Raw genomic sequence first — 53,712 nt, 5'->3', positions numbered from 1 at the left:
TCCCGTGCCCATAGTTCGTCTCCTTTGCTGCACATTATGCTATCAAAGGAGCGGCACCAAACCGCGACAGGTCCAACTTCCAGCTCCGTCAGCAGTGGATCTTGCGGTTGTCCCCCGTAATCTCCAGCGTCCCGCTCGATCGTGCGCTCCAAGGCTTCGATCTCTGCGCGCATCAGCGCAAACCCAAGATCAATCCATTGAGTTGAACCCGGCCCGCCCAAAAGCTTCTGGGCAGACGTGAGGCGTCGCAGGTCTGATTCAACCAGTTTGGTATCTCGGGCTACGAGGCCAGAACGAAGGGCATCAAGCCTGCGTTTGCGCAAGCGAGCATCGTGATCTCGCGCACCACGCATCAGCTCAAGATCTGTCATGGCGTTGATCATCGGAGCGAAGCCATTCGAGATGCTGATTTCGCCCTTGTCGATCCTTTCGTAAATCCTCTGCTCCTCGGCAGCGATCACATCGGGGGTTGGCATTGCAGACCGCTTCTGAGAGTCGACTGACAGTTTGCTTTGATAGTGGGCTTTTGCCAGCGAAGAGAGATGTGGGGCAGGAGCATCTCCGCGCGTCGCAAGCTGCTCCTGTGCCTCTTCGATACGTGCGTAGAATCCATTTATGATACCGACAGCCAAGCGTTCTCTCTGTCTGGTGTCGTTCGGCAAGCCGCGCTCCACGAGTTCTCGAACGCCGATGATGTCCCGCAATTCTTCCGGAACCGTAACACGGACCACCCATATACCACGCACCTTCTGGACGTGCTTCATACCTACCTCTAGGGGCTGATTTGTAGCTGAATTTGTAGCAGATTTTGTAGCATGCGCCCTTGGAAACTTGGGGTTTTGTGCATTTTCAAGGCGCTAAGGGGGTGTAAGGTGAGAGGCTGGACAACGACCCAAGCGTGGCTCGTTACGGCTGCTTCCTTCCGGACCTGACCGGGTTGGCGAGGTGCTCGCCCGCGCCAACCTCTCACCGCCCAGATAGGCGAGGCTGCGCAGGATTGCAAGTCGCTGTCGTAGTAAATGCCGCTGTGCGCATTGTTCTTTTCGCGTTGGCGTGGCAATCGCGGGCACAGGCAAGAGGGCGGTGAATAAAATGCGCAATGCAGAGCAGGTGACATTTGGCGGGTCCGGGTTGGACCGCGCAGCCGAAATCAGGGGCAATGTCCCTGAAGTTGCAGCGCTTTTGCAGCATGCGGAGTCTCGGACCATTCTTCTTTGGCGGGGCAAGCCCTTGCTGACAGGCGCGCCGGATGCGCGGGTGCTCGTGCGGTTGCCGCTGGACCATCCGATCCTGAAAGAGGCGCGTAGCGCACCGATTCTGCTTGGCCGGGAAGACGGTGCGGCACGGTTTGCGCATGATATCTCGGGTTGGACGCCCACCGCGGATGTCAGTGATGTGGGCGCGTTCATCGACCAAAGCGAACAGCGGCACCCGACCTTGCCGCAAGATCACGGCTTTGCCGAATTGCGCGCCGTGATGACCGTGCTGTCGCCGCGCGACGCGGAACTGGCGGCCACCGCCAAAGCAATCATCGGCTGGCATGACACGCACGGGTTTTGCGCGCGCTGCGGTGTGGCAAGCGATGTGACGCAAGCCGGGTGGCAACGGGTGTGTCCCGCCTGCGGCGCAGGACATTTCCCGCGCACGGACCCGGTCGTGATCATGCTGATCACGCGGGGCAACAAAGTGCTGTTGGGGCGGTCACCGGGCTGGCCCGAAGGCATGTATTCCTGCCTTGCCGGGTTCGTTGAGCCGGGCGAGACCATCGAAGCCGCCGTGCGCCGCGAGGTCTGGGAAGAAGCAGGCGTGCGTGTGGGCAATGTACGCTATCTATCGAGCCAGCCCTGGCCTTTTCCCGCGTCCCTGATGTTCGGCTGTCATGGCGATGCGCTGAGCGACGAGATTACCATTGATCCGCATGAGATTGAGGATGCGCTTTGGGTCAGCCGGGAAGAGGTGATGGACGCGCTTGCAGGGCTGCGTCCGGGGCTGCTGCCTGCACGAAAAGGGGCCATCGCGCATTTTTTATTGCGCAATTGGCTTGCCGATACGGTCGAATGACGCAACTCTAGCACAATCGATTGTGACAAGGGCGAGCCGATGCAAGTGACCGCGACAGAAGATGTTGCCGCACCGATAGACCATGTGTTTGCTGAGCTGACGGCGTTTGACGCGATTGAACGTCAGGCGTTGCGGCGCGGGATAGATGTGCGGCGCAAGTTTCGCACGCCGATGCCCAAACCGGGGGAAGGCTGGGAAGCGCAATTTCGCTTTCGAGGTAAGGAACGCACCGCAACGGTTGAGCTTTTGCAGTTTGATGCGCCGCAGCATTTGCAATTTGCCGGCGCGTCCGGTGGGCTTGAGACAACGACCCAGATCGACCTTGTGCCTTTGTCGCCCAACCGCACACGGGTGACTGTGGCGTTCAAGATGTCGCCCAAAACTCTGTCCGCGCGTCTTTTGGTGCAGTCTTTCAAGCTCGCCCGGTCACGTATCAACACACGCTTTCGGGACCGCATGGCGCAATATGCCCGCGAGATCGAAGCCAAGTTGGTGAAATCCGCATGACCCTGCGGGCCGCACTTGTCTTGACGTTTGCGGCGGGGCTCTCTTTGCCGGTTGCCGCGCATGAGTTCTGGATCGACCCCGAGGTATATCAGGTGCCATCGGAGGGGACGATTACTGCGCGGCTGCGGGTTGGTGAAGCGTTTGCCGGGGCAGAGCAAAGCTACTTGGAGCGCAATTTCGACCGTTTTGATCTGGCCTGTTCTGGTGCACTGTCTTCGGTCGAAGGACGCGCCGGGGATCGGCCTGCGCTGACGGTTGAGGCCCCAAGGGATGGTCTGTGTGTGGTGATCCACCAGACGCGGGATCACACGTTGACTTACCGTGACTGGCAGAAGTTCGTGAATTTCGTCGAGCATAAGGATTTTGCCGGCGTTCTTACAGAGCATGCCGCGCGGGGCTTGCCCGAAACGAATTTTGTTGAGCTTTACAGCCGCTACGCCAAAAGCCTGATCGCTGTTGGGTCCGGTGCCGGTGCAGATGCAGACATGGGGCTTGAGACCGAGATCGTGGCCGAGGCGAACCCTTATCAGGACGACATGACCGACGGGTTACCGATCCGGGTGTTGTATCAGGGGGAACCGCGCGCCGATGTGCAAGTCGAGCTGTTCGCAAAGCCGCCGTCTGGTGCCGTGGTGGTTACGTTGCACCGCACTGATGCCGATGGCCGCGTGACCCTGCCTGTTGAGGCGGGACACGCATATCTGGCCGATGCCGTGGTGCTGCGGGCGTTGACGCCAACAAATGACGGCGATCCCGTGTGGGAAAGCCTATGGGCGTCGCTGACCTTTGCCGTTCCGGAGTGACCGGCACAGCGTTTAGTGCGCGTGCCAGTCGAAAAAGCCGGGACCGGCGCGATCCAGCAAAGTGCGCGCAAGCGCTTGGCCCATCGCGGCACCGTCCGAGATCGGGCCGCTGATTTCATCGGCATGCGCGCTTGATCCGTCCGGGCGGAGCACTTCGCCACGCAGGTGCAGCGTGTCGCCGTTCAGTTCCGCCAGACCCGCGATGGGCGTTTCGCAAGACCCGTCAAGCGCGGCAAGAAATGCGCGTTCGGCGGCAAGGCGTTGCCCGGTTTTGGTGTCATGGATTGCGGCCAGCATCTCGGTGGCGCGGCTGTCGTCGGCGCGGCGTTCGATGCCGATGGCGCCTTGAGCGACGGCAGGAAGCATATCCGTGGTGTCGATCGCGGTTTTGGGCACATGGTCCATGCGCAGGCGGTTCAGACCGGCCATTGCAAGGAAAGTGCAGGACGCCACGCCGTCATCGAGCTTTTGCAGGCGGGTTTGCATGTTGCCCCGGAATTCCACGACATTCAGGTCGGGCCGCCGGTTCAGCAATTGCGCACGGCGGCGCAACGATGACGTGCCGACAATCGCCGCTTCGGGCAATTGGGCAATCCCGGTGAATTCGGGCGAGATGAACGCGTCGCGCACGTCTTCGCGGGGCAGGTAGGTGTCGAGCAACAAACCTTCGGGTTGCAGCACCGGCATGTCTTTCATCGAGTGGACGGCAATGTCGATCTTGCCCGACAGCATGTCCTCTTCGATTTCGCGTGTGAACAGACCTTTGCCGCCGATCTCTTTCAGCGGGCGGTCAATGATCTTGTCGCCCGTGGTCTTGATGACAACGATGGTAAAGGCCTCAAAAGGCAGATCAAACGCCTTGGCCAGCCGTTCGCGGGTTTCGTGTGCCTGAGCCAACGCCAGCGGGGAACCGCGCGTGCCGATGTTCAGGGGTTGGGCGGGTGTGGGCAGATCTCTCGTCATGAATCGATCTTTAGGCGTGTAAACTTGTCCTGACAACCATGCTTGTCTTGACATATGGGTTTCTACGGTTGATCCGAAGGCATTACAGAAGGAAAGACCTGATGAGCCAGACAAAAACCATCCTGCGCGCCCTTGCTGGCGAGACCCTGCCGACCCCCCCAATCTGGATGATGCGTCAGGCCGGTCGTTACCTTCCCGAGTACCGCGCGACGCGCGCGCAGGCCGGTGACTTTCTGTCGCTGTGCTATAACTCGGAACTGGCTGCCGAGGTCACGTTGCAGCCGATCCGCCGCTACGGCTTTGATGCGGCGATCCTGTTTGCCGACATCCTTTTGTTGCCACAGGCGCTGGGCGCGGACCTGTGGTTCGTCACTGGCGAGGGGCCGCGTTTGTCGACGATCACCACGCAGGCCGAGTTCGACAAGCTCGGCCGTGGCGAGATGATCCATGACACGCTCAACCCGGTCTATGAGACAGTGCGCATCCTGCGCCGTGAATTGCCGGAAGAAACCACGCTGATCGGTTTTGCCGGTGCACCCTGGACTGTGGCGACTTATATGATCGCGGGTCGCGGCACGCCGGATCAGGGGCCTGCCCATGCGCTCAAGGACGAAAACCGCGCTTTGTTCGAGGCAATTCTCGAACGCCTGACCGAAAGCACGATTGATTATCTGTCCGCCCAGATCGATGCCGGGGCCGAAGTGGTCAAGATTTTCGACAGCTGGGCGGGATCGCTCAAGGGTGAGGATTTCCAGCGCTATGCCTTGCAGCCTGCGAAAATCATCACCGAAGAAATCAAGCGCCGCCATCCGGGCATTCCGGTGATTGCGTTCCCGCGTCAGGCCGGTGACAGCTATATCGGCTTCCATGCCGCGACTGGTGCCGATTGTGTTGCCGTGGATGACAGCGTGACACCCGAATGGGTGGCCGAGCATGTGCAACCCGGCGGCTGTGTTCAGGGCAACCTTGCATCGCGCCACATGGTGACCGGCGGACAAGAGCTTGTTGATGAGACTCGCAAGGTTGTGGAGGCTCTCAAGAACGGGCCGCATATCTTCAACCTTGGTCACGGCATCACGCCGGATGCGGACCCGGAAAACGTCAAGCTGATGATCGACACGGTGCGCGGGCTTTAAGCCACGAAAACGCGGTGCCGCGTTTTGGCACCTCCGGGATCGGAGGTGTCAGCGCGCTTGGCCGCTGGGCGGTTTTGTGATGTGTCGCTTGCCCTTTTGACGTTCGCGCAGGAACACGAACAGGCCAGCCCCCAGGATCATCGCACAGCCCGCCCAGATTGCCGGGGTGGGCCATTCGGCAAAGAACAACCAGCCCCAGAAAATTGCGAGCGGCAGGCCGATATATTCGAACGGGGCGATGCTGGCGGCCGGGGCCATTCGGTAGGCGGCGGTGATGCAATAGGCGACGATGCCGTTGCAGATGCCGATAACCAAGAACAGTGGCCAGTCCTCGGCGCTGGGCCATGTCCATGCGCGCAACAAGAAATGCAAGCTGGGGGAATCTGGGCCGGGGTCGGCCTGTCCTTGCCCGACAAGCAGGTAGAACAGGCTCGACACCAAGAGAAACATCGCTTGGTTGTAGATGGTGAGTGCCGAGGCCCTGCTTTTGACTCCAAGTGCGCGGGTCATCACCGCCATGGCTGCATAAAGCGCTGCCGCGATCACCGGCAGGGCAAAAAGCCAAGGCGGCCCATATTCTGACCCGCTTTGCCACGGCTCCTGCATGACGATCACCCCCAGAAAGCCAAAGACAATCGCGCCAAGCCTTAGTGGGCCTACCTGTTCGCGCAGGAACAGAAAGCCGAACAACGTTATGAACAACGGGCTTACAAAGAAAAGTGCCGTGGTCAGGCCCAGTGGCAAGACGGCCAAGGAAGCAAAGAACGTCATGTTCGCGGCAACCAGCGTCAACCCGCGCAGGATATGCAGCCCCGGTTGCGAGGTGCGCAGCAGCGATAGGCCGCCCTCAAGATGCAGCATGACAAAGGACAACAGGATGCCGATGGCCGTGCGGGTGAACACGATCTGATGGAGCGGATAGCCGCCTGACAACGCTTTGATCACCAGATCGTTGATCGAAATGGCAAAGACGCCAAGGCAGATCAACGCGATGCCACGGGCAATGCTGCTGTCGGAAAGAGATGTCATGACCTGTGCATAATCTGGACGACGACTAAGGTCAGGTCCAAAAGCGACGCGCACATTGGGTGCGTATGGGTGCACGGCTTTAAGGATTGCGTCTGCGTGCCCGCGCGATAGGTAACGGGTCTGTCGCAGACAAAAGGACGCCCCAATGCAACCGATGGTTCAGATCAGCAATGTCCGCAAAGCCTATGCAAACGGGTTTGAGGCGCTCAAGACCGTGTCTTTGGATATTCACGAAGGTGAAATCCTTGCGCTTTTGGGGCCGAACGGCGCTGGCAAGACGACGCTGATTTCCACGATTTGCGGCATCACGCAAGCGACCTCTGGGACGATCACGGTGGGCGGGCATGATGTTGTCACCGACTACCGCGGCGCGCGGGCGCTTGTCGGGTTGGTGCCGCAAGAGATCAATCTGGAGCCGTTTGAGCGGGTGATGAACACGGTGCGGTTTTCGCGCGGGCTTTTTGGCAAACCCAAGGATGATGCCCTGCTGGAACGCATCCTGCGGCAATTGTCTTTGTGGGACAAACGCGACAATCGGACTATGGAGCTTTCTGGCGGGATGAAGCGTCGGGTGCTGATTGCCAAAGCCTTGTCACATGAGCCGCGCGTTCTGTTCCTGGATGAGCCGACCGCGGGTGTCGATGTCGAGCTGCGCCGGGATATGTGGGACATTGTGGCGGGGCTGAAAGAGGCGGGCGTGACGATTATTCTGACCACGCATTACATCGAAGAGGCCGAAGCAATTGCCGACCGCGTTGGCGTGATCAACAAGGGCGAAATCCTGTTGGTCGAGGAAAAGACCGCGCTGATGACGCGTCTGGGGCAAAAGGAATTGCGCATTGAATTGCACGATCCGGTGACCGAATTGCCTGCGTCGCTGTCAGATCGTGGGCTGCGCATTGATGAGGGCGGTCAGGTGTTGATCTACAGCTATGACACCAACCAAGACCGCACTGGGATTGCCACGCTGATCCGGGACATCAGCGATGCGGGGCTTGTGCTGCGCGACTTGCAGACGCGGCAAAACACGCTTGAGGATATTTTTGTCGGACTGGTCACAAATCAGGAGGACGCGGCATGAACTGGCAAGCGATCCGCGCAATATATGTATTTGAGATGGCAAGATTTTTTCGCACCTTGCTGCAAAGCTTCGTGTCCCCGGTGATCTCGACCTCGCTGTATTTCGTGGTTTTTGGTGCGGCCATCGGCAGCCGGATCGACGAGGTCGAGGGCGTGTCCTATGGCGCGTTCATCGTGCCCGGTCTGATCATGTTGTCAGTGATGACGCAGGCGATTTCGAACGCAAGCTTTGGCATCTATTTTCCGAAGTTCATCGGCACGATCTATGAGCTTTTGTCCGCGCCCATTAACTTTCTTGAAATTGTTCTGGGTTACGTCGGTGCGGCAGCGACAAAAGCGCTGTTTATCGGGGTTGTGATCCTTGCGACTTCCGCGCTGTTTGTGGATCTGTCGATCCAGCATCCGTTTGCGATGCTGGCGTTTATGGTACTCACCTGTTTGAGCTTTGCGTTGTTCGGGTTCATTATCGGCATCTGGGCCGGGAATTTCGAACAGCTCCAGCTGATCCCACTGCTCATTGTGACACCTTTGGTGTTTCTGGGTGGGTCGTTCTATTCGATCTCGATGTTGCCGCCGGTGTGGCAGACGATTTCGTTCTTCAACCCGGTGGTCTATCTTGTGTCCGGCTTCCGGTGGTCGTTCTTTGGCATCGCGGATGTGCCCATCGGGTTAAGTCTGCTTGCGATTGGCGGGTTTACCATGCTGTGCCTCGGGATCATCTGGTGGATCTTCAAGACGGGCTGGCGCATCCGGTCATGATTGGCGCAGTCTGCGTGCCTGTCAGACCGCCGCAGGCTGCCCACGCCCGCCCATGACCAGATCCATGCTCATGCCGCCGATCCACATACAGAACAGGGCGAGCCACGCAGTCCCCGCAAAGATTGACCCTCCGGTGACTCCGGCGCCGATGGCGCATCCGCCCGCCAACATCCCGCCAAACCCCATCAGTGCGGCGCCGATCATGGCGTTTCGCATCGGTGTGGAGCCTTCAAAGCCTTGGAATTTCAGCTCCCCTGTCACGAATGCGGCGAGGAAAGACCCAATGACAACGCCGGGAACCAAACCGATGTCGAATTCGAGGATCGATGACCGATCCAGAAAGAACATCAACGTGTTGGCAGAAGGGCCCGTAAAGGTCGCGCTTTCGATTTGAACGGGGTCAAAGGCCACAAGGCTGAGCGCGTAGGTAAAGGCCCAACCCATGGCGACGGCAAATCCCACGCCTGACGCAAAAACAAGCCGTTGCCAGCCGATCTGGTTGCGGCGCGACAGTTCCAGCGCGAGCAGCGCTGTGGCCAGTCCAAAGACCAGACCGGACCCCTCGGGCAAGTGCAGCGTGGTTAACAAATCCATATTGCGGCCACCCCTGGTGATCCACATGCCCGCGATTTGATCACGGATGGGTGCGAGCCAGCCCGTGATGCTCATTTGCGCGACTACGGCAAAGATCAGGCCAGACACGACGGACCGCAGGTTCCCAGTCGCGGCCAGCACAAGCAACCGGCCCGAACAGCCGCGTGCAAGAACCATGCCCGCGCCGAACATCAACCCGCCGATGATTGCCCCAGACCAGCTTCCGGGGACGGCCATCATGCGGGCCTCGGTGGTGTCGATCAGGCCAAACAATTGGGCGGCCTGCACCCAGACGACGGCTGTTGAGAAGGTCAGCAACCAAACCGCAACCTTGTCCTGCATCATGCCACGGGCAAATTCGACTGTCGCCGCGCGCAAACAAAAGCGCGAGCGCTGGGCGGCCACGCCAAAGACGATCCCGGTGATCAGCCCGAACAACGCGGCTGTTGGTGCTTCGCCGATCCGGTCAACAAGCGCCACAAGATCCATGACATTTCTCCGCGTTAGGTGCGTTTCGTTTGTGCATGTATGCGCTGGTGCGAATGTGTTTGCCTTGATTTGGATCAGATTGGTGGCGCTTAAGGGATTGTCAGGGATTTGCCGACAGAGTGGAGTTCAGGCGTCGATCTGCGGGAACATGAAGAAAGGGAAAGCCATGAACTGAGTGTATGAAAGGTTGCGGAGTGCCTTCGCTTGGTACTCGCCAAAAGGGCACAGTGGGCGTAAGGGACTGCTATGAAGCGGATTGTCCCCCTTGCCGAAGCGCGCCATTTGCCGATCCACAAACGGCCCGTGACGTTGTTGTTCTTGATGGCGATTGCCATGCCGTTGTCCTTTGCGACATGGTCAGCGTTGCTGAACAACTTCGTTATCGAAGTGGCACAGTTTGACGGCGCTGATATTGGCTGGCTTCATACTGTGCGTGAAATCCCGGGGTTTCTGGCTGTTGGTGTGATCGCTGTTATTCTGTTTATCAGAGAACAGACGCTTGCGATGATCTCGCTTGCGATGCTGGGCGTCGCCACGGCGTTGACGGCGTATTTTCCCTCTATGGGTGGGTTGCTGTTCATCACGCTGATAAGCTCGATCGGGTTTCATTATTACGAGACGGTGAACCAGTCGCTACAGTTGCAATGGTTGCCCAAAGACCGCGCGCCTCAGATGCTTGGCTTGCTTGTGTCGGCGGCATCAGCGGCGACGTTGGTGGCGTATGGCGTTTTGGTTGTCACATGGCGGGTCTATGACCTGAGCTATAACTTCGTGTACATGGTGTCAGGGGCGCTGACGCTGATCATCGTGGCTTATTGCACCCTGATGATCCCGCATTTCGAGGCGCCCAATCCGCAGCTTAAGAAGTTCGTGCTGCGCAAACGGTACTGGCTCTATTACGCCCTTCAGTTCATGTCGGGCGCGCGGCGTCAGATCTTTGTTGTGTTCGCGGCCTTCATGATGGTCGAAAGGTTTGGCCTTGGCGTGGATCAGGTCACCAAGCTTATGCTGATCACCTTGGTGGCCAACATGGTGCTTGCACCGTTTATCGGACAGGTGGTTCACCGGTTCGGCGAACGCAATGCGATGGTCTTTGAATATATCGGTCTGGTCATCGTGTTTGTCGCCTATGGCGGGATTTACTGGTTTGGGTGGGGCGTGATGTTGGCCACGGGGCTTTATATTGCCAACAACATCTTCTTTGCCCTGGCATTGGCGCTAAAGACCTATTTCCAGAAAATCGCTGATCCGGGTGATATTGCACCCACGGCGGCGGTGGCGTTTACCATCAACCACATCGCAGCGGTCTTTTTGCCGGCGGGTTTGGGCTATATCTGGCTGATCTCACCGGGGTCAGTCTTTGCACTCGCGGCGGGCATGGCGTTGGTGTCGCTGCTTTTGGCCCTGATGATCCCGCGTCATCCCGAGCCGGGCAATGAAACGGTGTTTTCCGCGTACATCACCGCCCCGGCGGAGTGAGCTTGCGGCAGGACAGGCTTCGTGGCACAGGGACGGCATTGCCTCTCACTCAGAAAGTTTCGCCGCATGACCACCTTCACCGCGTTTACCACATTGTCGGAAAAGCCCATGGCCGAGGCACTGGGCGAGGCGCTCGAAGATTTGCACCCTGAACCCTATGGCGTGGGGGTGTTTGAGATCGAAGACGGCAGCGGCTTGTGGGAAGTGGGGGGCTATTTCATGGACGCGCCTGATGATGTGGCGCTGGCGTTGTTGGCCGCGGCCCATCAGGCAAAGCCTTTTGTTGTCTCCGAACTTCCGGAAACCGATTGGGTGTCGAAGGTGCGCCGCGAGCTGGTGCCAGTGCATGCCGGTCGGTTCTTTGTTTATGGCAGTCATAACGCCGACCAAGTTCCAGCCGATGTAGAGCCACTTTTGATCGAGGCGGCGATGGCCTTTGGTACGGGGCACCACGGGACGACCCAAGGCTGCTTGCGCGCTCTGGACCGGTTGCTGACCTCAGATGTGGTCTGTCACAACGTGGCTGATATCGGCTGCGGTACGGCGGTTCTGGCGATGGCGGCGGCGCGGGTCTGGCCGGAAACAGTGCTGGCCAGCGATATGGATGAGGTCGCTGTCGATGTCGCGCAGGCCAATGCTGCTGCCAATGGGTTGGACGGTCGGGTCATCTGCCTTGAGGCAATGGGGTTCGACCATCCGCAATTGCAAAAGGCAGCCCCGTTCGATCTGGTGTTCGCAAATATCCTCAAACAGCCGTTGATTGACCTTGCCCCGGACATGGCTGCCTGTCTTGCGCCAGGTGGGTTCGCCATCCTTTCGGGGCTTTTGAACGATCAAGGCGATGAGGTGGCATCGGTTTATGCACAAAACGGCATCAATACATGGCACCGCGAAGAGATTGGTGATTGGACGACCCTAACGCTGCAAAAATCACTTTCCTGAAGTCGCCACAATTCCGATTTATTTCGAATTCCTGCCGTAATTGATGAAAATCGGAAGGTTTTGCCCAATTCCTGCCATATTTCGCCCCTATCCCTGACACATCCGGTGGGGGCCGGAATAAAGGCTGCTTTACATGACCAAGCAACAGGACATGTTCGACGAAAGGTACCGCAAGGTCCTTAAGCGCCATCGGCAGTTGTCGCGTGGCTATGTCACAAAACTTGAAAAAAATGGTGTTATCACGCACCGCCCCAATCGTCAGATCAGGGACGCGTTTTCGTTTTCCATGATTTTTCTGCCGATCGGCGTCTTGTTCTTTCTCAAGGCGTGCATCGTCACGCTGTTGGGCGAAGAAGGCTACGTTCAGCAAGTTGAGGTTTTGCGCAATGGCGGGTTTGTGGAGCAGATGGGCGCATTGATCATGCAGATTGACCCCATCACGGCACCGCTGGCCCGATTGCTGGGAAACGTTATCGGCTGATCCATCGTCTTATGTTTTGCTCAAAAGAAAAAAGCCGTGTCAGGGTCGCTGACACGGCTTTTTGACTGAAAGACGGATCGTCTTAGAGCGAATTGATGTCGCCGCGTGTCAGACCGATGTCTTCAAGTTCGTGATCGCTCAGCGCGCTGAGAGCATTGCGGGTCTGACGGGTGTCATTCCATGCAGTGAAGGCAGCGATCAGGGATGTTGCGATTGCGCCAAAGCCGGAGCGGCCTGCGGCGTAGGTGGGGCGGGATGTGTCAAAAGCGGCCATTGCCATGTTCCTTGAGAAAAAGGGGAGAGGTATTCGTCTGCCGCGCATCTAGTTGCGGAAAATGCCATCCACAATTGCCCTTTTCGCATAGTTTTTATGCGTTTTGTGCATGGCTTCGAATTGTGGCGAAACGGCCTTATTTCATAGGGAGAACACGACGTTTTTGACGTCGTTTTCCGCGCTCAGAGCACAAAGGCGACGATATCCAAGACGATTTCGACATTTCGCTGAATGCGGCGCATTTGTTTTGAATGCTTGGCGTTTGTTCGCGTTTCGTGCTAGCCGTGATGCAAAAGCAACATAGGCGCGAGCAGCATGCGTGTTTTGGGGATTGATCCGGGTCTACGCTTCCTTGGTTGGGGCGTGATCGAGGTAGACGGGAGTCGCTTGCGCCATGTCGGCAATGGCGTGTGCCTGTCGGGCACCGGCGAATTGGCGACGCGCCTTTTGGCACTTCATATTGCTTTAACCGAGGTGTTCGAGCGGTTTCAGCCTGAAACGGTGGCCATTGAGAAGACATTCGTGAACAAGGATGCGGTTGGGACGCTCAAGCTGGGCCAAGCGCGTGGCGTGGCTTTGCTTGTTCCGGCGCAGTTCGGGCTTGAGATCGGAGAATATTCGCCGAATTCGGTCAAAAAGACAGTTGTCGGTGTCGGCCATGCAGACAAGAAACAAGTCGAACACATGGTCAAGATGCAACTGCCCGGTGCGCAGATCAACGGGTCTGATGCGGCGGATGCCTTGGCGATAGCCATCTGCCATGCGCATCACATGACGGGACCGGGAATGAGGATGCGGGCATGATCGGGCGGATTGCGGGACGGATTGAATACAAGGGCGACGATCACGTTCTGATCGACGTGCGCGGCGTGGGTTATGTGGTCTATTGTTCGGATCGCGTGCTGGCAGGTTTGCCGGCCTCTGGAGAGGCGACGGCGCTTTATACCGACCTTTTGGTGCGGGAAGACATTCTGCAATTGTTCGGCTTTCCCACGATGGTCGAAAAGGAATGGCACCGCTTGCTGATGTCGGTGCAAGGGGTGGGAGCCAAGGCGTCACTGGCGATTTTGGGAGCACTTGGGCCGGATGGGGTCAGCCGTGCGATTGCGTTGGGTGACTGGAATTCGGTCAAAGCCGCCAAGGGGATTGGCCCCAAGACGGCGCAAAGGGTGGTCAACGAGCTGAAGGACAAGGCGCCTGCCGTGATGGCGATGGGTGGTGCTGCTTCGGTTGTTGCTGTGGCGTCTGACGATGACGCGCTGATTGAACCGATTGAGGCCAAGCCTGTGGCCCGCGCACCAGCCCCTTCGGCATCGGCGCAGGCCGAGGCGTTGTCGGCGCTGGGTAATCTGGGCTACGCGCCGGGTGAGGCGGCAGGAGCGGTTGCGCAAGCGGCGGGTGATGCGCCAGAGGCAGCAACGCCCGAATTGATCCGGGCGGCGCTCAAACTTTTGGCACCGAAGGGGTAGGGGAATGGACACGCTGTATTTTCGGTTTGGCACCGTTGTGGGGAAAGTCCAGACAGGGATGAGACGTGCCCATGCCGTCTGATCCGATTGTCCGTCCAGACCCATTGCCAGAGGATCGGGACCGCGCGCTGCGGCCCCAGATGCTTGACGATTTTGTCGGACAGGCCGAGGCACGGGCAAATTTGCGGGTATTCATTCAATCGGCGCGACAGCGCGGAGAGTCGATGGATCACACTTTGTTTCATGGGCCACCGGGCTTGGGCAAGACGACATTGGCGCAGATTATGTCGCGCGAATTGGGCGTCGGGTTTCGCATGACCTCTGGGCCAGTGTTGGCCAAAGCCGGTGATTTGGCGGCGATCCTGACCAACCTCGAAGCGCGGGATGTTTTGTTCATCGACGAGATTCATCGTCTCAACCCGGCGGTGGAAGAAGTGCTTTACCCCGCGATGGAGGATTACGAGCTTGATCTCGTGATTGGCGAAGGGCCAGCGGCGCGTACTGTGCGGATCGAATTGCAGCCCTTTACGCTGGTCGGTGCGACAACGCGGCTTGGCTTGTTGACCACGCCGCTGCGCGACCGGTTCGGGATTCCCACGCGGCTTAACTTTTACACAGAAGACGAGCTGAACACGATTGTGACGCGCAATGCGCTCAAACTGGGTGTCACCACGGCCCCCGAAGGCGCGCGCGAGATAGCACGACGGTCCCGAGGCACCCCCCGGATCGCAGGTCGGCTGTTGCGCCGGGTTGTCGATTTTGCGGTGGTCGAAGGTGACGGGGTTGTCACCAAGGAACTTGCCGACAGCGCGCTGACCCGGCTTGGGGTGGATCGGCTTGGCCTTGATGGGGCAGACCGTCGGTATTTGAGCCTGATTGCCGAGAATTATCAGGGTGGGCCTGTCGGGATTGAGACCTTGTCGGCGGCGCTGTCGGAAAGCCGCGATGCGCTGGAAGAGGTGATCGAGCCGTATCTGCTCCAACAAGGGTTGATCCAGCGCACCCCGCGCGGGCGGATGTTGGCGCAAAAGGCGTGGAGCCATTTGGGCATGGCTGCGCCCCGGCAGCCGGGGCAATCGGATTTGTTCGGGCAGGCCTGACTTGCCCGGCGGCGCACCCTGTGCCAGAAGTCATGACTGCATATTTGGAAAAAGAAGAAGCAAGGGGGCGGTGCCTCATGACGGATGCTGCCGAGGTTGAGCGGTATTTTACGCGGTCTGACGGAACTTATCTGTTTGCGCGTTGGGGGCGTCCGATTGCGCCCATCGTGTTCGGTGTCGAAGACGCAACCCTGTCCGTGGTCAAGGGCGCATTCGAGGCGGTGTGCGCGCTGGCCGGTCATCATATGGCCGAAACCGACCCCGAACTGGGCGCCAATGTGATGGTGTTTTTCTTTCGTGACTGGGAAGAGCTTTTGCCAGTGCCGGACTTGGATCGGTTGATCGACGGGCTTGCACCGTTGGTTGCCAAACTGTCGGCGGCAGACGCCAACCAGTACCGGGTGTTCCGGTTTGACGATGCTGGCGCGATCAAGGCCTGTTTTATCTTTTTGCGGATGGACGAGGTCTTGTCGGATATCCCGGCCGAGACATTGGCTTTGACCCAAGTGGTGCAATCCATGCTGCTCTGGTCAGACCTGGCCTTTACCGATCGGTCGCCCTTGGGGAAGCTGGAAGATGGGCGCGATGTGCTGCGACCCGAGATCGGGGCTCTTATCAGGGCGGCGTATGATCGGGTATTGCCGCCAATGGCGCAAGACGAGACCCATGCGCTGCGCCTTGCGGCGCGGATACACGTGGCGCAACAGGGGTTGGCCTGATGGTCCATATGTTTCCGGTTCGTGTCTATTACGAAGACACAGATATGGGTGGGGTTGTCTATTACGCCAATTACCTGCGCTATATCGAGCGGGCGCGGTCGGATTGGGTGCGGTCCCTTGGTATTGATCAGAACGCGATGCGCGAAGAGGACGGGGTGGTCTTTGTCGTGCGACGGGTTGCGGCAGAGTACCTCAAGCCTGCGAAATTCGATGACGCGCTTGAGGTGCGGACCGCGATCAAGGCCGTGACGGGGGTGCGGCTGATCCTGAACCAAGAGGTGCTGCGCGGTGCGGATCTGTTGTTTCAGGCAGAAGTTGTGATCGTTTGCATCGGCGAAAGCGGCGCGCCTGCGCGGCTTCCGGCAAATATCCGCCGTCAGGTTCACTAGGATACCGAATTGCGCCTGTTCTGACGCCATTGTGTTGGCGTTTCCCCTGAAATTGCGGTATTGAGGCTGGTAATCAGAGCCCGACCAATTGGGCCCAACAGGCTAAAGAGCAGGCAGATGGAAGCAGAAACACTTGCGTTGGCGCAGGAGATTGATTTCTCCATGTGGGGACTTTTTGCGCGGGCCACGGTGACGGTAAAGCTCGTGATGCTCATGTTGATCATCGCGTCTTTTTGGGCGTGGGCCATTATCTTTGAGAAAATCATTCTGTATCGCAAGGCACGGGCCGAAGCGGCAGAGTTTGATCGTGCGTTTTGGTCGGGAGAGCCGCTAGATGAATTGTTCGACCAGATCGGTCCCGACCCGGACGGGCGCGCCAAAAAGGTGTTTGTCGCAGGGATGACCGAATGGCGTCGGTCACACCGCGATGATGGTGGCCTGATTGCGGGTGCGCATGCGCGGATTGACCGGTCAATGGACGTCGCAATTCAGAAAGAGGCCGAAGATCTGCAAAAAAACCTGGCTATTTTGGCGACTGTCGGGTCCGTGACGCCGTTTGTGGGCCTGTTCGGCACCGTTTGGGGCATCATGCATGCCTTTGTGGAAATCGCACAGCAGCAGAACACATCTCTTGTCGTGGTGGCACCCGGTATTGCCGAGGCGTTGCTTGCGACAGGCCTTGGCCTTTTGGCGGCGATCCCGGCGGTGGTGTTTTACAACAAGCTGTCTTCAGACAGTGATCGCATTCTGGCGGGCTACGAATCTTTTGCCGATGAGTTCTCGACAATTCTCAGCCGCCAGTTGGACAGCTGAGCGATGGGGGGAGGTGTCGTCAGACAGGGTGGCGGAGGCGGGCGCAGGCGGCGCAAGGGCCGTTCCATGCCCATGTCCGAGATCAACGTCACGCCGTTTGTTGACGTGATGATGGTGCTTTTGATTATCTTCATGGTGGCGGCCCCGTTGTTGACCGTTGGGGTTCCGGTGGAATTGCCCAAGACCGCCGCGACGGCCCTGCCGTCGGAAACCGAAGAACCGCTGACCGTGACCATCGGGGCGGATGGTGTTGTGTCGATCCAGACCACCGAAGTGGCGCGCGCCGATCTGGTCCCGCGTTTGCGGGCGATCGCCGCAGAGCGGTCGGATGACCGGGTGTTTCTGCGCGCGGATGGGGCTGTGACCTATGAGGTCGTGGCACAGGTTATGGGTGCGCTCAATGCAGGCGGTTTCAGTTCTATTGGGCTGGTGACCGATATCGGAGGGCCGGCTCTTGACGGGTCGGATGGCTGAGGCGCGCAGTGCACACGGGGCATTATATATCGGGCGGTGCGCACGGGGTGTTGATCCTGTGGGCTTTGTTCGGGGGCGTTTTTCGAAGCGATCCGCCGGAGGTTCAAGTGGCTGATGTGTCGGTCATTTCTGAGGCACAGTTCGCCTCGATGATGCCGCCGCAGGCGGCTCCGGCACTTGGCGCGGAACCTGTTGCCTTACCGCAACCCGAGGCACCCGAGCCTACGCCCGCGCCGCCCGTAGCCGAAACAGCACCTGTTGCGCGGCCTGATCCAGTGCCGCAACCCGTAGAGCCGCTGCCCGAGCCGCCCGTCGCGGAAGAGCTGCCGCAACCACCTGCACCAGAGCCGGTGCCCGAGGTGGACGCACCAGACGTTGCGTTGCGTCCGGTGCCACGGCCCGCGCCGCGTGTCGCTGCCGAGGTTGTTCCCGAGCCCGAACCTGAGGCGGAGGTTGGACCCGAGGTTCAAGAAACGATAGAGCCAGCCGAGAGGCCGGATGTGACCGAAGCCGAGGAGCAACAGGCGACTGCGCCAGAGGCTGCGGCGACCGAGATCGTGACTGAGGCTGAACAGCCCGCCCGCGCGCCTACAGCATCGACGCGCCCGCAAGTGCGTCCGAACCGTCCGGCACCAACCGAGACGGAGACGGCAGCTGCGCCGCCCGCGCCGCAAGAAACTGCGCCACAGGAACCTGTGGCAGATGCGACCGCGTCGGCCATTGCCGACGCATTGCAAGAAGCACTGGCTGGCAGCGCCACCGGGACAGCCGATGGTCCGCCGCTTACGTCAGGCGAGCGGGACGGCTTCCGTCTTGCGGTTCAGGATTGCTGGGTTGTGGATGTCGGCTCGCAGGCGTCGAATGTCACGGTGACTGTGGGATTCGAGATGGATCGTTCGGGCCGGGTTGTCGCAACAAGCATGCAGATGCTTGCAGCCAGCGGTGGCGATGGATCGGCTGCGGAAACCGCTTTTCAGGCCGCGCGTCGTGCGATTTTGCGGTGTCAGGGCGACGGATATACCCTGCCACCCGAGAAATTTGATCAGTGGAAGACCGTCGAGATGACGTTCAACCCCGAGAGTATGAGGATCCGATGAGACAGATCGTTGCATCGCTATTGACTGTTCTGGTTCTGGCTGTTTGTGCGCCGTTGGCGGTACTGGCGCAAAGCGGACCACTCAGGATCGAAATCACCGAAGGCGTGGTAGAGCCACTGCCCTATGCGGTGCCTGATTTTGTGGCTGAAAGCGCAGGTGCCCAGCAATTGGCACAGCAGATCGCACGGGTTGTCGCCGAGGATCTGACTGGAACGGGTCTTTTCCGCGAAGTGCCGCGCGAGGCGCATATCAGCCAGATTACCAGCTTTGGCAGCCCGGTTCAGTTTGCTGATTGGAAGGCGATCAACGCCCAAGCGCTTGTCACTGGAGCGGTGAGCGAATCCGGTGGACGAGTGGTGGTCAAGTTTCGTGTCTGGGACGTGTTTGCCGGGGCAGAGCTTGGCCAAGGTATGCAGTTTGCAGGCACGCCGGACGGCTGGCGGCGGATGGCGCATAAAGTGGCCGATCAGGTGTATTCGCGCATCACGGGCGAAAGTGGTTATTTCGACAGCCGTGTGGTGTATGTGTCCGAAAGTGGCCCCAAGGATCAGCGGCTCAAGCGGCTTGCCGTTATGGATTACGACGGCGCAAATGTGCAATTTCTGACTGGCAGCAGCGCGCTTGTTCTGGCACCGCGCTTTTCGGAAAACGGCGAACGGGTGCTGTATACCAGCTATGAAACGGGCATGCCGCGGGTGCATATTCTTGAAGTGGGCATGGTACAAAGCCGTATTCTGCAAGGCCAGGACGGTGTCATGAGCTTTGCGCCCCGGTTTGCGCCCAATGGTCAGACGGTGGTGTATTCGCTGACCCAGGGGTCCAACACGGACATTTGGGCGATGGATATCGGCAGCGGCGGCACCCGCCAGTTGACCAGCGCGCCGTCGATTGAGACCGCGCCAAGCTATTCACCGGATGGCAGCCAGATCGTGTTCGAAAGCGACCGCTCGGGCACGCAGCAACTTTATGTCATGGCTGCAAGTGGCGGCGAGGCGCGTCGGATCAGTTTTGGTCAGGGCCGCTATTCGACGCCGGTTTGGTCGCCGCGCGGGGACATGATTGCCTTTACCAAACAAAATGCAGGCCGGTTCCATATTGGCGTGATGCGTACGGATGGATCCGAAGAGCGTTTGCTGACCGCTTCGTTCCTCGATGAGGGGCCGACTTGGTCTCCAAATGGACGTGTCATCATGTTTGCCCGCGAAACACAGGGCGCGCAGGGTGCGTCTTCGCTTTATACGGTCGATATCTCGGGTCGGAACCTCAAGCGGGTGCGGACACCCGAAGGGGCGTCTGATCCAAGTTGGGGACCGTTGCAGTGACGCGTGCCCTTTCACCAGAAATTAGTGTGCAGTGCTCAGAATTTTCATACGAAAGTTCTCGAACCCGGCAGACGACTAGGCGCGGCAGCGATGCTGTGGTAAATTCGGACCAACGATAAAGAGAGCAGGACATCTCATGCGACTTTCCGCAAAACTCACCATGCTGTTGGCCGTTCTGGCCCTGTCAGCCTGTACCAATGCCAACCGCTTTGACAATGACTCGGTCGATTTGAACGCAGCCACGGGTCAGGCCGGTGGCTTTGTTCCCGGTAGCGCCAGCGATCCAAGCTCGCCTGCGTATTTCCAGCAGACTGTCGGCGACCGTGTTCTGTTCGCCGTGGACCAGTCCACGCTCAGCCCCGAAGCCCGCGCCACCCTTGATGGTCAGGTGCAATGGCTGCGGACCAATGCGGATTATCAGGCCGTGATCGAAGGCCATGCCGACGAACAGGGCACGCGGGCCTACAACCTTGCGCTTGGGGCGCGCCGCGCGAATTCGGTGATGGAATATCTGGTTGCACAGGGTATTACGTCCAACCGGCTGCGTTTTGTGAGCTATGGCAAGGAACGCCCCATTGAAATCTGCTCTGAAGAGTCGTGTTATGCCAAGAACCGGCGGGCGGTGACGATCATCTCTGCCGGATTGTCGAGCTGACGGAGAACCGGATGCGCTTGAGGGCTGGATTACTAAGTTGTGTGCTGGCGTTTGCGCCCCTTGGGGTGCAGGCGCAGGAAACCTTGGCTGATATCCGACAGGATATGTCGGTGTTGTTTGTCGAGATTCAAAAACTCAAACGTGAATTAAGCACAACTGGCACCAGCTCTGTTGCGTTGCCGTCCGGGATTCTTGATCGGGTCAATTCGATTGAATTCGAATTGCAGCGCCTTACGGCCAAGACTGAAGAGCTTGAGTTCCGTGTCGGGCGTATTGCCGAAGACGGGGCACAGCGCATTGGCGACCTGGAGTTCCGGCTGTGCGAGCTTGAAAGCGGATGCGATATCGGCGCGTTGGGCAAGACACCCACCTTGGGTGGCGCGACGAGCGCGGCGACCCCGTCGGTGCAGCCGAGCATTCCAGAATCCAGCGGAACGCAATTGGCCGTCGGCGAAGAGACAGACTTTCGGCGGGCTGGGGAGGCGCTCGCCCAAGGTGACTTTCAATCCGCCGCAGACCAGTTTGCGGCCTTTCGCCAGACCTATCCCGGTGGACCGTTAGAGGCGCAGGCGCTTGTGGCGGAAGGTCGCGCGCTTGAGGGGCTGGGCAATCTGCGCGATGCGGCCCGGCGGTTTCTGGATGCTTATGCCGGCTATCCTGATGATGCGGCGGGGCCAGAAGCCTTGTGGCGTCTTGGTGCAGCGCTCGCAACGTTGGGTAATGTGGACGAAGGTTGTGTCACCCTGACCGAGGTCGCGGGGCGCTATCCCGGCAGCACTGATGCCATCGCGCAGGCGGATGCGGCCAAAGCCCGGTTCGACTGTCAGTGACCGAGACACCGCTGGCGCAGCGGTTTGCTGACGCAATGGGGCAGCTGCTTGGGCCCGATTTCCCGTCTGATATCGGTCTGGCTGTCTCGGGTGGCGGCGACAGTATGGCAATGCTGTATCTGGCCCATAATTGGACCCGCGACTACGGCGTTCGGCTTTGGGTTGTGACCATTGATCATGGTTTGCGCGCCGAAAGTGCGGCAGAGGCTGCCATGGTGTCGGAGGAATGTGCGCTTCTGGGCTGGCCGCATGCAACGCTTCGTTGGCATTGGGATGGCACTGGAAATGTGCAGGACGCCGCGCGCCGTGCGCGCCTCGCGTTGATCGACAAATGGCGTGGGCCGGTGCGGCATGTGCTGTTTGCTCACACCAAAGATGATCAGGCGGAAACGGTGTTGATGCGGCTCATGCGTGGGTCGGGTGTTGATGGCCTCTCGGGGATGCGCGCAGCGCGGCAGGTTGTGCCACATGCCCTGTCTGTCCCACCTTTGGCTGCAAATGATGTGTCTGGCACGCCGCCCGCGCACGACGCTCGTTCCCCGGGTTTTGCCGTGGTCCGGCCCTGCCTTTATATGCACCGCGATGCGCTGCGGCATTATACACGGGTCTTGCAAGGGCGCTGGGTCGAGGACCCGTCAAACGAAAATCTGGCCTTTGATCGCGTGCGCGTTCGGCATTTGTTAAAGGTTTTGAGCGAAGAAGGGCTTACTGCGTCTGTTTTGGCAGACACTGGCCAGCGTATGGCACGCGCGCGGGACGCGTTGCAGGCACGGTTGGTTGGGGCGGTTGCGGAAATTGGGTCCGATGCACCTTTGGGCCAGGTGCGATTGGATCGGGATGGCTTTGCCGCGCTGGACGCAGAAACGCAGCTTCGGCTGCTGACCTCGGCAATATGTTATGTGGGGTCTGCAGAATACCGTCCGCGTGCGGCGTCAAGCGACGCACTGCTGGATCAGGTTTTGTCGGGCAGGGGTGGCACCCTGCACGGGGTCGATGTGATTGTGGAAAAGGCGCACCTGCGGTTCGTCCGAGAAGCGGCGGCGGTTGAGTGCAGTCCCTCAAGGCTCGGAGCGCTCTGGGATGGTCAGTGGGTTCTGCGCGATCAAAGTGGTGCTATGCCGGGGGACGCAAAGGTCTGTGCGCTTGGTCAGTCGGGCTGGTGCCAGATCGAAAGCAAAGCGCCGCCATTGGTGCCACATCGCGCGGCGCTCGCCTTGCCCGCGGTTTGGTTGAACGATGCCTTGCTGGCCTGTCCTGCCCTTGGTATCGGGACGAACATCACGGCACGTCGCTACGTGCTTGGGCGGCCCGACACCGGTTTTGAGGCATTTTGTCTTTCGCATTGAACACGGGCCGCGCATGTCTATGTTATAGGCCAAGAGACACGGGCCGTTTCGCCCGTGTCACATTCAGGAGAAATTTCCTTGGGCAACGCACGAAATATCGCCTTTTGGGTCGTTCTGTTCCTGCTGATCCTTGCGCTTTTCAACATTTTCTCGGGCGGTGGTAACACCCTTCAGAGCCGCGAAATCAGCTATTCTGATTTTGTATCATCGGTTGAAAACAACACGGTCAGTTCGGTAACACTGGACGGCGAACAGGTTCGCTTCCGCAGCACGGACGGTCAAGACTACGTCGCAATCAAACCCGAAGACGCCACTGTCACGGATTTGCTGATCGACAACAATGTCCCGATCCGGGCGGAACAACAGCAGCAATCGGGTTTTCAGTCCTTCCTGCTTAGCCTTCTTCCGTTCCTCTTGCTGATCGGTGTGTGGATTTATTTCATGAATCGCATGCAGGGCGGCGGCAAAGGCGGCGCGATGGGCTTTGGCAAATCCAAGGCCAAGCTTTTGACCGAAAAGCATGGCCGCGTCACCTTTGACGACGTGGCTGGCATCGACGAGGCCAAGGAAGAGCTGGAAGAGATCGTGGAATTCCTGCGCAACCCGCAGCGGTTCTCGCGGCTTGGCGGCAAGATCCCCAAAGGCGCGTTGCTTGTTGGTCCTCCGGGCACCGGTAAAACGCTGCTGGCGCGCGCAATTGCAGGCGAAGCGGGTGTGCCGTTCTTCACGATTTCGGGGTCTGACTTTGTGGAAATGTTCGTCGGCGTGGGCGCGTCCCGCGTGCGCGACATGTTCGAACAAGCCAAGAAAAACGCACCCTGCATCGTATTCATCGACGAAATCGACGCCGTGGGACGTGCCCGTGGTGCCGGCTACGGTGGTGGCAACGACGAACGCGAACAGACCTTGAACCAGCTCCTGGTTGAAATGGACGGGTTCGAGGCCAACGAGGGCGTGATCATCGTCGCGGCGACCAACCGTCGTGACGTGCTTGACCCTGCGCTGCTGCGTCCTGGTCGTTTCGACCGTCAGGTTACGGTTCCGAACCCCGACATCAAGGGCCGGGAAAAAATCCTTGGCGTGCATGCGCGTAAAACGCCACTTGGTCCGGACGTGGATCTACGGATCATTGCACGCGGTTCACCGGGTTTCTCGGGCGCCGATCTGGCCAACCTCGTGAACGAGGCGGCGCTGATGGCGGCGCGGGTCGGACGGCGGTTCGTCACGATGGAAGATTTCGAAAACGCAAAAGACAAAGTCATGATGGGGGCCGAACGGCGCTCCATGGTGTTGACGGCTGAGCAAAAAGAAAAGACCGCCTATCACGAAGCCGGACATGCTATTGTTGGACTTGAGCTGCCGCAATGTGATCCGGTGTATAAGGCCACGATCATCCCGCGCGGTGGTGCGTTGGGCATGGTGGTGTCGCTGCCGGAAATCGACCGTCTGAACTGGCATAAATCCGAGTGCGAGGAAAAGCTGGCCATGACCATGGCGGGCAAAGCGGCTGAGATCATCAAATATGGCCCGGAAAACGTGTCGAATGGCCCGGCTGGTGACATTCAGCAGGCGTCGGCGTTGGCCCGTGCGATGGTGCTTCAGTGGGGCATGTCCGACCGGGTCGGGAACATTGACTACCGCGAAGCCGCCGAAGGCTATAGCGGCAACACGGCGGGTTTTTCGGTCTCAGCAAACACCAAAGAGACGATTGAGGAAGAAGTCCGCAAGTTCATCCAAGACGCGTATGAACGGGCGTTCAAAATCCTTACGGAAAAGAACGAAGAGTGGGAACGTCTGGCCCAAGGCTTGCTTGAATACGAAACCCTGACCGGGGAAGAGATCAAGCGCGTTGTCCGGGGTGAGCCGCCGCAAGCTGGCGATGGCGATGCGTCTGGTGATGTGTCTGACAAGAAACCAAGCCTGACGGCAATCCCCAAGACCAAGCCAAAATCCAAGAAGACCCCGGATGATGGCGGGTTGGAGCCCGAGCCAACGCTTTGAGTTCGATTTGAAACACGAATAAAACCCCGGTGCCCTGATACGGCATCGGGGTTTTTCGTTTGTGATACGCATGTTTCGGGTTGCTCTTGGCAGCGGCACGAGGTTGTGTGCCGTGCAAACCAGTGTTGAGAGACGCATATGCCTGCTTTGAAACGAACGGATTTTGTCGCAGCGGTGCGCTGGGTTGGCCGTGTGCCCATCGAAGGCGAGTCGATTTTGTCGGCACCCTTGGACGCGCTAGAACTTGGCTTTGATGGCCCTGTCAATGAACGCCATTCGGGCCGAACGCGACCCTCGTGCAGCCGGGTGACATCGCAACATGTGCGCGGCACCGAGATTGCGAATGTACGCCAGCTGTCCGTGGTCTCTGCCGAAGAGCTGGCGGCAATCGCATCCGAGATGGGGCTTGAGTGGATTGATCCGGTGTGGCTTGGTGCGACTTTGGTGATTGAAGGCATCCCCGAGTTTACTTTGGTGCCCCCGTCGTCGCGGCTTCAGGGGCCGGGTGGGGTGACACTGATCGTGGATATGGAAAACCTCCCTTGCCATCTGCCCGCACGCGAGATCGAGGCGGTGTTTCCCGGCAAGGGCAAGGCGTTCAAGGCGGCGGCGCAGAATCGGCGCGGTGTCACCGCGTGGGTCGAGCGGCCGGGGTGCCTGAGCCTTGGCGATGATCTGCGTCTGCATGTGCCGGACCAGCCGGTTTGGTCCCATCTTGATCTGGCCAGATCGTAGCGGAATACGGATAAGGTTTCCGATTGGCGACGCGGGTCGGCCATTCCCGCCGCAGTTTTGCTGGGAAGTGTCGGTTTCACGGTGTTGGTGCTTGGGTGCACAACTGTATGCCTTGGACAAATGACTGTCGTTACAGGGGAGCCCTTTCATGTCGTACAAATCGGATATCGAAATCGCACGTGAGGCACAAAAGCGCCCCATTCAGGAAATCGGGGAAAAGATCGGGATCGGGTCAGATGACCTTTTGCCCTATGGCCATGACAAGGCCAAGGTAAGCCAGACCTTCATCAATTCTGTGCAGGATCGTCCGGATGGCAAACTGATCCTTGTCACCGCGATCAACCCGACGCCCGCAGGTGAAGGCAAGACCACCACAACCGTGGGTCTCGGCGATGGCCTGAACCATATCGGCAAGAAAGCGATGATTTGCATCCGTGAGGCGTCGCTGGGTCCGAACTTTGGCATGAAAGGGGGCGCGGCTGGTGGCGGCTATTCGCAGGTGATCCCGATGGAGGATATGAATCTGCATTTCACGGGTGATTTCCACGCCATCACCAGTGCACATAGCCTTTTGTCGGCCATGCTCGACAACCACATCTATTGGGGAAATGAGCTCGACATCGACATCCGCCGGGTTGTCTGGCGGCGCGTGGTCGACATGAACGATCGCGCCTTGCGCCAGATCACCTGTTCGTTGGGTGGCGTGGCCAACGGGTTTCCGCGCGAGGCAGGTTTTGACATTACAGTCGCGTCCGAGGTGATGGCGATCCTGTGTCTGGCCAAAGACCTTAAAGACCTGGAAAAACGTCTGGGTGACATGATCGTCGCCTATCGTCGTGACCGCAGCCCGGTCTTCTGCCGCGATATCAAAGCCGAGGGCGCGATGACGGTTCTGCTCAAGGATGCGATGCAGCCGAACCTTGTGCAGACGTTGGAAAACAACCCGGCCTTTGTGCATGGCGGCCCGTTTGCCAACATTGCGCATGGCTGTAATTCAGTGATTGCGACCACGACAGCGCTGAAGCTGGCGGATTATGTGGTGACCGAAGCGGGCTTTGGGGCCGATCTGGGTGCCGAAAAGTTCATGAACATCAAGTGCCGCAAAGCTGGGATCGCGCCGTCGGTCGTGGTCTGTGTGGCCACGGTGCGCGCGATGAAGATGAATGGCGGTGTTGCCAAGGCCGATCTTGGGGCCGAGAATGTGGACGCGGTAAAGGCGGGGTGCCCAAACCTTGGCCGTCACATTGAAAACCTCAAGAGCTTTGGCGTGCCTGTGGTTGTGGCGATCAACCATTTCGTCACTGACACCGACGCAGAGATCGAGGCGGTCAAGGATTTTGTGGCTGGTCAGGGTGCCGAAGCGGTGCTGAGCCGTCACTGGGAGTTGGGGTCGAAAGGGTCTGCCGATCTGGCCACCAAGGTGGTTGAGGTGATCGACCGTGGCGCCGCTGATTTTGCGCCGATCTATCCGGATGAGATGTCACTGGCTGACAAGGTTCAGACCATTGCCAAGAAAATCTACCGCGCAGATGAGGCGATCATGGATCAGAAAATCCGCGATCAGCTCAAGCTGTGGGAAGATCAGGGCTACGGGCATTTGCCGGTGTGTATGGCGAAAACACAGTATTCGTTTTCGACCGATCCCAACCAACGCGGTGCGCCGACAGGGTTTACCGTACCAGTGCGCGAAGTGCGTTTGTCTGCGGGGGCTGGGTTCATCGTGGTTGTTTGCGGTGAGATCATGACCATGCCGGGCCTTCCGCGTGTGCCATCGGCAGAGAATATTCACCTGAATGATGCGGGCCAGATCGAAGGTCTGTTTTGATCTGATGGCGGGTGGGCGCTCGGGCTGTGCCAATCGCCCCACCCGCCATCCCGCCATCCCGCTGCCTGCATCGATCATCGCTTGTTTGGAGGCGTCACTGGGTGCATGTGCGTGTTTGGAAAAAGAAGAAGGACGGATCATGGGCGCTCAGATCATCGACGGAAAGGCGTTTGCAGCCAAAGTTCGGGGTCAGGTGGCCGCGCATGTGGCGCGGTTGAAGGCCGATCATGGGATCACGCCCGGTCTGGCGGTGGTTCTGATCGGCGAAGATCCGGCCTCTCAGGTCTATGTTCGGTCCAAGGGTAAAATGACCGTCGAAGTGGGCATGGCGTCGTTTGAGCACAAGCTTGATCTGGACACGTCAGAGACGGATTTGTTGGCGTTGATAGGACAGCTGAACGCTGATCTCAAGGTGCACGGTATCTTGGTACAATTGCCGCTGCCGAAACACCTCGACGAGGATCTGGTTATCAATTCCATCGATCCGGCCAAGGACGTGGACGGGTTTCACATATCGAATGTTGGTCTTTTGGGAACTGGGCAAAAATCCATGGTTCCGTGCACGCCGCTGGGCTGTTTGATGATGCTGCGCGAGCATCATGGCAGCTTGTCGGGTATGGATGCGGTGGTGATCGGGCGGTCGAACATTGTGGGCAAGCCGATGGCGCAGCTTTTGTTGGGTGACAGCTGTACTGTGACCATCGCACATTCGCGCACCAAGAATTTGCCGGACGTGGTCCGCCGTGCTGACATCGTTGTGGCCGCTGTTGGCCGGGCGGAAATGGTGCCGGGCGATTGGATCAAGCCGGGGGCGACGGTGATTGATGTTGGCATCAACCGGATTGATGCGCCGGAAAAGGGCGACGGAAAAACCCAGCTTGTGGGGGATGTTCATTTCGACAGCTGTGCCGAGGTGGCGGGCGCGATCACGCCTGTGCCTGGTGGCGTTGGTCCTATGACCATCGCATGTCTGTTGGCGAACACCGTGACCGCCTGTTGCAGGTCGCATGGAGTGGATGAACCCGAGGGTCTGACAGCGTGAGTGTGGGCCGGGCTTGCGCCCGGCTCATTTATTTTTGCGCCTTGGGGAGCGCACAAAGCATCTCAAAGAGCAGGTTGGACGCGATCAGGGCGGTTGTGCCGGTGGTGTCAAAAGGCGGAGAGACCTCGACCAGATCACCGCCGACAAGGTTCAATCCTGCACATCCACGAACGATTTCAAGAGCTTGCCATGTGCTCAGGCCACCCATTTCAACTGTACCTGTGCCGGGGGCAAAGGCGGGATCCAGACTGTCGATATCGTAGCTGAGATAGACCGGCGCATCGCCGATAGCTGCGCGGATCTCGGCCATCATCGGGGCCAGCGATTTGTACCAGCATTGTTCTGCGGGGATGACGTTCCAGCCCTGATCCCGTGCCCAGTTCCAATCTTCGGGCGAATACCCGGAGCCACGCAGGCCAATTTGCCAGACCTTGTTGTTCTGTAGGCAGCCTTCCTCCCATGCGCGGCGGAAAGGGGTGCCGTGGGCTTCTTTTTCGCCGAACATCTCGTCGCTGGTGTCTGCATGGGCATCCACATGAATAAGGGCGACTGGACCGTGTTTTTCCTTGATTGCACGCAGGATGGGCCATGTCAGCGTATGATCGCCGCCCAGTGTCAACGGGATCGTGCCGTGTTTGATGATCTCGCGGTAGTGATCGGTTATGATGCCGATGGTTTTCTTCAAATCGAAGGTATTGACTGCAACATCGCCGATATCGGCCACTTGCATACATTCAAACGGTGCGGCCCCCGTGGCCATGTTATACGGGCGCATCATGCGGCTTTCTTCGCGGATTTGACGCGGACCAAGCCGCGTGCCGGGGCGGTTGGAAGACCCGTGGTCCATCGGGATACCGACAAAACACGCGTCCAGCCCTTCGGTTGTTGTTTGCGTGGGCAGGCGCATCATCGTGTTGGGGCCCGAGAAACGGGGCGAATCGTTGCCGCCAAGCGGCTGGTTGTATGTCGGCATTTACGGTTCCTTCAGAGATCCACAGGTACCATCGTCCCCATAAGGCAGGCGATGTGGCGTTCGATGCCACCGGATTCGGCATAAACATCGGAGGTGACAACAATCAGACGGCGACCGGGTTTGATCACACGCCCGCGGGCGATCAGGCGGTCGCCTTTGGCGGGGGCGATCAGGTTGATCTTGATTTCGGCAGTGACAACTTCCTGATGATCCGGGATCAGGGTCAGGGCGGCGTAGCCAGCAGCGCTGTCGCCAATGGAAAACGTAAGGCCGGCATGACCGAAACCCTGCTGTTGTGTTGATCCGGGTAGGATCGGGGCGCTGATGGTCGCCGTTCCATTGCCCGTTTCGGCAAGGGTGGCACCAAGGGTCACCATCATGGATTGGCGATCAAAACTGGCCTGAATGCGTGGATCGATGCTCATGCCGAACAGTGAGCATGCCGCGCGGGTCAAGACAAGGGGGCGAGTCCCGGCATTGGAATTTTGCAAGGTCGTGGCCCTGTAAGTATGGCCTGAGCACCGGGCGACATCAGCCGTGTCAGCACGGGATCATGGCTGTGCAGCCCGCCGGTAAAGGCACCGTAAGCAGGCATGATCAGGCGCGTTTCGTCGAAAAGAAAACACGGGCGGGTAAGCATGCGTCCACGTAGGGCCAGCGTCGCTTTGGGGTGGTAGTGCCCTGTGACTTCGCCCGATTTTGGTGCCGCTTCGGCGATATGACAAAAGTAGAGCGGGGCGATGGCCAATGTGCGTTTGTGTGTGCCGCCCAAAGCAACTGGTCCCGGATCATGGTTGCCTTCGATCCAGATCCAGTCGCGCCCGGCTTGCAGGGTGGTCAGGGTCATCAGGTCAGTATCGGGGAGGGCAGATTGTAGCGATGGGGCATCAAAGCTGTCGCCAAGGCATATGACCGTCTTGGCACGGGTTGCGTGCAAGTCGGCAGAAAGACGTGTCAGTGTTTCGGTTGTTTCATAGGGCGGCAATTGCGCGCCCCCGAACCGCGCGGCGCGGGCAGATTTGCCAAGATGCAGATCGGACACCACAAGCAGGGACTCAGACTGCCAGAACAGCCCGCCACTGGGGAGCGCCGAGAGGGTTTCGCCTTTGAAGGAAAAATCAAGAGAGTTCATGCTTTGTTCATCTTTCGGCCTTACGCAAAGAGCAAGGGTCAAAACCAGTGTCAGAGCATGGCTGGCACAACCTGATCCGGTGGGCGATGACCGTCAGCAAAGGTTTTGACATTGATGATGACTTTTTCGCCCATTTCAAGGCGGCCTTCTTGCGTGGCTGATCCCATATGGGGAAGCATGACAACATTCGGCATGTTGCGTAGTTCGGGATTGCCGCGATGACCGTGTTCGTAGACGTCAAGGCCGGCTCCGGCCAATTCGCCTGCTTTAAGCATGCGGGTCAGTGCGTTTTCGTCGATCACCTCTCCGCGTGAGGTGTTGATGATCACCGCGCTGGGTTTGAGAAGTTTGAGGCGACGTGCATTCAAAAGGTGAAAGGTTGACGGAGTATGCGGGCAGTTGACGGAAAGAACATCCATCCGCGCGACCATCTGGTCAAGGCTTTCCCAATACGTGGCCTCAAGCGCTTCGTCGACCTCGGGGCGCAGACGGCGACGGTTGTGGTAGTGGATCTGCATACCGAATGCCTTTGCGCGGCGCGCCACGGCTTGCCCGATCCGTCCCATTCCAAGGATTCCAAGACGGCGTCCGCCCAAACGTCCACCCAGAAAAGCGGTCGGTGCCCAACCATGCCAATCGCCGCTTTGCATAACGTTCAGCCCTTCCTGAATGCGACGGGTGACGCCTAGCATCAGGGCAAGCACCATATCTGCTGTGTCTTCGGTGACCACGCCGGGCGTGTTGGACACAAGAATGCCCCGGCTGCGGGCGGTATCGACATCGATGTGATCGACACCTGCACCGAAATTCGCAATCAAGCGAAGTTGATCTCCGGCCTGACCGATCAGCCCCGCATCGATCTTGTCGGTGAGGGTGGGGACAAGCACATCTGCCTCGCGCATCGCGGCCGCCAGTTCGGCTTGGCTCATCGGAACATCGGTGTCGCGCAGACGCACATCGAAAAGTTCTTTGAGACGTGTTTCTACGGCGTCTGGCAAACGTCGCGTGACGACAACACTCAAACGTTTTGATGACATGGTTTCACTCCCACCACTTCCCCGGCGCGTCAGGTTTTGGCACAGTGTCTCAAAGCTGCGGCGGGCACAAGAACCTGCCGTCAAAAACCAAAAAACCAAGCAAATTGAGGCGCATTCCATGAAATGGCTGTCGTTCCGCAGAGTGTCGGGCAAACTGATGACTGTTGCCGTGTTGGCTGCGATGTTGGCGGTCCCGCCTGTTGCGGCTGAGGACCGGGGGGCTGTCACCAATTTGCCGCTGCCCCGGTTCGTGTCGATGAAGGCGAGCGAGGGGAATGTCAGGCGCGGACCGTCATTGTCTCATCGGATCGACTGGGTCTACAAACGTCGCAATATGCCATTGCAGATCACGGCTGAGCACGGCCATTGGCGCCGGGTGCAGGATCGTGACGGGGCCGGGGGGTGGGTGCATTATTCCCTGCTTTCTGGCGTGCGCACGGTCATTGTCGAGGCGGATATGCTCAACCTCTATGCGCGACCCGATGCGTCGTCACAGGTAAATGCACAATTGTCGCTGGGCGTCGTGGCCGAGGTCCGCCGCTGCGAGGCGGAGTGGTGTGAGTTGTCGGCAGGCGGATACCGGGGCTGGGCGGGCAAAGGGGCCTATTGGGGGGTAAAGCCCCAAGAGGCGTTCGAATAGCCTGGAACCACCCCGGAGCCTGCCTTTGATCAGGCGGCTTCGTGCATGAGAATTGCGGCCTCGGACGACGACAGGTTCCTACGGGCAAAGCGACCATAGCTTTGCGGGTTGAGTTCAACACCGGGCAGAATGCCGGTCAGTCGGGTTCGATCAAAAGGGTCAAGCGTCGACAAGGCCGCATTGGCGGGGTGGAAGCTTTCGGATTCGACGCCGTTGGCAAAGAGGATTTCATGCTGAGGCAACAGCATGTGCACATATGTGATTTCACGCACGGTCAGGTCCACCGATACGTTGTCGTGGTCGACCAGATCACGCGCAGCCACAAGAACTTCGGGCGTGTTGAAGAGGTCCATGGCGACCCGACCCTTGATCAGCATGCGATGTTCGGGCGAGACCAAAAGGTCTTCGTCGGGTTCATCAAGCCCAAACACCCCGGCACGAATGCGGATCGGGCGGAGTTTTGGCATCGCAAACAGACGCGCCCCGCTCATGCGACGCTGCCCCATCCATTGGATTTCCTGGCAGCCATTGTCCTTGGTCTGGACAAGGTCCCCTTCGCGCAACTCTTCGATGGGTTTCACACCGTCGGGCGTTAAAATCCGCGTCTTTGGCGTAAAGCAGATGACCGCGCCCTGAACTTCGGCATCGCTTTGGGTGACGCTGGTCAATAGGGAGGTGTGCACCACCCACAGGTCGCGGTGCCTTGGGGGCATCCCATTGAGAAACATCAACAAAGGTGGTTTGCGGGTGCCGGTTTCGATCACGGTGATGGTGTAGGTTGATTGGCCGTCGGTCACGACAAAGCATTTGTCCGCAATCGGGTGATCGGGGGCAAAGGCGCCGAGACCCTTGGCATCTTCTGTTGCGGCTCCGACAAGCCGCCGCACCATGCGGGCCGCGTGTTTGCGCCGGTCCGCTTCTCCTTCGGCCTCCTCTAGTCGCAACAAATCGTTAGGGCCGTCCACACGGACTGCTTCGCCTTCCCAACTCCATGCGGCACCCACCTTCAGAAAATCGACCGGAGCCGATTGAAGCGTGTCGATGGATGTTTGCGACCAGGAGATGACGAAGGTGCCGTTATACACCGTTCCCATAGTCTGGTTTGCCTGCTCTTGTTGTTTTTTCAACAACGTATCGAACCATGCACAGGTTTGCAGGCGAAATTTCGCCTCTGTGAATCGCTGTGACAGAAATGTTTGACGGCGTGATTCTTTGGCAACGGTTCGCGGGTTATTCCGCCGGGTTGAAACCGACGATCAATTGCCGCAGGCCCAAAGACGCGCCGGCAAAGATTGCAATAAAGGTCACCGGGGCACTAAAGGCCAGCAGAGAGAACGCGCTGATGCCCTGTCCAACGGTGCAGCCCAACGCGATTACAGCACCTGCACCCATAAGCGCCGCACCAAAGATCTGTCGGCGCAATTCACGCGGGTCTTCGCAGGCTTCCCAGCGGAAATGCCCCTTTATCAACGATCCGGTAAAGGCACCAACCCAGACGCCCGCAACAGAGCCGACGGCAAAGCTCACGGGCTGCGCGGACCCGATCATCCACCACATGATGCTTTCACCAAGCGGGGCGGCAAAGCTGTGGGAGACAACGGGCAGCGCCTCGAAACCGGTATTGGCGACCCATGATGTGCCCGCCCATCCTGTGACGATGGCAAGGCCCACCACAGCGGCCCAGATGGCAGAGTGCGGCGCGTCGACGAAGGCACGCGACGCAGCAGAAAATGCCAGAATGCCAAGGCCGATGATTAGCCCGATCGTGTTTGTGGACAGGCCCGTCCACGCCGCCGTGGCATGGGCGATTCCAGGGGGCACATCGCCGGGCAGGACAGGGCTTTGTGGAAAGAGCATATCGCGTAAGGGGGCCAGTGGACCGCTGAGAACGACATAGGTGGACACGCCCATCACCAGCACGATCACAAAACTGCGCAGGTCGCCACCGCCCAGCCGGGCCACGGCACCAAAGCCACAATTCCCGGCAAGTGCCATGCCGTAGCCAAACATGAGCCCGCCGACCACGGACGCCCAAGGCAACCAGTTGATAGAGAGGTAAAAGGTGGTGCCCCCGTCAATAACGTCGGCTGCCATGAGACCAAAACTGCCAATGATCGCGGTGCCGATGGCGATGCCCCACATGCGCAACCGGGTGTCCGAGCCGCCATAGAGAACGTCTTCGATTGCGCCCAAGGTGCAAAAGCGGCCAAGCCTGGCGGCCAATCCCAGCAAGACGCCCCCAAACAACCCAACCGCCGCCACAAGAATGTGTTCCGGTACGCTCGCCAACATGTGCTGCCCTCCCAAGACAGGCTCCCCCGGCAAGTATGCGGTTAGTCAGATGTGAGAGCAAGACAAGAGTACGGGGTGGGTCAGTCGTCTTTGCAAAACAGTTCGTAGACGCATTCAAGCATCTTGCGGGGCCTGTCATCGGCCAAACGGTAATAGATCGTCTTGCCATCCCGCCGTGGGATCACCAGCCCTTCGAGACGCAGGCGCGACAATTGTTGTGAGACCGCCGCCTGACGTGCAGCGAGCAGTTCTTCAAGCTCTGTTACTGATTTTTCGCCGGTCACCAAGTGGCACAGGATCATCAACCGGCCCTCATGGCTTATCGCCTTGAGAAAGTTCGACGCAGTTGTTGCCTTGTCAACGATGCGATCAAGCTCATCGTCGCTCAGGTCTGGACTTAGCTGGGGGAGTGCCATGCCGTGCCTCTAATTCCGGACCGTTTCGGCCTCTGCTATGGGTGAAAAATCAGTGTTGTCTTCAAGAAGTTTGGTCAGCAGCGGCCAAAAGAAATCTTCACCGGGATATCCTTCTATGCGGGCCTGTTCTTGTCCATTTTCTATCAGAACAAATGTCGGTGTGAAAAGCACGCGCCGCGCATAGGTGACACCTTCGGGAGGGCCTTCGCGCAAATCTGCACGAATAAGCGGCGCAAACTGGCCCTCGGCGGTTTTGGGATAGGCCGGCCCGATCTCCGCATGCCATCTTTCACAGTAGACACAGCCAGGTTGATCGACCATCACCAGATAGGGTTCGGCCAGAACCGACCCGGCCCATGCCGGGCAGAGCGACAGTGCAACTCCAAGAGCAAGGGCATTTAACGCGTTCATCATTCACCAATTGACGGCATCTTAACAAAACACTTAATTTGAATATGTGAATAATTCAAGGAATCCCTGCCAATGTTCGACATTTCTTTTGCAGGTGCAGCACTGGCTGGGGTGCTAAGTTTCTTTACGCCCTGTATCTTGCCGATGGTTCCGTTTTACCTGTGCTACATGGCCGGGATTTCGATGAACGAGCTAAAGGGCGAAGACGACGTGCCGCGTGGAATAGCGTGGAACCTTGTTTTGTCGGCCTGCCTGTTTGCGCTGGGCGTGACCACGATTTTCGTACTTTTGGGCATGGGGGCGACAGCGGTGGGGCAGGCGTTTGCGGACTTCCGCGAGCCATTGCGCTATGTCGCGGCGGCGGTTTTGACCGCGTTTGGCCTGCACTTTCTGGGCGTCGTGCGCATTCCGATCCTGTACCGCGAAGCGCGGGTCGAGGCCAAGACCGAGCCCACGACCTGGGCAGGGGCCTATGTGATGGGGCTTGCCTTTGGCTTTGGCTGGACACCTTGCGTTGGGCCGGCGCTGGCATCGATCCTGATGATTGCAGGCGGCATGGGAGATATGTTCCAGGGCGGGTTGCTGCTGTTTGTCTACGGGGTCGGCATGACTGCGCCGTTCGTGATTGCCGCGCTGTTTTCTGGGCCGTTTTTGCGCTGGACAGCCCGCAATCGGGGCTTTTTGCACTATGCGGAAAAGGTCATGGGCGGGATGTTGATTCTGTTTGCAATGTTGATCGCCACCGACACCGTGAACCTGATTGCGGACGCGATGTTACGTTGGTTTCCGAATTGGTCATCGCTGGGATGATCGCCAACCTTTGAAGAGGAGGAGGACGGATTATGAAACATGTGTTGGGGGGCGCGTTGGCGCTTTTGATGGCGCTTCCGGTGATGGCGGCAGAGCTTGGGGATGACGGGCTGCACAAGCAGCCGTGGATGCGTGACACGTTTAAGGACTTGCGCGAAGACCTTGCAGAGGCGAACGCCGAAGGCAAGCGTCTGGTCCTGTTCTTTGAGCAGCGTGGGTGCATCTATTGCGATAAGATGCACAAAGAGGTGTTCTCGGATGCTGTGGTCAGCGACTATATTGGTGACACCTACTTCGTGGTGCAATTGAACCTGCATGGCGACATCGAAGTGACTGATTTCGATGGCGAGACCTTGTCAGAGAAGGACATGGCCCGAAAGTGGCGCGTCATGTTCACACCGAACATCGTTTTCCTGCCGGAAGAGGTGTCAGAGGGCCAAAATGCCTTGGAAGCGTCGGTGGCCGTCATGCCTGGGGCTTTTGGCAAGGGTACCACTCTTGATATGTTCACATGGGTAGCGGAGAAGCGCTATCTTCTTGATGGAGAAGAGGATTTCCAGCGTTACCATGCGCGTATGATCCAGCAAAGAAGCAACGGGAGCACGGACTAAACCTGCGACATTCATACTCAATTATTCACTTCTGTGAATTTGTTGTTGCGTGAATCAAGTTCTGTGGCCTACGGTATACAAAGCCATATGTCAGCTCGGTCAACGTATCGGGCGGTAAGGGAGGGACTATGAAGCTAACAGGTATTTCAGCTGCTGTCGTGCTTTGCGCAACCGCAGCCATCGCCAACCCGGTTACCCCGGGTGAGGTTCAATTCGACGAATACGGTGCTGTGGCGGCATCATTGTCCGGTGTCGCCGGTGATGCAGAGAACGGGGCCGCAGTCATGGTCAGCCGGGGTAAGGGCAACTGCGTTGCATGCCACGCTGTCACAGCTTTGAACGACGCGCCGTTCCACGGAGAAGTTGGCCCATCGCTGGATGGCATCGGCGAGTACCGCACAGCCGAAGAGCTGCGCGGTATCGTGGCGAACGCGAAGATGATGTTTGAAGGGTCGGTCATGCCGGGCTTTTACAAGACAAGCGGCTTCATCCGCCCCGGTGACGGCTACACCGGCAAGAGTGCTAAAGAAGAAGACCTGATGCCAATTCTCACGGCACAGGAAGTTGAAGATGTGGTGGCGTTTTTGATGACGCTGAAAGACAGCTAAGTCGCCCAACACCGAGATAGGAGACACGACATGGATTTCACGAGACGCGAAACCTTGGCATTGGGTGGGGCAGCCGCGCTGACCTTCGTCCTGCCGTTCCGCGCCAATGCTTCGGTTGACGATGCCATCAGCGCATTCACTGGCGGTGCCGATCTGGCCAATGCCGGTGTTGAATTGACGGCCCCCGAGATCGCCGAGAACGGCAACACCGTTCCGATCGAAGTGTCCGCACCGGGCGCCTCGGCGATCCTGGTTCTGGCGGCGGGCAACCCGACACCCGGCGTCGCGACTTTCAACTTCGGCCCGTTGGCCGCGGCACAATCGGCAAGCACGCGCATGCGTCTGGCCGGCACGCAGGACGTGATCGCCATCGCCAAGCTGGCGGATGGCAGTTTTGCACGCAGCGCCAAGACCGTGAAGGTCACCATCGGCGGCTGCGGCGGCTAACGGTCAATATACAGATTTCAGGAGATACAACATGGCATCCGGTGTAAAACCCCGCGTCAAGGTTCCAAAGTCCGCTTCGGCTGGCGAAGGCATCGTTATCAAGACTTTGATCAGCCACCCGATGGAATCGGGGCAACGCAAAGACGGTGACGGTAACCCGATCCCGCGCTCGATCATCAACCGCTTCACTTGCGACTTTAACGGCCAGAACGTTATCGATGTCACGTTGGAGCCGGCGATTTCGACCAACCCGTATTTCGAATTCGAGGCAACTGTGCCCGAAGCCGGTGAATTCAAGTTCACTTGGTATGACGATGACGGGTCCGTCTACGAAGACGCAAAAGCCATCACGGTCTGAGCACAAAGCTCCTCTCTGTCCCGGTCGACGGGGCAGGGATTAATTCGGGAGGGAACAGAATGAAATTCAAGGCAATGACAGCGTTCGCCGCGCTGGCTATTTCGGCCCCCATGGTTTTCGCGGGTGGTGCAGATGACGATACGCTGACGATCGACGGTCAAGAAATGATCTCGAAGGCCGCGGCGCCTGCACACATGAGCGAAACTGGGGTCGACACAATTATGTCTGGCTGGCATTTTCGTGAAGACGACACGCAATCCATGCAAATGGACACCTTCGACAATCCCGGCATGATCGCAGTGGATCAGGCTATGGATGCGTGGAACAAAGTGGAAGGCACGGCGGAACAATCCTGCGCGTCCTGCCACGAAGGTCCAGAAGCGATGGAAGGCGTCCGCGCTGTCTATCCAAAGTGGAACGAAGAAGCGGGCGAAGTCCGCACTTTGGCGATGCAGATCAATGATTGCCGCACCAACCAGATGGGTGCCGATGCGTACAAGTACGACAGCGCGCCGATGGCTGCGATGGAAGCGCTTATTTCGGTTCAGTCGCGCGGTATGCCTGTAAACGTTGCAATTGACGGTCCGGTCGCCGAAACGTGGGAGCAGGGCAAAGAGCTTTACTACACACGCACCGGCCAGCTTGAGCTATCCTGCGCGAATTGCCACGAAGATAATTATGGCAACTACATTCGCGCCGACCATCTGAGCCAGGGCCAGATCAACGGCTTCCCGACATACCGGTTGAAGAATGCCAAGCTGAACACTGTTCATGGCCGCTTCAAGGGCTGTGTTCGTGACACACGCGCTGAAACATTTGCGCCGGGTTCGCCCGAGTTCGTAGCTCTCGAACTTTATGTGGCATCGCGTGGCAACGGCCTTTCGGTCGAAGGTCCGTCGGTTCGCAACTAAATCAATCGACCCCGCGCCAACATTGGCGTGGGGTTTTTTTACTTTTAACTCATTCACACATGCGAATGTGTGGAGAGACATCGAAGAAGGCCCTCCCATGATCTCACGTCGCGATTTCCTTCAGGTGTCGATGGCAGCCTCTGCGCTGGTTGGCGCATCCGGCTTTGGCAATTGGTCCCGACTGGCGGCGCAGCAGGCGCTGACGCAGGATCAGCTGTTGCAGTTCGACACGTTTGGAAATGTCTCGTTGATTCACGTCACGGACATCCATGCACAGCTCAAGCCGATCTACTTCCGCGAGCCGTCGGTGAATATTGGTGTTGGTGAAAACCGGGGTGCCGTGCCGCACGTCACCGGGGCTGATTTCCGCAAACTCTACGGCATCGACGATGGCAGCCCTTCTCATTACGCGCTCAGCTCTGGCGATTTCTCCTCCCTGGCCAAAGCCTATGGGCGCGTAGGCGGACTGGATCGCGTGGCCACCGTGGTCAACGCGATCCGGGCCGACCGTCCTGATGCACTGCTGCTTGACGGCGGGGATACGTGGCATGGATCGTATAGCTGCTATCACACCGAAGGTCAGGATATGGTCAACGTGATGAACCAGTTGCGTCCTGATGCGATGACCTTCCACTGGGAATTCACGCTTGGGTCTGACCGGGTCCGCGAGATCGTCGAGGGTCTTCCCTTTGCAGCGCTGGGGCAGAACATCTTTGACGCCGAATGGGACGAACCGGCCGACCTTTTCCCGCCCTACCAGTTCTTCGAACGTGGTGGCGTGAAGATTGCTGTGATCGGTCAGGCCTTCCCCTACATGCCGATTGCGAACCCCGGCTGGATGTTCCCGGAATACTCGTTCGGTATCCGCGACGAGAATATGCAGGCAATGGTGGACGAGGTGCGCGCACAAGGTGCGGAATGTGTCGTCTGCCTGAGCCATAACGGCTTTGACGTCGACAAAAGCATGGCCAGCAAGGTCACGGGCATTGATGTGATCCTGACGGGGCACACGCATGACGCGCTGCCCGAACCGGTGCTGGTGGGCGACACGATCCTGATTGCGTCCGGCTCCAACGGTAAATTCGTGAGCCGGGTCGATCTGGACATCCAGAATGGCCGCATGATGGGGTTCCGCCACAAGCTGATCCCGATCTTTTCGGACGTAATTGAACCCGATGCCGACATGACCGCCCTGATCGACGAACAGCGCGCGCCGTTCATAGACCAGCTGGAAGAGGTGATCGGCCAAACCGACAGCCTGTTGTACCGTAGGGGCAATTTCAACGGCACATGGGACGATCTGATCTGCGACGCGCTTCTGAGCGAACGTGAGGCCGACATCGCCATGTCCCCGGGCGTGCGTTGGGGGCCAAGCCTGATCCCTGGCGATGACATCACCCGCGAAGATATCTGGAATGTCACCTCCATGAGCTATGGCAAGGCGTACCGGTCTGAAATGACGGGCGAGTTCATCAAGGTCATTCTTGAGGACGTGGCCGACAACATCTTCAACCCTGATCCCTACTACCAGCAGGGGGGAGACATGGTGCGTATCGGTGGCATGGGCTACCGGATTGACGTGCAAAAGCCGCAGGGCGAGCGGATCACCGATATGGTCTTGCTCAAGACCGGAGAAGCTATTGACCCGGCGAAGAATTATGTCGTCGCTGGCTGGGCCTCGGTCAATGAAAACACCGAAGGTCCGCAAATCTGGGACGTGGTCGAAGCGCATATCAAAAAGCTTGGCACAGTCACTGTTCAACCCAATAACAGCGTCACGGTTGTGGGCGCATAATGTCAATCGGAGCGAGAGATATGTCTGACATCCTCAAACCCTCCCGTCGCGCGTTTTTGCGGGGCTCTGCGGCTGCGGCGGCAGGGCTGACTGCTGCGGGCGCTACGCGGGCAAACGGGCCGGACCCGCTGATCACGGAAACGCAGGACTGGGCCATGTCCTTTGGGGATGGCGTTGATGCCACGCCTTACGGATTGCCCATTGAATACGAAGCGGATGTGGTGCGCCGCAATGTGGAATGGCTGACCGCTGACACCACCAGTTCGATCAACTTTACGCCGATCCACGCGCTGGAAGGCACGATCACACCGCAGGGCTGTGCGTTTGAACGCCACCACTCGGGCGCGATCGAGCTGCGCAAAGAAGATTATCGCCTTATGATCAATGGCTTGGTGGATACGCCGCTGGTGTTCTCCTACGCCGATCTTGAGCGGTTCCCGCGCGAGAACCATGTGTATTTCTGCGAATGTGCGGCCAATACCGGTATGGAATGGGCGGGTGCACAATTGAATGGCGCGCAGTTCACCCACGGTATGATCCACAACATGGAATATACGGGTGTCTCGTTGCGAACGCTTTTGGGCGAAGCCGGACTAGAGTCGGCAGGCGACCTGTCGGACAAATGGGTCTATGTCGAGGGAGCCGATGCGTCCTCGAACGGGCGGTCGATCCCAATGGACAAGGCGCTTGACGACGTGCTTGTCGCATTCAAGGCGAATGGCGAAGCGCTGCGCAAAGAGCACGGTTATCCCGTGCGCCTTGTCGTCCCCGGTTGGGAAGGCAACATGTGGGTCAAATGGCTCCGCCGGATCGAAGTGATGCCAAACGCGGTCGAAAGCCGTGAAGAGACATCGAAATACACGGACACGCTGGCCGATGGCACAAGCCGCAAATGGACATGGGCGATGGATGCGAAATCCGTTGTCACGTCGCCCAGCCCGCAATCGCCGATCACCCATGGAGCAGGGCCGCTTGTGATCACAGGTCTGGCGTGGTCCGGCCATGGTGCGATCACCCGCGTTGACGTGTCCAAGGATGGCGGCAAGACATGGGAAACCGCGCGTCTGGCCAAGCCGGGCGAGAAAATGGCGCTGACGCGCTTCTATCTCGACACGACATGGAACGGCGAAGATTTGCTGCTTCAATCGCGTGCGATCGACGAAACCGGGTATGTTCAGCCGACTAAAGCGCAGCTGCGCGAAGTGCGCGGCGAAAACTCGATCTATCACAACAACTGCATTCAAACGTGGCACGTCAAGCCCAACGGGGAGGCAGAAAATGTCGAAGTCTCTTAATCTTTTCGGCGGAGTTGGCGTTGGAACCTTGGTGGTTCTGACGGCAGCCGCAAATTTTGCAGATCGCAACATTGCGCCGTTTCCTGAGAACCCGCCCGTGATGACGGCGATTGCGTCGGTAGAGCCTGCCAGCGGCGGTCTATTTGTGAGCGCTGCAAACGCCTCGACAGAGGTTGGCACTGGCAAGCTTGGTCTTGGCCGCGAAGCTTTGGCCGAAGAAATCGCGGCGTGGGATCTCGACGTGAGCCCGGACGGCACAGGCCTGCCCGTTGGTTCAGGGTCGGTCGAAGACGGTGAGATGGTCTTTTCGGAAAGCTGTGCAGTATGTCACGGTGAATTTGCCGAAGGTGCGGGCAACTGGCCCAAGCTGGCCGGTGGCGAAGGCACACTTGCAGATGAAGATCCGTTGAAAACAGTCGGAAGCTATTGGCCCTACCTGTCCACGGCCTGGGACTATATTCATCGCTCTATGCCCTATGGCAACGCGCAAACTCTGAGCGACGATGATGTCTATGCGATGGTGGCGTATATTCTGTATTCCAACTTCCTCGTGGACGAGGATTTCGTGTTGAGCAACGAGAACTTCCTTGAGGTCGAGATGCCGAATGCCAATGGCTTCATCATCGATGACCGTGCCGAGACGGAATATACGATCTGGCGCACTGAGCCTTGCATGGAGAACTGCAAGGACAGCGTTGAAATCACAATGCGGGCCACCGTGCTTGATGTGACACCCGAAGAAGAGGGCGCAGAGGCCGCGACCCAAGCTGCGGCCGTTGTTGAAGTGGCGACTGCAGCACCTGCGGAAGAGGCCCCTGCCGAGCCTGTTGCGGCGGCGGTCGAAGCACTGGACACCGAACTGGTTGCAGCCGGTGAAAAAGTGTTCGGCAAATGCAAGGCCTGCCACCAGGTTGGTGAAGGTGCCAAGAACCGGTCCGGCCCGCAGCTCAACGGCATTGTTGGCGCGGATATTGGCGCGGTTGAAGGCTTCAAATATTCCAAGGTTCTGGCCGAAATGGAAGGTACCTGGACAGCCGAAGCTTTGGGCGCGTTCCTTGCTGACCCGCGCGGCTATGCGCGGGGGACAAAGATGAGCTTTGCCGGCCTGAAATCCGAAGAAGATATTGCGGCCGTGACCGCGTATCTGGCAAGCTTCGAATAAGTGAATGCTGCGCGGCGGGGTATTTCGCCGCGCAGTCGCCATGAGTAAAAAGGGTGTGCCGAAGGACAGTCCGGTGTTGCTGTAGGAGCAGCTTGCATGACCACGAATTCATCAAGTCTTTTTGTTGCGATGTGTGGCGGCGCTGCGCTTGTTCTGGGAACGGCGTATGGCTGGACAGCTCGTGAGCATCGGGGTCAGGAATTGGACGCTTTGACCGGGCGTTTGGCACAGCTTGAAGACAGCAATACGGCCCTTGCGGCCAAGGCGGATCAGACCGCCGCTTTGCAAACAAAACTTGCGGAATTAGAAGTCGCGCTTACCGCAGCATTGGCCGATGCAGAAGCCGCTCGTGAGGCAAGTCTGGCACCCCCGACAGATATGTCCGCGTCAGCGCAAGACATCGAGCTGGCTTTAGCAGCTGAGTTCGGCGACCCGGGCAAGGGTGAGGCAGCTTTTGCCCAGTGCCGATCGTGCCATCAGGTCGGGCAAGGGGCGTCAGACCGCATTGGTCCGCATCTCAACGGGATTTTTGGACGGCGAGCCGGGGCGCATGAGGGGTTTCGATACTCTGACGATATGTCAATGATGGGCGCCGATGGCCTGACCTGGGAACGCAACACGCTGGATGCGTATCTTGAAAACCCCAAAGCGCTTGTTTCGCGCACGCGGATGAATTTTGCCGGCCTTAAAGACGCTCAAGAACGGGCGGATATTCTGGCTTATCTGCGTACATATTCGGCAAGCCCGCAGAACATCCCCGAGGCCGCGCCCACAGCGCAGGCGCGCGAGGTCGAATTGCCGCCAGAGGTGCTCGCCATCGTGGGCGATGATGAATACGGCGAATACCTGTCCAGCGAATGCAAGACCTGTCACCTAGCGAGTGGGGCAGACGCAGGCATCCCGGCGATCACGCAATGGCCGGAGGATGACTTTGTCGTTGCGATGCATGCCTACAAGCGCAAGCTGAGACCGCATCCAGTGATGCAGATGATGGCCAGCCGATTGTCAAACGAGGAGATCGCCGCACTGGCCGCATATTTTGCCAAGAGTGAGTAAAGACCCGAAAGAGGTTTCACCGTCACGTCTTGGAGGAAGATTTCAAAAGGGAGGACGACCATGAAACTGAACAGACGTGTCTTTGTGGGCACCGGGATGGCGGCGGCATCAACGCTCGCTGCGCCGATGGTGCATGCAGCTTCGCATGGCAAACCCAAAGTGGTTGTCGTGGGGGGCGGGGCCGGTGGTGCGACAGCCGCCCGCTATATCGCCAAGGACAGCGCGGGCGAGATTGATGTCACGCTGATCGAACCCAGTCGCAGCTACTACACCTGCTTCTTTTCCAATCTTTATATTGGCGGGTTCTGGGAGCTCGAAAACCTTGCGCATTCTTACGGCACCCTGGCATCAGAATTCGGCATCAACGTGGTGCATGATTGGGCCACAGGCGTCGACCGGGATGCCAAGACAGTCGCCTTGGCGGGGGGGGGATCGGTTCCGTATGACCGGTTGATCCTGAGCCCCGGGATAGACTTTGTTGACGGTGCGGTGCCCGGATGGGACGTCTCGGCGCAAAATGCGATGCCGCATGCCTATAAGGGCGGGAGCCAGACCGAACTGCTCAAGGCGCAAATCATGGCGATGCCCGAAGGCGGCACCTTCGTCATGGTCGCACCGCCCAACCCGTACCGGTGCCCACCCGGACCTTACGAGCGGATCTCGATGGTCGCGCATCAGCTCAAGGCGAACAACCCGACTGCCAAGATCATCATCGCTGATCCCAAGGAAAGCTTCTCAAAGCAGGCCCTGTTCGAAGAAGGCTGGCAAAAGCACTACGCTGGCATGATCACGCGGATCGGTCCGGACTTTGGCGGCGACAACGTTTCTGTCGATCCGGCGGCGATGACGGTCGATATCGATGGCGAGGTCATCAATGCGGATGTGGTCAATGTGATCCCGGCCCAAAAAGCAGGGCTGATCTGCGACGCGGCGGGGCTGACCGATGGCAATTGGGCTCCGGTAGACGGCCTGAGCATGGTGTCGCGGATGGATGAGAATATCCACATTCTTGGCGATGCGACCAATCAGGGCGACATGCCCAAGTCGGGCTATTCGGCCAACAGCCAGGCCAAGGTGGCGGCCATGGCGGTGCGCGGGGCGCTGACGGGCAGCCGTGTGTTCCCGGCCAAGTATTCGAACACCTGCTGGTCGCTGATCGCAACCGATGATGGCGTGAAGGTCGGCGCGGCCTATGAGCCGAACGAGGAAAAGATCGCCAGCGTGTCGAGCTTTGTCAGCCAGACCGGCGAGGACGCTGCCTTGCGCAAGGCCACCTTTGAGGAAAGCATCGGCTGGTACGAGGGGATCACCACGGATATGTTCGGCTGATCCTTAGTATTTGGCATATGGGAAAGGCCGGGCTTCTGTCCCGGCCTTTTTCTTTTGAATGAGTGTCGGATCGCTGCGCGATCCGACTGATTGGAGGGCCAGCCCTCCAAACCTCCAGGCATATTTTTCAAAAGAAGAAGATCAAACGGCCTGAAGGCCTTTCATCGCGCCCACGAGTTCTGGGATTTTCTTTTTGAACTTGAAAAACCCGGCAGTGGCATGGGGCCACGCGTGTCGGTCAAACGCACGCAAGGGGCGGATCACGGGCAGGGCACGGATATCGTTCAGGATCGTTGCAGCCGGGCCGACAGGCGCATAGGGCGTGACGATCTGCTCTGCCCCTGCCGAGCGAGCCCAATCCTCTAGCTGTTGTGCGGTGGTCAGCCCAAGGGTGAGCGGGCCAAGCGTGGCGGCCCACCGCGTTGTGCATTCTGTGATCAGTGCGGATTTGAAGGCGGTGACAGTCGGGGCCACATGCAGCAGGCTGATCCTGCCGGTGGCATCGAGCGTGGCGGTGGCCAGCGGTTTGAGCCCCAGATCAAACAGCCAGCCGGGGCTAAGGTCGTCCTCGTGCAAGATCAGGACCGACGGTTTTGACGGATCAAGCGTGTCGCCCAAGGGGGCGTCCATGCGGGGCGGATGCGGCGGTCCGTCCAAGGGTTCGGGAGTCGAGGTGAGCTGGTAGAGCGGTGCGAACCGGCCTTCGGTGTATTTTGAGATATTCGAGGCGCGCGCGGCGTAGTTTTTGCCTTGTGTCTGAAGCCCTGCAACCCAGCGCCAACTGAGCGTGTTGGACGCAGGATCGCCGTCGAACAGGTGCCGCAAGAAGAAATCGGCGCCCAGTTCCCAAGGCAGGCGCAAGGTAAAGATCCAGATCGAGGCAAACCACATACGGGCGTGGTTGTGCAGGTAGCCTGTGTTCACCAATTCCTGTGCCCAATGGTTGAAGCAGTCGATCTCGGTTTCGCCGCGACAGGCGGCTTCCCAGTCTGCGCGAAGGCCGGATTGCGTTTGGACCTGATCCCATGCGCGCGACAGGCCATGCTGGTAGCCGCCCCAGACTGCGGGGCGCATTTCCAGCCAGCCTTTCCAATAGGTACGCCAGAACACTTCTTGCACGAATTTTTCGGCGCTGCTGAGGGAATAGCGGCCCAGAACGGCCTCCAGCACCTCGGGTTCTGTGACCGCGCGGTGCCTGAGATAGGGGGACAGGGTCGAAACATTGTCATGTGCTCCCGGCCCACGGTCATAGTTTCGCTGCGCGGCGTAATCGCGCGCCGCTTTTGGCACAAAACGGGAAAGTCTTTCCAGTGCGGCCGTACGGGAGGGGAAAAAGAGTTCTGTCATGTGGCGCGAGGTAACGTCGCGCAGCGCGGGGTCAAGGCAGCAACTGAAACCACTGCCCCTTGCAGCCCCCAGAGCCGGGCACTAGTCTTGTGGGAACTCGCAACCAAGCCCCCCGTCCGGTGGGCGCATCATCCAGGCAGGCACAGATGAAAGATCCCATTGATACATACATGAACACGCTTGTTCCCATGGTGGTTGAGCAGACCAGCCGTGGCGAACGCGCGTATGACATTTTCTCGCGCCTGTTGAAGGAACGGATCATTTTCCTGAGCGGTCCGGTGCATGACGGCATGTCATCGTTGATCGTAGCACAGCTTTTGCACCTTGAGGCGGAAAATCCGTCCAAGGAAATCAGCATGTACATCAACAGCCCCGGTGGCGTCGTGACCAGCGGTTTGTCGATCTATGACACGATGCAATATATCAAACCCAAAGTCAGCACGCTGGTGATCGGTCAGGCAGCATCGATGGGATCGCTTTTGTTGACGGCCGGTGCTGAAGGCATGCGGTTCTCCCTGCCCAATAGCCGCGTCATGGTGCACCAGCCCTCGGGTGGGTATCAGGGCCAGGCAACGGACATCATGATCCACGCGCAAGAGACGCAAAAGCTCAAGACGCGGTTGAACGAGATATACGTCAAGCACACGGGCCAGACCCTCAAAAAGGTCGAAGCCGCGCTCGAGCGGGACAACTTCATGTCCCCGGACGAAGCGAAAGAGTGGGGTCTCATTGACGAGATCGTCGAAAGCCGTGCCAAGAGCGGTGAGAGCGAATAATCGTGATTGGGTCACGACGCCTTGGATGTGTTTTTGGCGTTGTGGCCCAAGTTTTGCTGTCCTAAGGTTCTGGGAAGAAAACATGACACACGCTTAGGGTTTGTGATTTTCAGAAAATCACCCTTAAGGTGAGTCGGGAAAGGTTAAGAGATGGCGACGAATTCTGGCGGCGACAGCAAAAATACCCTCTACTGTAGCTTCTGCGGCAAAAGCCAACACGAAGTGCGCAAGCTGATCGCAGGGCCGACCGTCTTTATTTGTGACGAATGCGTCGAGCTTTGCATGGATATCATCCGCGAAGAGACCAAAGGCGGTGGCCTGAAGTCTACGGATGGCGTGCCAACCCCGCGCGAGATTTGTGATGTGTTGGACGATTACGTGATCGGTCAGTCGGTGGCAAAGCGGGTTCTCTCGGTTGCGGTGCACAACCATTACAAGCGTCTGAACCATTCGCAAAAGTCGTCTGATATCGAACTGGCCAAGTCGAACATCCTGCTTATCGGCCCCACGGGGTGTGGTAAAACGCTGTTGGCACAGACATTGGCGCGGATTTTGGATGTGCCGTTCACGATGGCGGATGCAACCACGCTGACCGAAGCGGGCTATGTCGGCGAGGATGTAGAGAACATCATCCTCAAGCTGTTGCAATCGTCCGAATACAATGTGGAACGTGCGCAGCGCGGGATCGTCTATATCGACGAGGTCGACAAGATCACACGCAAGTCCGAAAACCCGTCGATCACACGCGATGTGTCGGGTGAGGGCGTGCAGCAGGCGTTGCTCAAGCTGATGGAAGGCACGGTTGCGTCTGTGCCGCCGCAGGGTGGGCGCAAGCATCCGCAGCAGGAATTTCTTCAGGTGGATACGACCAACATCCTGTTTATCTGCGGCGGGGCGTTTGCGGGTCTGGATCGGATCATCAAGCAGCGTGGCAAAGGCTCGGCAATGGGCTTTGGCGCCGATGTGCGCGACGACAGCGGAGCGGGCATTGGTGAGACCTTCAAAAGCCTTGAGCCGGAAGACCTTTTGAAATTCGGCTTGATCCCGGAATTCGTAGGCCGTTTGCCGGTCATCGCAACGTTGGAAGATTTGGATGAGGATGCGCTGATCATCATCCTGACCCAGCCCAAGAACGCCTTGGTCAAGCAATACCAGCGTTTGTTTGAAATCGAAGACACCGCGCTGAGTTTTACCGATGACGCCCTCAGCGCCATCGCAAAGCGTGCAATCCAGCGCAAGACTGGTGCGCGGGGGCTGCGGTCGATCCTCGAAGACATCCTTCTGGACACCATGTTCGAACTGCCGGGCATGGACGAAGTGGTCGAAGTGGTTGTCAACGAAGAGGCTGTGAATTCTGACGCCAAACCGCTGATGATCTACGCGGATCAGAAAAAAGAGTCTGTTGAGGCGGGCTAAGTCTTTACGCGCTGTAAAGGATAAAAGGTGGGCATTTTGCCCGCCTTTCTTTTTGGGAAACGAACGATGACGATAACACGTATTTCATCCGGTGGGGCATTCGAGGCCAAGATCGGTTATTGCCGGGCCGTGGTCGCAGGGGGCTTTGTCCATGTGGCGGGCACCGTGGGGCAGGGCGACACCGTGGCCGAGCAATGCCAAAGTGCGCTGGATGTGATCGCAGGTGCGTTGGACAAGGCGGGCGCGTCGATAGCGGATGTGGTGCGGGTGACGTATTACCTGCCGGACCGCCACGAGTTTGAGGCGTGCTACGACATCCTTGCCGCGACCTTTGGCGACAACCCGCCGGCGGCAACGATGATTGAATGCGGCTTGATCGACCCGAAATACCGGATCGAGATCGAAGTGACCGCGCTTGCGCCTGCTGCGTCATAGCTGCGCTGGACCTTGGCCTTCAAAGCGCCGTATAAGACGCTGAACCAACCCCGAGGAGTCGTCCATGGGCATTCTGAATACCCTTCTTCGCGCAGTCACCTGGTGGCACGGGCAGACGCTCGGCACCCAGTTTTATACGTGGCGCAATGGCGAAAAAGTGGGTGAGGACACCCAAGGCAACATCTTCTACCAGACGCGCGACGCCAAGCGGCGTTGGGTGATCTATAACGGTGAGCCCGAGGCCAGTCGCGTTGATCCTGATTGGCATGGCTGGTTGCATCACACGTTCAAGGAAACGCCGACCGATCGGCCTTTGCCCACCAAAGCATGGGTCAAACCGCATCAGGAAAACCTGACAGGTACGGTGCTGGCCTACGCGCCTGCCGGGTCGATCCGCCGCGCCGAACCCAAACCGCGTCAGGATTATGAGGCGTGGCGACCGGAATAATCCAGTCTTGCTATAGCACCCGCGCGGATCAAAGGCGATAGAACACCCATGACACGTCTGTTTGCCCTGTTGACCTTACTCCTTGTGGCGACAACCAGTGTGGCGCAATTGGCTACGTCCAATGGTACGGGCGTTGCTGTGAGGGCATTGGACAAGCTGACGGGCAAGGTCGAGGATTTGCAAATTGCCACTTTGCAATCTGCAACCGTTGGACGGATTACCATCACGGCCAATGAATGCCGCTACCCCAGTGGAAATGCCGCAGGCGAGGCGTACGCATCGCTCAGCATCACGGAAATTGGCAAGAACGCCCCGGTGTTTCAGGGATGGATGATCGCGTCGTCCCCCGCGTTGAACGCGATGGATCACCAGCGCTACGATGTCTGGGTGTTGCGCTGCACAACGTCCTGACCGGACGCGGCCAATGGTTGCCTCATAAAATCGGCTTCAAGACACAAGGCCTGTGCCAAATGCGTGTGATATTCGGCGCGGGTGATTTCGACGGCCCCCAAAGATGCCAAATGATTGGTCAAGAATTGGGTGTCGAATAGCACGAACCCGGTGCGGCGCAGCAAATCCACCAACCACGCCAGCGCGATCTTGGACGCGTCGCGTTCGCGCGAAAACATGCTTTCGCCGCAAAACACAGCACCGACGGTCACGCCGTACACCCCCCCGACAAGATTGTCGTCCATCCACACTTCAATAGAATGGGCATCCCCCCTGCGGTGCAGTTCCTGATAGAGCAGGCGGATGTCTTGGTTGATCCAGGTTTTGCTACGATCTGCGCAAGCGTCGATCACATCGGCAAACCGTGTGTTTCGGGTCACGCGATAGCCGTCACGGCGCAGCGTTTTGGCAAGGCTGCGCGAGATGTGGAAGGCATCAAGCGGAACCACACCTCGTTTGCGCGGATCGACCCAGAACATCTCTGGGTCGTCGCGATGTTCGGCCATGGGAAACACGCCAACGCGATAGGCTTGCAACAGAAGTTCAGGCGTGACGGTCATGTTTCATGGCCGGTTGCCTCAGGTCTGCGCGTGCGTTGGATTATCCCTGCGGGCTTGCATAGGTGCGCTCCAACCAATGTTCGAGCCAGTGGATGTTATAGGTGCCGCTTTGCACATCCGGGTCTTGCAGCAATTCACGAAACAGCGGGACCGTGCTATCCACGCCGTCCACGATCAATTCGCCAAGCGCGCGCGACATACGCGCAAGCGCTTCGTCCCGATCACGGCCATGCACGATCAGTTTTCCGATCAGACTGTCGTAATAAGGCGGGATCGTGTAGCCGTCGTAAAGCGCGCTGTCCATGCGCACACCCAATCCGCCGGGCACGTGGTATTGCGTGATCCGACCGGGCGAAGGTGAGAAATTCGGCAGCTTTTCCGCATTGATCCGGGCCTCAATGGAATGCCCGTTGATGACCAGTTCGTTCTGTTCGAACGACAGCGGCAGACCAGACGCAACGCGGATCTGTTCGCGCACCAGGTCGACGCCAAAGATCGCTTCGGTGACAGGGTGTTCAACCTGAAGGCGCGTGTTCATTTCGATGAAATAGAATTCGCCATTTTCGTACAGGAATTCGATCGTCCCTGCGCCCGCATAGTTGATCTTGGACACCGCGTCAGAGCAGATTTTGCCGATCCGCGCGCGTTCTTCGGCGGTGATGGTGGGGCCGGGGGCCTCTTCCAGAACTTTTTGGTGGCGGCGTTGTAGCGAACAATCGCGTTCGCCCAGATGCACGGCTTTGCCTTTGCCGTCGCCAAACACCTGCACCTCGATATGACGGGGGGTGGTCAGGTATTTCTCGATATAGACTTCGTCATTGCCAAAGGCGGCTTTCGCCTCGGAGCGTGCGGTCTGAAACGCGCGTTCCATGTCGGCCGCAGTCTGTGCCACCTTCATGCCGCGTCCGCCGCCGCCAGCTGTGGCCTTGACGATCACGGGATAGCCGATGATTTCGCCCACAGCCTTGGCTTCGGCCAGATCGGCCACGCCGCCATCGGACCCGGGCACGCAAGGCACACCCAACGCTTTGATCGTGTCTTTTGCGGTGATCTTGTCGCCCATGACGCGGATATGTTCGGCGGTGGGGCCAATAAAGGTCAGGCCGTGGTCTTCAACAATCTGTACAAAACGTGCGTTTTCCGAAAGGAACCCATAGCCAGGATGAATTGCCTGTGCGCCGGTGACTTCGCAGGCCGAGATGATCGCGGGGATCGACAAGTAGCTGTCGGTCGACGAGGGCGGTCCGATACAGATCGCCTCATCAGCCATACGCACATGCATCGCGTCGGAATCCGCTGTAGAGTGAACAGCCACGCTGGCCACACCCATTTCGCGGCAGGCGCGGACCACGCGGAGGGCAATCTCGCCCCGGTTCGCAATCAGGATTTTGTCAAACATGCTCTGCCCCGTTTATTCGAGGATGACGAGCGGCGCGCCGTATTCGACGGGGGCTCCGTCTTCGACAAGGATACGTTTCACTGTGCCGCTGCGGGGGGCAGGAATATGGTTCATCGTCTTCATTGCTTCAACGATCAAGAGCGTGTCGCCTTCCGCAACCTGCTGCCCGACCGAAATGAAAGACGGCGCGTCGGGTTCGGCTTGCATGTAAACGGTGCCCACCATCGGAGAGGTCACTGCGCCGGGATGGGCGGCCGGGTCTTCGGGTTGCGGCGCGCTTGGCACGGCTGCAACGCTGGGTGCGGCTGCCTGTGTCGGGACATGCGCTGTTACCACTGGCGCGGCTTGGATGACGCGGCTGACCCGGACATTCAGGCTGTCATCTTCGCCATATTCGCGTTTGACCTGCAATTCGGTCAGATCATTCTCGCGCAGCAGCTTTGCCAGTGCTTCGATAAAATCCACGTCCGCGTCATGGTTGGTTTTGCTCATGCTGTTCCTCACCCGCTTTTTGGCTTTTGGCGGCTGGTCCCCGTGTCGGGGTCGTTTGCCCGCTTTCCCTACGGGCACCACCTGTATTGCACGTCATTCCTTGCACCGATTACACTTCAGGAGCAAGGGGGGCGTGTGATCATTCTGATCGTCACAGGTCTGTGCATCCTCCTTGATGCCATGCTTGGGCGGAGAAGTGGTGTGGCAATTACCGATCCGTGTCCCGTTTTTCGACTATGGTCGAGTCGCGCGATTGCGCCTGCTCCGTGATCAGGGCCTTTATCTGCATTTGCACAGCTGACGGTGGTGCGGCGGGGGCAACTGCCGTGTCATCGGCCCGTTGAGCAAGCGGCAGCGCTGCGGTTGTTGCTGGTGTCAGAGCGTTCGTTTTGTTTGGTGGTGACGGGTCTGTTCGAGATGATACTTTCCATGTTGTGCTAGGTGTCATTGGCTGGATCAAAGGCATTTCGTGCTCCATCAATAAGAGCCCCCACTGCAATTAGCCTAACATGAAATTTCATCAGGTGCAGTGGCTTCCTGTGAACAAACTTAATCAAATCGATGCAAAAAAAGGGCGGTCCGAAGACCGCCCTGATGTTTGCGAATTGCAGCAAATCAAGCCTTATTCATTCGGTTTTGGATGAGGTCGTCGACGACGGAAGGGTCTGCGAGTGTTGAGGTGTCGCCGAGAG

Annotated in this window: 59 protein-coding genes and 1 other RNA gene; 42 read left to right on the top strand and 18 right to left on the bottom strand. The window is 58.5% G+C overall.

Annotated features, from left to right (window positions below; genetic code table 11):
- On the bottom strand, window positions 1-764 hold a 764-nt coding region (locus ACSHXH_RS16600), incomplete at its 3' end, for a hypothetical protein (RefSeq protein ID WP_435672911.1).
- Window positions 765-870: 106 nt separating this feature from the next.
- Window positions 871-969: signal recognition particle sRNA small type (gene ffs / locus ACSHXH_RS16595), an RNA gene on the bottom strand.
- Between the two features lie 123 nt (window positions 970-1,092).
- Here ffs and nudC point away from each other — a divergent pair.
- From nudC to ACSHXH_RS16580, 3 genes are read left to right on the top strand one after another with little or no spacing between them, the layout of a single operon-like run.
- Window positions 1,093-2,061 carry an NAD(+) diphosphatase gene (gene nudC / locus ACSHXH_RS16590; RefSeq protein WP_435672910.1) on the top strand — a complete coding sequence of 323 codons (969 nt, stop codon included), beginning with the start codon at window positions 1,093-1,095 and terminating at the stop codon, window positions 2,059-2,061.
- A gap of 39 nt (window positions 2,062-2,100) precedes the next feature.
- Entirely contained in the window at window positions 2,101-2,568 is a 468-nt protein-coding gene (locus ACSHXH_RS16585; RefSeq protein WP_435672909.1) for an SRPBCC family protein, read from the top strand.
- Entirely contained in the window at window positions 2,565-3,371 is an 807-nt protein-coding gene (locus ACSHXH_RS16580; RefSeq protein ID WP_435672908.1) for a DUF4198 domain-containing protein, read from the top strand. Before ACSHXH_RS16585 ends, ACSHXH_RS16580 begins: the two co-directional genes overlap by 4 nt.
- Window positions 3,372-3,383: 12 nt before the next feature.
- Here ACSHXH_RS16580 and hemC read toward each other — a convergent pair whose 3' ends face one another.
- Window positions 3,384-4,334, bottom strand: coding sequence for a hydroxymethylbilane synthase (gene hemC / locus ACSHXH_RS16575; protein WP_435672907.1), 951 nt, complete (start codon window positions 4,332-4,334; stop codon window positions 3,384-3,386).
- Window positions 4,335-4,435: 101 nt separating this feature from the next.
- Between hemC and hemE the strand changes: the two genes are divergently transcribed.
- A complete protein-coding gene (hemE, locus tag ACSHXH_RS16570; protein ID WP_435672906.1) occupies window positions 4,436-5,470 on the top strand; it encodes a uroporphyrinogen decarboxylase in 1,035 nt (344 codons plus the stop codon).
- A 48-nt stretch (window positions 5,471-5,518) separates the two neighbouring features.
- Here hemE and ACSHXH_RS16565 read toward each other — a convergent pair whose 3' ends face one another.
- Window positions 5,519-6,499, bottom strand: a complete 981-nt coding sequence (locus ACSHXH_RS16565) for a DMT family transporter (protein ID WP_435672905.1) — start codon at window positions 6,497-6,499, stop codon at window positions 5,519-5,521.
- 145 nt (window positions 6,500-6,644) lie between these two features.
- Here ACSHXH_RS16565 and ACSHXH_RS16560 point away from each other — a divergent pair, with 145 nt between their 5' ends.
- Both ACSHXH_RS16560 and ACSHXH_RS16555 read left to right on the top strand, forming a co-directional pair.
- The gene (locus ACSHXH_RS16560) at window positions 6,645-7,580 is read left to right on the top strand and encodes an ABC transporter ATP-binding protein (RefSeq protein ID WP_435672904.1); all 936 of its coding nucleotides are present in this window, start codon (window positions 6,645-6,647) and stop codon (window positions 7,578-7,580) included.
- Window positions 7,577-8,338 (top strand): ABC transporter permease, encoded by a 762-nt coding sequence (locus ACSHXH_RS16555; RefSeq protein WP_435672903.1) that lies wholly within the window; start codon window positions 7,577-7,579, stop codon window positions 8,336-8,338. Before ACSHXH_RS16560 ends, ACSHXH_RS16555 begins: the two co-directional genes overlap by 4 nt.
- A gap of 21 nt (window positions 8,339-8,359) precedes the next feature.
- On the opposite strand, the gene ACSHXH_RS16550 is transcribed toward ACSHXH_RS16555, so the two are convergent.
- Entirely contained in the window at window positions 8,360-9,421 is a 1,062-nt protein-coding gene (locus tag ACSHXH_RS16550; RefSeq protein WP_435672902.1) for a YeeE/YedE family protein, read from the bottom strand.
- 246 nt (window positions 9,422-9,667) lie between these two features.
- On the opposite strand from ACSHXH_RS16550, the gene ACSHXH_RS16545 reads away from it, so the two are divergent.
- The 3 genes from ACSHXH_RS16545 (at window position 9,668) to ACSHXH_RS16535 (ending at window position 12,323) form a co-directional block, all read left to right on the top strand.
- A complete protein-coding gene (locus ACSHXH_RS16545; RefSeq protein ID WP_435672901.1) occupies window positions 9,668-10,900 on the top strand; it encodes an MFS transporter in 1,233 nt (410 codons plus the stop codon).
- 66 nt (window positions 10,901-10,966) lie between these two features.
- On the top strand, window positions 10,967-11,842 hold the full coding sequence (locus tag ACSHXH_RS16540; RefSeq protein WP_435672900.1) for a 50S ribosomal protein L11 methyltransferase: 876 nt from the start codon (window positions 10,967-10,969) through the stop codon (window positions 11,840-11,842).
- 133 nt (window positions 11,843-11,975) lie between these two features.
- Window positions 11,976-12,323: a hypothetical protein gene (locus ACSHXH_RS16535; protein WP_435672899.1), complete on the top strand. Its 348-nt coding sequence runs from the start codon at window positions 11,976-11,978 to the stop codon at window positions 12,321-12,323.
- Between the two features lie 82 nt (window positions 12,324-12,405).
- On the opposite strand, the gene ACSHXH_RS16530 is transcribed toward ACSHXH_RS16535, so the two are convergent.
- Complete coding sequence (locus ACSHXH_RS16530; protein WP_435672898.1) at window positions 12,406-12,597, bottom strand: DUF1127 domain-containing protein; 192 nt, start codon at window positions 12,595-12,597, stop codon at window positions 12,406-12,408.
- A gap of 315 nt (window positions 12,598-12,912) precedes the next feature.
- Between ACSHXH_RS16530 and ruvC the strand changes: the two genes are divergently transcribed.
- From ruvC to folD, 16 genes are all read left to right on the top strand, one after another.
- Window positions 12,913-13,401: a crossover junction endodeoxyribonuclease RuvC gene (gene ruvC, locus ACSHXH_RS16525; RefSeq protein WP_435672897.1), complete on the top strand. Its 489-nt coding sequence runs from the start codon at window positions 12,913-12,915 to the stop codon at window positions 13,399-13,401.
- Entirely contained in the window at window positions 13,398-14,066 is a 669-nt protein-coding gene (ruvA, locus tag ACSHXH_RS16520) for a Holliday junction branch migration protein RuvA (RefSeq protein ID WP_435672896.1), read from the top strand. The genes ruvC and ruvA overlap by 4 nt, the downstream gene beginning before the upstream one ends.
- 71 nt (window positions 14,067-14,137) lie before the next feature.
- On the top strand, window positions 14,138-15,166 hold the full coding sequence (gene ruvB, locus ACSHXH_RS16515; RefSeq protein ID WP_435672895.1) for a Holliday junction branch migration DNA helicase RuvB: 1,029 nt from the start codon (window positions 14,138-14,140) through the stop codon (window positions 15,164-15,166).
- A 77-nt stretch (window positions 15,167-15,243) separates the two neighbouring features.
- Entirely contained in the window at window positions 15,244-15,885 is a 642-nt protein-coding gene (locus ACSHXH_RS16510) for a hypothetical protein (protein WP_435672914.1), read from the top strand.
- Window positions 15,885-16,274 carry a tol-pal system-associated acyl-CoA thioesterase gene (gene ybgC, locus ACSHXH_RS16505; RefSeq protein ID WP_435672894.1) on the top strand — a complete coding sequence of 130 codons (390 nt, stop codon included), beginning with the start codon at window positions 15,885-15,887 and terminating at the stop codon, window positions 16,272-16,274. Before ACSHXH_RS16510 ends, ybgC begins: the two co-directional genes overlap by 1 nt.
- A gap of 117 nt (window positions 16,275-16,391) precedes the next feature.
- Window positions 16,392-17,087 carry a protein TolQ gene (tolQ, locus tag ACSHXH_RS16500; protein ID WP_435672893.1) on the top strand — a complete coding sequence of 232 codons (696 nt, stop codon included), beginning with the start codon at window positions 16,392-16,394 and terminating at the stop codon, window positions 17,085-17,087.
- 3 nt (window positions 17,088-17,090) lie between these two features.
- On the top strand, window positions 17,091-17,561 hold the full coding sequence (tolR, locus tag ACSHXH_RS16495; RefSeq protein ID WP_435672892.1) for a protein TolR: 471 nt from the start codon (window positions 17,091-17,093) through the stop codon (window positions 17,559-17,561).
- A gap of 107 nt (window positions 17,562-17,668) precedes the next feature.
- On the top strand, window positions 17,669-18,658 hold the full coding sequence (locus ACSHXH_RS16490) for a cell envelope biogenesis protein TolA (protein ID WP_435672891.1): 990 nt from the start codon (window positions 17,669-17,671) through the stop codon (window positions 18,656-18,658).
- Window positions 18,655-19,980, top strand: coding sequence for a Tol-Pal system beta propeller repeat protein TolB (tolB, locus tag ACSHXH_RS16485; RefSeq protein ID WP_435672890.1), 1,326 nt, complete (start codon window positions 18,655-18,657; stop codon window positions 19,978-19,980). The genes ACSHXH_RS16490 and tolB overlap by 4 nt, the downstream gene beginning before the upstream one ends.
- Before the next feature lie 136 nt (window positions 19,981-20,116).
- Entirely contained in the window at window positions 20,117-20,635 is a 519-nt protein-coding gene (pal, locus tag ACSHXH_RS16480) for a peptidoglycan-associated lipoprotein Pal (protein ID WP_435672889.1), read from the top strand.
- 11 nt (window positions 20,636-20,646) lie between these two features.
- Window positions 20,647-21,465, top strand: a complete 819-nt coding sequence (locus ACSHXH_RS16475; RefSeq protein WP_435672888.1) for a tetratricopeptide repeat protein — start codon at window positions 20,647-20,649, stop codon at window positions 21,463-21,465.
- Complete coding sequence (tilS, locus tag ACSHXH_RS16470) at window positions 21,462-22,811, top strand: tRNA lysidine(34) synthetase TilS (protein WP_435672887.1); 1,350 nt, start codon at window positions 21,462-21,464, stop codon at window positions 22,809-22,811. The genes ACSHXH_RS16475 and tilS overlap by 4 nt, the downstream gene beginning before the upstream one ends.
- 78 nt (window positions 22,812-22,889) lie before the next feature.
- Window positions 22,890-24,812 carry an ATP-dependent zinc metalloprotease FtsH gene (ftsH, locus tag ACSHXH_RS16465; RefSeq protein WP_435672886.1) on the top strand — a complete coding sequence of 641 codons (1,923 nt, stop codon included), beginning with the start codon at window positions 22,890-22,892 and terminating at the stop codon, window positions 24,810-24,812.
- A 138-nt stretch (window positions 24,813-24,950) separates the two neighbouring features.
- Window positions 24,951-25,547, top strand: coding sequence for an MOSC domain-containing protein (locus ACSHXH_RS16460; RefSeq protein ID WP_435672885.1), 597 nt, complete (start codon window positions 24,951-24,953; stop codon window positions 25,545-25,547).
- A gap of 148 nt (window positions 25,548-25,695) precedes the next feature.
- Window positions 25,696-27,372, top strand: a complete 1,677-nt coding sequence (locus ACSHXH_RS16455) for a formate--tetrahydrofolate ligase (RefSeq protein ID WP_435672884.1) — start codon at window positions 25,696-25,698, stop codon at window positions 27,370-27,372.
- A 139-nt stretch (window positions 27,373-27,511) separates the two neighbouring features.
- Window positions 27,512-28,414, top strand: a complete 903-nt coding sequence (gene folD / locus ACSHXH_RS16450; RefSeq protein ID WP_435672883.1) for a bifunctional methylenetetrahydrofolate dehydrogenase/methenyltetrahydrofolate cyclohydrolase FolD — start codon at window positions 27,512-27,514, stop codon at window positions 28,412-28,414.
- Between the two features lie 28 nt (window positions 28,415-28,442).
- On the opposite strand, the gene speB is transcribed toward folD, so the two are convergent.
- From speB to ACSHXH_RS16430, 4 genes are read right to left on the bottom strand one after another with little or no spacing between them, the layout of a single operon-like run.
- On the bottom strand, window positions 28,443-29,387 hold the full coding sequence (speB, locus tag ACSHXH_RS16445) for an agmatinase (RefSeq protein WP_435672882.1): 945 nt from the start codon (window positions 29,385-29,387) through the stop codon (window positions 28,443-28,445).
- An 11-nt stretch (window positions 29,388-29,398) separates the two neighbouring features.
- Complete coding sequence (locus ACSHXH_RS16440) at window positions 29,399-29,812, bottom strand: PaaI family thioesterase (protein ID WP_435672881.1); 414 nt, start codon at window positions 29,810-29,812, stop codon at window positions 29,399-29,401.
- A 26-nt stretch (window positions 29,813-29,838) separates the two neighbouring features.
- Entirely contained in the window at window positions 29,839-30,519 is a 681-nt protein-coding gene (gene pdeM / locus ACSHXH_RS16435) for a ligase-associated DNA damage response endonuclease PdeM (protein ID WP_435672880.1), read from the bottom strand.
- Between the two features lie 50 nt (window positions 30,520-30,569).
- Window positions 30,570-31,556, bottom strand: a complete 987-nt coding sequence (locus tag ACSHXH_RS16430) for a 2-hydroxyacid dehydrogenase (RefSeq protein WP_435672879.1) — start codon at window positions 31,554-31,556, stop codon at window positions 30,570-30,572.
- 157 nt (window positions 31,557-31,713) lie between these two features.
- Here ACSHXH_RS16430 and ACSHXH_RS16425 point away from each other — a divergent pair, with 157 nt between their 5' ends.
- Window positions 31,714-32,196 (top strand): SH3 domain-containing protein, encoded by a 483-nt coding sequence (locus tag ACSHXH_RS16425; RefSeq protein WP_435672913.1) that lies wholly within the window; start codon window positions 31,714-31,716, stop codon window positions 32,194-32,196.
- 29 nt (window positions 32,197-32,225) lie between these two features.
- Here the strand turns inward: ACSHXH_RS16425 and ACSHXH_RS16420 are convergent, their stop codons facing one another.
- From ACSHXH_RS16420 to ACSHXH_RS16405, 4 genes are all read right to left on the bottom strand, one after another.
- On the bottom strand, window positions 32,226-33,290 hold the full coding sequence (locus ACSHXH_RS16420) for a Hint domain-containing protein (RefSeq protein WP_435672878.1): 1,065 nt from the start codon (window positions 33,288-33,290) through the stop codon (window positions 32,226-32,228).
- A 136-nt stretch (window positions 33,291-33,426) separates the two neighbouring features.
- Entirely contained in the window at window positions 33,427-34,488 is a 1,062-nt protein-coding gene (locus ACSHXH_RS16415) for a YeeE/YedE family protein (protein WP_435672877.1), read from the bottom strand.
- 80 nt (window positions 34,489-34,568) lie between these two features.
- On the bottom strand, window positions 34,569-34,904 hold the full coding sequence (locus ACSHXH_RS16410; RefSeq protein ID WP_435672876.1) for an ArsR/SmtB family transcription factor: 336 nt from the start codon (window positions 34,902-34,904) through the stop codon (window positions 34,569-34,571).
- A 9-nt stretch (window positions 34,905-34,913) separates the two neighbouring features.
- A complete protein-coding gene (locus ACSHXH_RS16405; protein WP_435672875.1) occupies window positions 34,914-35,318 on the bottom strand; it encodes a thioredoxin family protein in 405 nt (134 codons plus the stop codon).
- A gap of 69 nt (window positions 35,319-35,387) precedes the next feature.
- On the opposite strand from ACSHXH_RS16405, the gene ACSHXH_RS16400 reads away from it, so the two are divergent.
- The 11 genes from ACSHXH_RS16400 to ACSHXH_RS16350 all read left to right on the top strand — a co-directional run bounded on the left by ACSHXH_RS16400 (window position 35,388) and on the right by ACSHXH_RS16350 (window position 45,697).
- Window positions 35,388-36,125 (top strand): cytochrome c biogenesis CcdA family protein, encoded by a 738-nt coding sequence (locus tag ACSHXH_RS16400; protein ID WP_435672874.1) that lies wholly within the window; start codon window positions 35,388-35,390, stop codon window positions 36,123-36,125.
- A gap of 32 nt (window positions 36,126-36,157) precedes the next feature.
- Complete coding sequence (locus ACSHXH_RS16395; RefSeq protein WP_435672873.1) at window positions 36,158-36,736, top strand: thioredoxin family protein; 579 nt, start codon at window positions 36,158-36,160, stop codon at window positions 36,734-36,736.
- A 128-nt stretch (window positions 36,737-36,864) separates the two neighbouring features.
- Window positions 36,865-37,344 (top strand): sulfur oxidation c-type cytochrome SoxX, encoded by a 480-nt coding sequence (soxX, locus tag ACSHXH_RS16390; RefSeq protein WP_435672872.1) that lies wholly within the window; start codon window positions 36,865-36,867, stop codon window positions 37,342-37,344.
- 30 nt (window positions 37,345-37,374) lie between these two features.
- Window positions 37,375-37,791, top strand: coding sequence for a thiosulfate oxidation carrier protein SoxY (gene soxY / locus ACSHXH_RS16385; protein ID WP_435672871.1), 417 nt, complete (start codon window positions 37,375-37,377; stop codon window positions 37,789-37,791).
- A 31-nt stretch (window positions 37,792-37,822) separates the two neighbouring features.
- Window positions 37,823-38,149, top strand: a complete 327-nt coding sequence (soxZ, locus tag ACSHXH_RS16380; protein WP_435672870.1) for a thiosulfate oxidation carrier complex protein SoxZ — start codon at window positions 37,823-37,825, stop codon at window positions 38,147-38,149.
- 59 nt (window positions 38,150-38,208) lie between these two features.
- On the top strand, window positions 38,209-39,060 hold the full coding sequence (gene soxA, locus ACSHXH_RS16375; protein WP_435672869.1) for a sulfur oxidation c-type cytochrome SoxA: 852 nt from the start codon (window positions 38,209-38,211) through the stop codon (window positions 39,058-39,060).
- Window positions 39,061-39,157: 97 nt separating this feature from the next.
- The gene (gene soxB / locus ACSHXH_RS16370) at window positions 39,158-40,855 is read left to right on the top strand and encodes a thiosulfohydrolase SoxB (RefSeq protein ID WP_435672868.1); all 1,698 of its coding nucleotides are present in this window, start codon (window positions 39,158-39,160) and stop codon (window positions 40,853-40,855) included.
- Between the two features lie 20 nt (window positions 40,856-40,875).
- Entirely contained in the window at window positions 40,876-42,150 is a 1,275-nt protein-coding gene (soxC, locus tag ACSHXH_RS16365; RefSeq protein ID WP_435672867.1) for a sulfite dehydrogenase, read from the top strand.
- Window positions 42,134-43,312: a c-type cytochrome gene (locus tag ACSHXH_RS16360; RefSeq protein ID WP_435672866.1), complete on the top strand. Its 1,179-nt coding sequence runs from the start codon at window positions 42,134-42,136 to the stop codon at window positions 43,310-43,312. The genes soxC and ACSHXH_RS16360 overlap by 17 nt, the downstream gene beginning before the upstream one ends.
- A 378-nt stretch (window positions 43,313-43,690) precedes the next feature.
- Complete coding sequence (locus ACSHXH_RS16355; protein ID WP_435672912.1) at window positions 43,691-44,368, top strand: c-type cytochrome; 678 nt, start codon at window positions 43,691-43,693, stop codon at window positions 44,366-44,368.
- A gap of 60 nt (window positions 44,369-44,428) precedes the next feature.
- Window positions 44,429-45,697 carry an FCSD flavin-binding domain-containing protein gene (locus ACSHXH_RS16350; protein ID WP_435672865.1) on the top strand — a complete coding sequence of 423 codons (1,269 nt, stop codon included), beginning with the start codon at window positions 44,429-44,431 and terminating at the stop codon, window positions 45,695-45,697.
- Between the two features lie 141 nt (window positions 45,698-45,838).
- Here ACSHXH_RS16350 and ACSHXH_RS16345 read toward each other — a convergent pair whose 3' ends face one another.
- Window positions 45,839-47,044, bottom strand: coding sequence for an FAD-binding domain-containing protein (locus ACSHXH_RS16345; protein WP_435672864.1), 1,206 nt, complete (start codon window positions 47,042-47,044; stop codon window positions 45,839-45,841).
- A 146-nt stretch (window positions 47,045-47,190) separates the two neighbouring features.
- Here ACSHXH_RS16345 and ACSHXH_RS16340 point away from each other — a divergent pair, with 146 nt between their 5' ends.
- From ACSHXH_RS16340 to ACSHXH_RS16320, 5 genes are all read left to right on the top strand, one after another.
- Window positions 47,191-47,820 carry an ATP-dependent Clp protease proteolytic subunit gene (locus ACSHXH_RS16340; RefSeq protein WP_435672863.1) on the top strand — a complete coding sequence of 210 codons (630 nt, stop codon included), beginning with the start codon at window positions 47,191-47,193 and terminating at the stop codon, window positions 47,818-47,820.
- 150 nt (window positions 47,821-47,970) lie between these two features.
- Window positions 47,971-49,236, top strand: a complete 1,266-nt coding sequence (gene clpX, locus ACSHXH_RS16335) for an ATP-dependent Clp protease ATP-binding subunit ClpX (protein ID WP_435672862.1) — start codon at window positions 47,971-47,973, stop codon at window positions 49,234-49,236.
- A 66-nt stretch (window positions 49,237-49,302) separates the two neighbouring features.
- Window positions 49,303-49,671, top strand: a complete 369-nt coding sequence (locus ACSHXH_RS16330) for a RidA family protein (RefSeq protein WP_435672861.1) — start codon at window positions 49,303-49,305, stop codon at window positions 49,669-49,671.
- A gap of 64 nt (window positions 49,672-49,735) precedes the next feature.
- Window positions 49,736-50,119, top strand: a complete 384-nt coding sequence (locus ACSHXH_RS16325) for an NADH:ubiquinone oxidoreductase subunit NDUFA12 (RefSeq protein ID WP_435672860.1) — start codon at window positions 49,736-49,738, stop codon at window positions 50,117-50,119.
- 48 nt (window positions 50,120-50,167) lie between these two features.
- Complete coding sequence (locus ACSHXH_RS16320) at window positions 50,168-50,530, top strand: DUF2155 domain-containing protein (RefSeq protein ID WP_435672859.1); 363 nt, start codon at window positions 50,168-50,170, stop codon at window positions 50,528-50,530.
- Here ACSHXH_RS16320 and aat read toward each other — a convergent pair.
- From aat to accB, 3 genes are read right to left on the bottom strand one after another with little or no spacing between them, the layout of a single operon-like run.
- Entirely contained in the window at window positions 50,494-51,129 is a 636-nt protein-coding gene (gene aat / locus ACSHXH_RS16315) for a leucyl/phenylalanyl-tRNA--protein transferase (RefSeq protein ID WP_435672858.1), read from the bottom strand. The two genes, ACSHXH_RS16320 and aat, sit on opposite strands and share 37 nt — an antisense overlap.
- Window positions 51,130-51,169: 40 nt before the next feature.
- Window positions 51,170-52,528, bottom strand: a complete 1,359-nt coding sequence (accC, locus tag ACSHXH_RS16310; RefSeq protein WP_435672857.1) for an acetyl-CoA carboxylase biotin carboxylase subunit — start codon at window positions 52,526-52,528, stop codon at window positions 51,170-51,172.
- A 12-nt stretch (window positions 52,529-52,540) separates the two neighbouring features.
- The gene (accB, locus tag ACSHXH_RS16305) at window positions 52,541-53,020 is read right to left on the bottom strand and encodes an acetyl-CoA carboxylase biotin carboxyl carrier protein (protein ID WP_435672856.1); all 480 of its coding nucleotides are present in this window, start codon (window positions 53,018-53,020) and stop codon (window positions 52,541-52,543) included.
- Between the last annotated feature and the right edge of the window lie 692 nt (window positions 53,021-53,712).

The sequence above is a fragment of the Marivita sp. genome, assembly GCF_051251565.1.
GTDB lineage: Bacteria > Pseudomonadota > Alphaproteobacteria > Rhodobacterales > Rhodobacteraceae > Marivita.
This window is presented reverse-complemented; position numbering and strand designations above follow the sequence as displayed.

Excerpts from the sequence above, each read along its gene's own strand:
- nudC (WP_435672910.1), top strand. The coding sequence starts at position 1,093 with ATGCGCAATGCAGAGCAGGTGACATTTGGCGGGTCCGGGTTGGACCGC.
- ACSHXH_RS16585 (WP_435672909.1), top strand. The coding sequence starts at position 2,101 with ATGCAAGTGACCGCGACAGAAGATGTTGCCGCACCGATAGACCATGTG.
- ACSHXH_RS16580 (WP_435672908.1), top strand. The coding sequence starts at position 2,565 with ATGACCCTGCGGGCCGCACTTGTCTTGACGTTTGCGGCGGGGCTCTCT.
- hemC (WP_435672907.1), bottom strand. The coding sequence starts at position 4,334 with ATGACGAGAGATCTGCCCACACCCGCCCAACCCCTGAACATCGGCACG.
- hemE (WP_435672906.1), top strand. The coding sequence starts at position 4,436 with ATGAGCCAGACAAAAACCATCCTGCGCGCCCTTGCTGGCGAGACCCTG.
- ACSHXH_RS16565 (WP_435672905.1), bottom strand. The coding sequence starts at position 6,499 with ATGACATCTCTTTCCGACAGCAGCATTGCCCGTGGCATCGCGTTGATC.
- ACSHXH_RS16560 (WP_435672904.1), top strand. The coding sequence starts at position 6,645 with ATGCAACCGATGGTTCAGATCAGCAATGTCCGCAAAGCCTATGCAAAC.
- ACSHXH_RS16555 (WP_435672903.1), top strand. The coding sequence starts at position 7,577 with ATGAACTGGCAAGCGATCCGCGCAATATATGTATTTGAGATGGCAAGA.
- ACSHXH_RS16550 (WP_435672902.1), bottom strand. The coding sequence starts at position 9,421 with ATGGATCTTGTGGCGCTTGTTGACCGGATCGGCGAAGCACCAACAGCC.
- ACSHXH_RS16545 (WP_435672901.1), top strand. The coding sequence starts at position 9,668 with ATGAAGCGGATTGTCCCCCTTGCCGAAGCGCGCCATTTGCCGATCCAC.
- ACSHXH_RS16540 (WP_435672900.1), top strand. The coding sequence starts at position 10,967 with ATGACCACCTTCACCGCGTTTACCACATTGTCGGAAAAGCCCATGGCC.
- ACSHXH_RS16535 (WP_435672899.1), top strand. The coding sequence starts at position 11,976 with ATGACCAAGCAACAGGACATGTTCGACGAAAGGTACCGCAAGGTCCTT.
- ACSHXH_RS16530 (WP_435672898.1), bottom strand. The coding sequence starts at position 12,597 with ATGGCCGCTTTTGACACATCCCGCCCCACCTACGCCGCAGGCCGCTCC.
- ruvC (WP_435672897.1), top strand. The coding sequence starts at position 12,913 with ATGCGTGTTTTGGGGATTGATCCGGGTCTACGCTTCCTTGGTTGGGGC.
- ruvA (WP_435672896.1), top strand. The coding sequence starts at position 13,398 with ATGATCGGGCGGATTGCGGGACGGATTGAATACAAGGGCGACGATCAC.
- ruvB (WP_435672895.1), top strand. The coding sequence starts at position 14,138 with ATGCCGTCTGATCCGATTGTCCGTCCAGACCCATTGCCAGAGGATCGG.
- ACSHXH_RS16510 (WP_435672914.1), top strand. The coding sequence starts at position 15,244 with ATGACGGATGCTGCCGAGGTTGAGCGGTATTTTACGCGGTCTGACGGA.
- ybgC (WP_435672894.1), top strand. The coding sequence starts at position 15,885 with ATGGTCCATATGTTTCCGGTTCGTGTCTATTACGAAGACACAGATATG.
- tolQ (WP_435672893.1), top strand. The coding sequence starts at position 16,392 with ATGGAAGCAGAAACACTTGCGTTGGCGCAGGAGATTGATTTCTCCATG.
- tolR (WP_435672892.1), top strand. The coding sequence starts at position 17,091 with ATGGGGGGAGGTGTCGTCAGACAGGGTGGCGGAGGCGGGCGCAGGCGG.
- tolB (WP_435672890.1), top strand. The coding sequence starts at position 18,655 with ATGAGACAGATCGTTGCATCGCTATTGACTGTTCTGGTTCTGGCTGTT.
- pal (WP_435672889.1), top strand. The coding sequence starts at position 20,117 with ATGCGACTTTCCGCAAAACTCACCATGCTGTTGGCCGTTCTGGCCCTG.
- ACSHXH_RS16475 (WP_435672888.1), top strand. The coding sequence starts at position 20,647 with ATGCGCTTGAGGGCTGGATTACTAAGTTGTGTGCTGGCGTTTGCGCCC.
- ACSHXH_RS16460 (WP_435672885.1), top strand. The coding sequence starts at position 24,951 with ATGCCTGCTTTGAAACGAACGGATTTTGTCGCAGCGGTGCGCTGGGTT.
- ACSHXH_RS16455 (WP_435672884.1), top strand. The coding sequence starts at position 25,696 with ATGTCGTACAAATCGGATATCGAAATCGCACGTGAGGCACAAAAGCGC.
- folD (WP_435672883.1), top strand. The coding sequence starts at position 27,512 with ATGGGCGCTCAGATCATCGACGGAAAGGCGTTTGCAGCCAAAGTTCGG.
- speB (WP_435672882.1), bottom strand. The coding sequence starts at position 29,387 with ATGCCGACATACAACCAGCCGCTTGGCGGCAACGATTCGCCCCGTTTC.
- ACSHXH_RS16440 (WP_435672881.1), bottom strand. The coding sequence starts at position 29,812 with ATGAGCATCGATCCACGCATTCAGGCCAGTTTTGATCGCCAATCCATG.
- pdeM (WP_435672880.1), bottom strand. The coding sequence starts at position 30,519 with ATGAACTCTCTTGATTTTTCCTTCAAAGGCGAAACCCTCTCGGCGCTC.
- ACSHXH_RS16430 (WP_435672879.1), bottom strand. The coding sequence starts at position 31,556 with ATGTCATCAAAACGTTTGAGTGTTGTCGTCACGCGACGTTTGCCAGAC.
- ACSHXH_RS16425 (WP_435672913.1), top strand. The coding sequence starts at position 31,714 with ATGACTGTTGCCGTGTTGGCTGCGATGTTGGCGGTCCCGCCTGTTGCG.
- ACSHXH_RS16420 (WP_435672878.1), bottom strand. The coding sequence starts at position 33,290 with ATGGGAACGGTGTATAACGGCACCTTCGTCATCTCCTGGTCGCAAACA.
- ACSHXH_RS16415 (WP_435672877.1), bottom strand. The coding sequence starts at position 34,488 with ATGTTGGCGAGCGTACCGGAACACATTCTTGTGGCGGCGGTTGGGTTG.
- ACSHXH_RS16410 (WP_435672876.1), bottom strand. The coding sequence starts at position 34,904 with ATGGCACTCCCCCAGCTAAGTCCAGACCTGAGCGACGATGAGCTTGAT.
- ACSHXH_RS16405 (WP_435672875.1), bottom strand. The coding sequence starts at position 35,318 with ATGATGAACGCGTTAAATGCCCTTGCTCTTGGAGTTGCACTGTCGCTC.
- ACSHXH_RS16400 (WP_435672874.1), top strand. The coding sequence starts at position 35,388 with ATGTTCGACATTTCTTTTGCAGGTGCAGCACTGGCTGGGGTGCTAAGT.
- ACSHXH_RS16395 (WP_435672873.1), top strand. The coding sequence starts at position 36,158 with ATGAAACATGTGTTGGGGGGCGCGTTGGCGCTTTTGATGGCGCTTCCG.
- soxX (WP_435672872.1), top strand. The coding sequence starts at position 36,865 with ATGAAGCTAACAGGTATTTCAGCTGCTGTCGTGCTTTGCGCAACCGCA.
- soxY (WP_435672871.1), top strand. The coding sequence starts at position 37,375 with ATGGATTTCACGAGACGCGAAACCTTGGCATTGGGTGGGGCAGCCGCG.
- soxZ (WP_435672870.1), top strand. The coding sequence starts at position 37,823 with ATGGCATCCGGTGTAAAACCCCGCGTCAAGGTTCCAAAGTCCGCTTCG.
- soxA (WP_435672869.1), top strand. The coding sequence starts at position 38,209 with ATGAAATTCAAGGCAATGACAGCGTTCGCCGCGCTGGCTATTTCGGCC.
- soxB (WP_435672868.1), top strand. The coding sequence starts at position 39,158 with ATGATCTCACGTCGCGATTTCCTTCAGGTGTCGATGGCAGCCTCTGCG.
- soxC (WP_435672867.1), top strand. The coding sequence starts at position 40,876 with ATGTCTGACATCCTCAAACCCTCCCGTCGCGCGTTTTTGCGGGGCTCT.
- ACSHXH_RS16360 (WP_435672866.1), top strand. The coding sequence starts at position 42,134 with ATGTCGAAGTCTCTTAATCTTTTCGGCGGAGTTGGCGTTGGAACCTTG.
- ACSHXH_RS16355 (WP_435672912.1), top strand. The coding sequence starts at position 43,691 with ATGTCCGCGTCAGCGCAAGACATCGAGCTGGCTTTAGCAGCTGAGTTC.
- ACSHXH_RS16350 (WP_435672865.1), top strand. The coding sequence starts at position 44,429 with ATGAAACTGAACAGACGTGTCTTTGTGGGCACCGGGATGGCGGCGGCA.
- ACSHXH_RS16345 (WP_435672864.1), bottom strand. The coding sequence starts at position 47,044 with ATGACAGAACTCTTTTTCCCCTCCCGTACGGCCGCACTGGAAAGACTT.
- ACSHXH_RS16340 (WP_435672863.1), top strand. The coding sequence starts at position 47,191 with ATGAAAGATCCCATTGATACATACATGAACACGCTTGTTCCCATGGTG.
- clpX (WP_435672862.1), top strand. The coding sequence starts at position 47,971 with ATGGCGACGAATTCTGGCGGCGACAGCAAAAATACCCTCTACTGTAGC.
- ACSHXH_RS16330 (WP_435672861.1), top strand. The coding sequence starts at position 49,303 with ATGACGATAACACGTATTTCATCCGGTGGGGCATTCGAGGCCAAGATC.
- ACSHXH_RS16325 (WP_435672860.1), top strand. The coding sequence starts at position 49,736 with ATGGGCATTCTGAATACCCTTCTTCGCGCAGTCACCTGGTGGCACGGG.
- ACSHXH_RS16320 (WP_435672859.1), top strand. The coding sequence starts at position 50,168 with ATGACACGTCTGTTTGCCCTGTTGACCTTACTCCTTGTGGCGACAACC.
- aat (WP_435672858.1), bottom strand. The coding sequence starts at position 51,129 with ATGACCGTCACGCCTGAACTTCTGTTGCAAGCCTATCGCGTTGGCGTG.
- accC (WP_435672857.1), bottom strand. The coding sequence starts at position 52,528 with ATGTTTGACAAAATCCTGATTGCGAACCGGGGCGAGATTGCCCTCCGC.
- accB (WP_435672856.1), bottom strand. The coding sequence starts at position 53,020 with ATGAGCAAAACCAACCATGACGCGGACGTGGATTTTATCGAAGCACTG.